Source organism: Streptomyces viridiviolaceus, from assembly GCF_014650995.1.
In the GTDB taxonomy this organism is placed as follows: domain Bacteria; phylum Actinomycetota; class Actinomycetes; order Streptomycetales; family Streptomycetaceae; genus Streptomyces; species Streptomyces viridiviolaceus.
Window position 1 is genome coordinate 57,672 of the sequence record NZ_BMWA01000031.1, and the last position, 45,835, is coordinate 103,506.

A 45,835-nucleotide genomic window follows, 5' to 3' on the forward strand; every position below is an offset into this window, starting at 1 on the left:
ACGCGGACTCGGCCCGGGCCATCTCACGGGGACTCAGCGACATGTGGCCGATGACGCGGCCGGTGCCCGGCTCGGCGAACGGTGTCATCAGCAGCGTACGGAAGTGGAAGCGCTCGCCGGTCACCGACCGGACGTACGGGTCCGGCCCGGCGGTGTCCCGTGCGGCGGCGCCGGGCTGTGTGTCACCGGGCTCGACCCGCATCCAGTGGCCCTCGGGCCGGCTGCCGTCCGCCTCCGTGACGGTACGGATGCGCAGGGCGCCGAAGGAGTCGGGTACCAGGTCGACCCGGCCGCTGTGCGACCACACCGGCACGCCGGTGCGCTCCGCCACCGTCCTGGCCAGGTCCAGGCCGTACCGGGCACCGTCCTCGGTGACCAGCCACAGCGGCCGGTCGTCGATGCGGTGCTGGGCGGCCAGGTCCGCGAACTGGTCCGGCGACAGCCGCACCCGTGCGCCGTCGCGGCGGGCCAGGACGGCCGGCTCCGCGGGCGGCGGGGCCGGATCGTAGGCGAACCGCAGCACGAAGCCGTCGGGTGTGTCCAGCAGTCGGGTGCCGTTGGCGGGGCCCTCGTGCGCGCCGTCGCCGAGGTCGAGTCCGACGACGTTCCCGGTGCCGTCGAGCAGCGGACGGACGTCGACGGCGGGCCGCGGCCGACGGGTGTCCGCCGCAACGTCGGCAACGGTCCGCGCGGCCGGTCCGCGGTGCTCCTGGACCGGGTCCGCCGCCCGGCCGTCCAGGGTGGCGGCGTCCAGGGTGAGCGGGGGCTCGCCGTAGGTCTCGGGGTCGAGGCCCAGCTCACGCAGTGTGCCCCGGGTCTCCTCCAGCTTCGCGCGCGCCCTGGGCAGGGTCCGCGTGTTGTGGCTGCTCTGCGCGGCCCGCTCCTCGGCCAGCGCCGCGTGGTACCTCGTCAGCGCGTCCACGAGGCGGACCACCTCGGGGTCGGCCGCGAGGGCGGACCTCGCGGCGGGCGCGGTGGCGGCGGTCCCGGCGTCCTTGCGCTTGCCCTTGCCGGCCGCGGCCCGCGTCTGGGCCTCGGCCCGGTCGGCCGCCTCCCGCACGAGGGCGACCGAGGCCACCAGGGCCGGGTGGTTGCGGACCGCGTCGATGTCGAGCGGTCCGTTGACGTAACGGCCGCTGTGCCCCTCCCACTTGTACATGTTGCCCTGGCGGGCCGTGCTGAGGGCGTACACCAGGACGTCCACCCGGCCGTCGGGCGCCAGCACGTAGGCGAACGACGCGCCGCCGCTGCCGCCGTCCAGGTGCACGTGCAGGGCGCGGTTGGCACGTACGTCGCTCTCGCGGGGACGCAGTTCTCCCCCGGCGACCCGGCGCAGTACCCGGAGCTGTTCGGGCGCGAGGCGGTCCGGGTGCAGATGGGTGGCGTACACGAGCCGGCCGCTCAGTTCCCAGGTGTCGCTCCGGTGGGGGGCGAAGGACGCCAGCCGCTCGGCGGTCCGGGTGGCTTCCTCCGCACGGCGGGCCTCCCGCTCCTCCCGCGCGCGGGTCCACACCGGGCGGGCCGCCTCGGCGACCCGGCCGTGGAAGTCGCCCGTCAGCACCACGCCGGCACGGTCCAGCCAGTTCTGGTGGTCGCTCTCGAAGCTCTCCAGGGCCCGGTCCTCGCCGCGCAGGTACGTGCCGAAGGCGTACTCCGGCCAGGAGGACGGGCGCTGGGCGAGGTCTTCGGCGACGGACGGAGCCGCGATGAGCAGCGGCAGGAGTTCGGGGGCGCCGCCGAGCGCGGCCACGACCTCGCCGCCGGCGGGCCCGAGCAGCAGGTCCGCGGCCTCGGGCACGGACGCCAGCGCCTGGGCCCAGACGGACCCGCGAGCGGGGCGCGCGCCCTGCTTGCGGGCGGCGCCCGACCGGTCCCGGCCCGTGTCCTGGGCGGGGCGCCGCTGGGCGGGGGCCGCGCTGGTCCGTGCGGGGCCGGCCGCGGTCGACAGGGCGCGCAGCAGCGGCTCGGGCGAGGGGTCCTCGGCGAGCGCCCGGAAGCCGTCGGCGTCGCTCGCCAGGGCGCGCAGGGTGGTGGTGAGGTCCGGCACGCGCAGCGCCTGTTCGTACCAGGAAGGGGTCCGCAGGAAGCGCGCGGCGAAGACCGGCTGCCCGTTCAGGAAGTGCGTCAGGTCCGCGTTGGCCAGCAGTCGCCGCAGGTCCTCGCCGGCCATCGCGCCGACCGCCCGCGCCTGGTCGGCCAGCACCGTCAGGAAGGTCGCTCGGGTGGCGAGCCGGCGCACGACCTGGGGTGTCAGGGCCTCGGCGATGTTCCGGCCCGCCAGGGCGGCCGCCCACACGGGGCTGCGTTCCACGGCGTGCCGCAGCAGGGCGTGGCTGCGCAGCAGGGCGTCCAGCAGCCACGGCGCGCGGCGCAGTTCGGCGATGGTCCCCGGGAAGTCCGCCAGGGTGTCGGCCAGGTCGCGGACCGAGGTGAGGGCCCGGCGCAGCACGTGGCCGCCGCGGGCGAGGTCCACGACCACCGAGGGCTGCTCGCGCAGCAGGCGGTGCACCGACGGGCGGTGCGCCAGCAGCCGGGCCAGGTGTTCGTCCGACTCCAGGGCGGCCACGACCGCCGGCGAGGCCATCGCCGTCCTCGTCAGTTCCTGGTCCGAGAGCACCTCCCTGACCTGGCCGGGGTGGGTGGTGAACGCGTGCATCAGCGCTTCGTTGCTCAGCAGGGCCGCGTAGCCGGCCGCGTCGGGCAGCAGGCCGGGGTTGTCCGCGAGCCCCTCCGCGAGCCACGGAACGTCGGCCAGCGTGTCCAGCAGGTCCGGGTGGCGCGCCACCGCCCGCACCATCTCCGCGCTGCTCACCACGGCGCGGATGACCGTCCGCCCGACGTCGTCGACCGCCTCGTCCGCCAGCAGCCGGCGCAGTGCGGGCTCGGCCAGCAGCGCGTCGGCGACCGGGCCTCCGTCGGCCATGACGCGGGCGGCGTCCGGGCTCTGGTGGACGAGATCGGCGTCCGATTCCTCCGGCAGCTTGAAGTAGTAGGTGTCGTAGGCGAACAGCAGGAGCCTGCTCAGTTCGGGATTGCCGACGTAGTGAGGGATGGCTTCGGGCGTGCCGATGATGCGGGCGCGTGTGTGCTGGTCGGTCAGGAACAGCCGGTAGAGGTAGTCGTTGTCCCGCAGGGCGCGGGTGAACGACTCGCTGGACACCAGGAGAAGCAGGACGTTCTCGGAGTGGTCCTCGAACAGGCGGGCGAGTGCCGGGCGGGCCCGGAGCGTTTCGAGGAGTTCGGTGTTGCGGTAGAGACCGACGGCGAGCGCCTCCCGTCCGTGGGCCAGGTCCATGAGCCACCGGTCGGCCCGGACCGCCTCGCTGACGTGCCTGACCCACTGGTGTTCCAGGGGGCCGAGGTCGGGGTTGCGCGTGTCGAGGTCCCGCATCGCCTCGTCGTGCGGCTTCGAGAGCGACGAGACCAGCCAGTCGTCCCCACGCTGGTGGGCGATGCCCTCCGGGTAGAGCACGGCCTCGCCGACACTGCGCACCACGTCGAGGAGTGCGGTGACCCAGGCCCGGCTGCTCTTCTTCTTCCGCGTCCTGCGCTGCTCGGAGACGCGGGCGAAGTGGGCGTCGAGTGTGCCGTCGTTCAGCCGTGCGGCGAAGTCCGGCCGGGCCACGGCCTCGGCGAACGCCTCGGGGGCGGACAGCAGCAGGTCCAGGGCCAGGGCGTGGTCCGGCCGGGCCAACGCGTCGAGCAGCTCGGGGGTGTCGAAGAGGCGCTGCCAGTGCTGGACCGAGAGGGGTGTGCCGAAGCGTGCGGCGATCTCGTCGACGAGCTTGCCGTACGGGGCCAGGTTCGCCAGCTGTCTCTTGCCGACGGCGACGGCGGCGTGCGCGTTGCGGCTGAGCAGCCGCAGCAGCGCGCCGTCGTGGCGCAGCAGGACCGTCTCCAGGGTCCTCGTGCCGCTCAGCCGGTTCATCATGTCCGGCACGCCCGAGTGGTTGATGACCGCGATGAGCCGGTCGTCGTGGCCCAGCCGGGACCGGGTGCGGGCCAGCGTCGCGGCCGCGGCCTCGAGGCCGGACATCATCACGGCGCGCTCCGCCACGGCCGGATTGGTGATGAGCGAGGTCGTCAGCCAGGGAGCGCGGTCCAGCGCCCTGCCGATGCGCTCCAGGACGTCGTCCCCGCCGCCACTGGCGATTTCGGACCGCAGGGTGCCGTGGCGCAGCACCGCCGTGAGGACGCCGGGTCGCAGCAGGACCTCGTTGCCGTCGGCCACCAGCTCCCTGACCTCGTGGCTCCCCGGGCTGAACAGCCTGCGGTACTCGTGCGGGTACGCCAGCAGCCGGGGGGTGCTCCGCAGCACCTCCAGCAGCTCCTCCTCCTGCCATACCGCCGCCGTCGCACCGGGTTCGGCGAGCACGACCTCGAGAGCGGGGTCGGCGGACTCTCCCTCCGGGCCCGCGACGGGCGGGGGCGGGCCGGCGTCGCGCAGTGCCGTGGCGAGCATCTCGTCGGGCACGCCGTCGAAGGCGCGCGGATCGTGCGAGAGCCGTTCGGCGACCGCCGGGTTGCCCACCGCCGTGGCGATCAGCTCCTTGGAGCGGGCCAGTCTGGCCGCGAAGCCGGGCACGTCCGACAGCACGTCGATGAGGAGCGGGTCGGCGGCGAGCGCGTCCAGGACGGAGGTGTCCCTCATCGCGAGGTCGAGCAGGGCGGGCACCCGGACGAGCACGTAGGCCTGGTCGGCATGGGCGTGCAGCGCCCTGCGCAGTTCCCGGTGGGCGAACAGCCTGCGGTAGTCGACGGGCACCGGGGCGAGGTCCCGCGTCACCGCCACGAGCGCGGAGATCAGTGCCCAGTCCTCGGAGAGGGAGAGCGCCTGGTGCACCGGGCGTTCGGCGCGGACCAGCGCGTACCCCGCCTCCGGCGCGACATCCAGGAGCATGGCGAGCGTCCGGTAGGGCGCATCCATCACGACGCGGATCAGGTCGATCTGGCCGTTGAGGAGGTGGGGTATGGACGGGTACAGCAGGAGGTCCTTCGCCCATACCACCTCGCTCTCGATCGCCTCGACGATCTCCCTGCCGCGGGTGGGGTGCTTCATCAGGAAGGCGTCGAGGTAATCGGGGTTGTCCACCAGGCGTTCGGCGTCGCCCCCGTACTCCTCCAGCATGACTTCGAGCCGGTCGAGGAAGGACGGTGAGGAGGCGAGCACCTCCGGCATGTCGGGGTGTGCGAAGAGGAGGTCCGTCAGGCCGTCGACCCGCAGCGCGCGCTCCACCAGGTGCACGGCGTCGGGCTGCAGGACCCGGGTGACGGCCTCGGCGTTCGCCTCGTCGAGCCATCTGACGTCCGCGACCATCATCTCGGTCAGGGTTCTGGCCGGCCAGGCGTCGTGCCATCCGGACCGCTGCGCGGCGGCGAAGAGGGTGCGCCGCACCGCCAGCCGGGCTTCGGCGGGTATGTCCGTCTCGGCCAGGGCCGCTTCCAGGCGCCCGACCGCGCTCGCGGGAAGGGTGGCGGGGCGGGCCGGACCGGCCGGCTGTCCGGTGGTGGTCCCCTCGGCCACGGCGGCCGTCTCCTGGGCGTTGCCGCCCCGGCCGGGCTTGCGTCGCTTGGACCTGCCCGTGCGAGGGGCGTCGGACGGCGCCGGGGCCGGCTCGTCACCGGCCAGCTCGATCAGTGCCTCGTCGCGCCCCGCCGCGGGCCGGCCCGTCGTCTCCGTGGCGTCCGGGCGGGTGACGTGGTCCGGGTCGAGCCCCAGGTCCCGCAGCGTCTGCTGTGCGGTCTTGAGCGCGCCGGCCGTCCTGGCCTGCTCACGTGCCTGGGCCCGCTTGTCCCGCGACGGGCGGGCGGTGTCCTGGGCGAGGACCGCCGCGTGGTACTGGGCCAGGGCGGCCGCGAGCCGGTCCAGTTCCGGATCGAGGGGCTGCGTCCCGGCGTCACCGGCCGGACGCCGCTCCCCCGCGGCGCTCCTCGTCGTGTCCTTGCCCTTGCGCTGCGTGGCCTCTCGCGCGGCTCGTTCGGCTGCCTCGCGCACCAGCGTCGTGGAGGTGACGAGGGCGGGCTCGTTGCGCACCGCGTCGATCTCCAGCGGGCCGTCCACGTAGCGGCTGCCGTGCCCGTCCCACTGGTACTTGTTGCCCTGGCGGACCGAACTGATGGCGTACACCAGCGTGTCGACCCGGCCGTCCCCGGCGAGGACGTAGGCGAAGGAGGCGCCGCCGCTGCCGCCGTCGAGGTGGACGTGGAGCGCCTGGTGGGCCCGGACCTCGCTCTCCCGTGGCCGGCGCCGCGCGTCGGCGACCTCGGCCAGTACCCGGGACTGTCCCGGTGACAGGTGCTCCGCGCGGACGTGCCGGGCGTAGACCAGGCGGCCGCTGTACTCCCAGGTCTCCGGCCGGTGCGGCTGGAAGGCGGCCACCCGCTCCGCGACCCGGGCGGCTTCCTCGGCCCTTGCCGCGTCGCGCAGCGTGCGCGCCCGGTCCCAGACCCGCTGTGCCATGTCCCGGACCCGGGTGTGGTAGTCCGTCTCCAGTACGGCGCCCAGGCCGGCGAGCCAGTGGTGGAAGTCGGTCTCGAAGGTTTCCGGCCGGTCCTCGCCGGACGCCAGGAACGTGCCGAAGGTGTAGTCGCGCCAGGCGGCGGGTTCCCCCGTCAGGTTCTCCAGTACCGCGGGGGCGCCCAGGAGCAGCGGCAGCAGCTCCGGGTTGCGGCCCAGTTCACCGGCCGCTTCCGCCGCGGACGGGCTCAGCAGCAGATCGGCCGCCTCCGGTACGGAGGCCAGCGCCTCGGCCCACACGGAGACCGGCGCCCTCGTGCCGGCGGTCCGTGGGCCGGCCGCCCGCGCCCGGGTGCCCTGCGGAGCGCGGGCCGAGCCGGCGGCATCGCCCCGGGTGCCGTCCGGTGCCGTCCGGCCGGTCCGGCCGGCGCCGGTGGCGGGCCGCACGGCCGCCGTCAGGAGGTCGCCCGTGGGGTCCTCCAGGTACGGACGCAGGCCCTCCGGCTGTCTGGCCAGCCTCCGCAGCGTGTCGGTGAAGTCCGGTTCGGCCAGTGCCTGCGCCCGCCAGGCGGGGGTGGCCAGGAAACGTTCGGCGAACGGGCGCTGTTCGGTGAGGAACCGGGTGAGACCCGTGTTCGTCAGCAGTCGGCGCAGCTCCGCCGCGGGGATGCCGGCCACGTCCTGGGGGCGCTCGGTGATCTGGCGCAGCAGCCCCTCACGTCCGTCCAGCCGGCGCACCAGCGGAGGGGTGAGCGCGTCGGCGAACTCCCGGGCGGCGTGCGCCGCCCTCCACAGCGCGCTGCCGGCCACGGCGTGGCCGACCAGTCCATGGGCGCGCAGCAGGGCCTGCTCCAGCCAGGGGGACTCGATGATGTCCCGTACGACGGAGAGATGCTCGTTCATGGCCTGGGCGAGGCCGCGCACGGCGCCCAACGCCGTCCGCAGGGAGTGGTCGCCCTGTTCCGCGCTCACCGCCAGGCGCGTCGCCAGGTGCGGGTGCGCCCGCAGCAGTTGGTGCAGGACCGGGCCGGACGAGGGGCGTTCGAGCAGCGCGGCGAGGCCGTCGTCCGCCGCCAGGGCGGCCACCACGGCGGGGTTCTGGACGGCGGTCTCGACCAGCTCGGCCGAGCGCAGGACCACGTCGGAGCGGTCCGGGTACCGGCCCAGTTCCCGCAGGAGTTCGGTCTGGCCCATGAAGCGCCGGAACTGGGCCACGTCGGTGAACGTCCCCGGGTGATCGGCCACGGCCCGCGCCAGGGCGGGCAGTTCCCGCAAGGTCTCGGTGAGTGCGAGGTCGTCCGCGACGGCCTGGGCGGTGGAAAGGCCGCTGACCACGGCCCGGATGACGGTGGTGCCCTCAGCCCCGTCGGTCAGCAATGCGGACAGCCGGGCGGTCAGGCCACGACTCCTCATCAGCACCGTCGCGGCCGGCATGCCGTCCGCGAGGACTCTGGCCACGTCCGGTGTCACGCGCGCCAGGCGTTCGAGGGCGGGGTCGCGGCGGGCTCTGTTGTACGTGTCGAGGCTGAAGGCGTAGAGCCGGGCCAACTCGGGATTGACGTACAGGTCCTGGGCGAACACCGGGTAGGCGATCAGCACGCTGACCGCGCTCGGTTCGTGCATGACGTACCCGTAGAGGTAGTCGTTGGTCCGCAGCGCCGCGGTGAGTCTGGGCCTGGCGTAGATTGCCACCAGCAGTGAGGTGGCTTCGTCCTCCAGGCGCTCCAGCAGCCTGGGCCTCACCTCCAGTGTTTCGAGCAGTTCCTGGTTGGTGAAAAGCGCGGCGCCCAGGGCGACGCTGCGCCGGGCCGCCGCCAGCAGGGGCGGGTTGCGCCGGACCCGGTCGAGGACGAGCAGGTAACGGGCCCGCAGTTCTTCGGTCCGCGCCGGCAGTTCCTCGATCGTCTGCCTGATCACCTCCTCCGGGGAGCGCCATATCATGCCCCACCGTGCGGCGTTTGCCGTCAGCGTGACGCCTTCCGGCGACAGCCCGGTGCCACCGCCATGGGTCGTCACCGCCTCCTCCAGCTTGCGGACCCAGGCCTTGTTCTTGTTCTTCTTCTTCGCGTTCTGGGCTCTGCGCTGCGCCGCGACGGCCGAGACCGCCTCCTGGAAGTCGGGGTTCTCCATCGCCGCGACGAAGCCGGGGCGCGCGATCGCCTCGCGCAGGACCTCCGGCGCGGACGCCAGCAGACTCAGCAGGGTCTCGTTGCGGCTCAGGCCCGCGATCAGCTCGGCGGATCCGAAGAACCGGCGCCAGTGGACGGCGGACAGGACGAAGGGCGGCCGGGAGGCCAGCTCCGCCGGCACCGTCGGGTGGGCGTGCAGCACGGCGACGGCCCTCGGGTCCAGTGCGTCCATCACCCGCCGGTCATGTCCGGCGAGCTTGATCAGCGCGCCGTCGTTGCGGAAGAGGACGTCCATCAACTGTGCGGGATCGGGCTGTCGCCGTAGCACGTCGAACAACCCGGCCACCCAGAGGTGCGTGAAGAACCGCTCGTCGTTGCGGCGCACCTGCCAGGGCCCCAGGAGGAGGGCGAAGTCCATCATCTCGCCGCTGTTGGTGATGGCCTCGCTCACCGCCGACTGGCTGGCCACCATCTCGCCCACCAGCGGATCGGCCTGCGCGGCGGCCCCCAGGGCCCGCTGGGGGCTGCCCACCGGATACGCGCCGGCCTCGCGGTACCACAGGAACCAGTCACGCAGATTCCTGTGCCGCAGGGCGGCCCGCAGGAGGTGCGGCGCCAGCAGCGGCGAGCCCGGCCGCACCAGCGAGCGCAGGCGCTCGACGTCCGGGCTCAGCAGACGCCGGTACTCGTGCGGTTCGGACAGCAGGTCCGGATGGTCCAGCAGGGTCTGCACGAGGGCGGCGTCGCGCCGCAGCACCGCGGTCAGCTCCGGTGCCGCGGTCAGGACGAGGTCCAGGTTCGGGAGGGCCGTGCGCAGGCGTGACAGATCGTCGTCCTCACCGGGCCGGGCCACCGCGACGGCCGGCTCCGGTTCCGTCGCCGCGCGGAGCGCCTTCAACAGGCCGGCGTCCGGAACGGCGTCGAAGTGGTGCGGGTCCCGGGAGAGCCAGTCGGCCACCGCCGCATTGTCCGCCGCGGCGTTGAGCAGGGCAGGGCTCCCGGCGAGGCGTTCGGTCACGGCGGGCAGGTCTTCGAGGACGTCGACCAGGCGCGGACTGCGGTCCAGGACGTTCAGCAGGTCCAGGTTCTGCGTGACGGCGGCCAGCAGTTTCGGCGAGCGCACCACGAGCCAGGTCTGGTCGGAGTGCAGTTGCAGACGCGCCCGCAGCTTGCGGTTGCCGAACAGCGCCGCGTAATCGACGGCGGCCGGGGCGGGTGTCCTGGCGTTCCAGAAGAGGGACCGGGCGAGGGTCCACTCGTGTGCGAACGCCCGCACGCTCTCCAGCGGGGCGGCCGCCACGACCGCGGCGAGGTCAGGGAGGGCGGCGACGATGTCTCCTGCGGGACCGGTGCCCGCCAGCGCGAGGATGTGCGGGAAGTCGCGGTTCAGACGGGTGGCCAGTCCGACGATCTCGTGCAGCCGGGTGTACGCGCGCGACCCGCTCTCGATGGCCTCCACCAGGGGCCGTCGGCCGTCGGCGTCGGTGGCCAGCAGATCGTCCAGATACTCGGGGCGGTTCTCGTACCGCTCCAGGTGGTACGTCGGCAGCGCGCTCAGGGCCCCCCACAGCGCCGGGGACCCGGAGAGGACCTCCAGGTGCTGGGGCCGCAGGCGGAGCACCGAACCCAGGGCGCGGTTCACGCTTATCGCCCGCAGCACGTGCCGGTGTGCCGGCTGCGTCAGCGCGTCGAACAGCCCGGCCGACGCGGGCTGCGCCCACCGCGCGTCGGCGATCACGACGGCGACCAGGTCGTCGACCGGCCAGTCGTCGTGCCAGGTGCGCGCGGCCGCCGCGACGAAGAAGTCGGTCAGCGGGCCGGTGCGGTCGACCGGGACGCCGGTGCGTACGGCGGCGCGCTGGACCGCACTGGCCACGCGGTCGTGGATCCGCTGCGGCACGTTCGTCCTGCGGGCGGGCGTGGCCGCCGTGCCCTGCGGGACACCGCCGGGCAGGCCCTGCCCGTCCGACCTGATGCCGGGTGCGGCCTGGGCGAGCTGGTCGGCCACGACCGCCGCCCAGGCGTGATTGCCCGTTCTGCCGTACTCCTCCGCGATCTGGAGCACCGCGCGTTGCTGCGCCTGCCTGAGCCGCTCGGTCTCCTCGTCCGAGCCCAGCAGCGAAGCCGGCCGGAGCAAACCGGACGCCTGGGTCACCAGTGTGTCGAAGTGATCGGTGAACTCACGGCGCAGGCGGGCCTCCATGACCGTGACCGTCTCGGTGTCCTGCTGGAGGCCCGCCATCGTCCCGTCGTGCCCCCGAGTGCCGGCCGTCCCTCCGGCCTGCTGCTCCTGGGTGAAGGGCTCCCAGGCGGACGTTTCGGCGAGGGCGGCCGTCTCCCACGACCACTGCGGAAGGGGCTCGCCCGTCAGAGGGTCCACGCCCATGTCACCGAACTCGGGCTCCGGCAGATACGGGTAGGAGAGGCCGACCGGACCGGGCTCCCCCAGGCCGCCGGTCATCCCCGCGTCGCCCTGCCACGACCACCCCGTGAGCCACTCCTGCGCGACCACGTCCACGTCCACGTCCGGCACACCGAACGGGAACTCCTCCGGGGCAGAGTCGACAAGGTGCTCCGGACCGGGCTCCCCCAGGCCGCCGGTCATCCCCGCGTCGCCCTGCCACGACCACCCCGTGAGCCACTCCTGCGCGACCACGTCCACGTCCACGTCCGGCACACCGAACGGGAACTCCTCCGGGGCAGAGTCGAGGCGGTCCTCCTGACGGAACTCCTCGCCGGCCCCGGTCATCTCCGCGTCGCCCTGCCACTGCCCCTCCTCCGGAGCCTGCCGTGGGAGAGGGTCCACCTGCATCTCGTCGCCCTGGGGCTGTTCGGGCGCAACGGGAGCGTGACGGTCCACCGGACCCGGGAGCGGGCCTCCGGCCTGAGGGGCTGCGGTCGGCTCTCCGGTGACCTGGAAGGGTTGCTGCCGTCTCCAGTGGCTGAGGACGTACTCGCCCCACCGCTGACCGAACGCCTCCAGGATCGCCGCTTGTTGCTCCAGACTCGGCGGACCACTGAACGGCACCACCCTGATCCAGGCCGCCAGGTCGAAGGTGGCCTGGTGTCTGATGTCGAGCCGCGCGATGTCGGCGTCCGCCGGCGGCACCGCGAAGCCCTCCGGAGCGCTGTCGCGGTACGCCTGCGCCGCGGCCAGCGCATCTTCGATATTCCAGCGCATGCCGAGCGCGTCCCAGGCGTTCACCTCCGCCTGCGACAACCGCCGCCTGCTGGACCTCAGCCGCCGAATCGCGGGTCCGAGGTCCATGAGCCTGTCGTTGGTGCCCGGCACCCACGTCCGGTGCCCCACCTCCAGATGTCCGGCCTTCTCGAAGTAGGTCCTGGCGGCCACGTATCTCCAGTCCCGGGCCAGGCGGGCCGGGACGGCGGTGGACGGCGCGGGCGCGGGCGCGCGACCGGGCGGCTCCTGCCCCGCGGGGCGCTCGGCCACCGGGGCGGGCTGTCTCGCGTTCCCGGAGCCGGGCCCCGGGTCCTGCGCGGCACGGGCCGGCCCGGACGGCGCTGCTCCGGCCAGCCGTGCGATGACATGGGCGCCCCACGCCTCGCCGAACGACGCGAGCAGGAGTTCGTGTTCGTCCTTGGTCAGCGGATGCCGGAGCGCCATCGTTCTGATCCAGGCCGCCAGGTCGAAGGGGGCCGGGTGGCCGATGTCGAGCCGCGCGATGTCGGCGTCCGCCGGCGGCACCGCGAAGCTCTCCAGGGCGCTCTCGCGGTACGCCCGCGCCGCCGCCAGCCCGTCCGCGAACGACCAGCGCATGCCGAGCGCGTCCCATGCCTCGACGTCCTCCCGCGACAGGCGCCACCTGTTGTCCCTCAGCCGCTGAAGTGCTCGGTTGAGGTCGGGCTCGTCCTGGTCCCGTGCCCCCGCCGGCACCTCGAGATGCCTTTCCGTCGCCGCGAACTGCTGGGCGGCCCGGTACCTCCAGTCCAGGGTGGAGCGGACGGGCAGGACAGTGCCCGCGAGGTAGAGCCGCTCCGGCCACCGCTGGGCGTACTCCCACTCCAGTCTCTCCAGCACCTCGGGCGCCAGCTCGCGCTGCAGCATCCGCGTGACGTGCCGCCTGACCTGTTCCAGGGTGAGGGGCGCGTTCGACCCGGCGCGCACTTCCCGCGCGCGCACGGAGGTGAGTACCTGTTCACGCGTCTCGTCGTCAAAGGGCATCTGCACCGCCGGGGCGGCACCCACGACCCGCTGGGCCCAGACCTGCTCGGTGGACGTCCGCGCGCCGCGGCCCTCGCGCAGGACGTGGTCGGCCCACGCGTCGCCCAGGACCTGCCGGATCAGGGCACGCTGCCTGTCGTCCAGGGCACGCCGGGTAGCGAAGGGAAGGGTCTTGACCCAGCGGGCGAGATTGAAGCGGGGTGCCTGCCAGCCGGGTACCTCTAGGGCCTGGATCTCGGAGTCGGGCGGCGGCTCTTGCGGCACCGGCCGCCCTGCCAGGTAGGTGCGGGCGGCTTCGAGGGCGTCGTCGGTCGACCACCGCATGCCGGCCGCGGTCCAGCGGTCCGCCGTCTCCTGGGGCAGGTTCCGGGGCCCGATGCCTCGGACCCTTGTGACGCGGTGGCCGAGCAGCATGGTGCCGACCGTGTGCCGCAACGCCACTTCCAGGTGCCCGTTCACCCGGTAGTAGTCCAGCGCCGCCTCCAGATACTGCTCCTCGGTGAAGTCGGAGCCGTCGTACTGGAACCGAAGGCGGCTGGTGGCCTGCGCGTACTCCCAGTGCAGCCGTTCGACCTGCGCCGGGCCCAGGTTCAGGCCGAAGCGCTGCTGCACCCAGCCGGCCACCGAGCCGAAGGTGTCGGTCTCCCGGAGGCCCTCGCGTTCACTGAGGTACTGGAACAACTGACGCTGCTGGTCCGCGGTGGGCCACTCCCTCCAGTAGGGCCGCTCGAAGCCCTGGGGCCGCGGGTCGGACAACCAGTCCGTGGTACGCCAGTCCCCGGGCTCGACGGGTGCGGCGGCCTCCTCGTCCATGGCGTCCACGTCGATGGGCGCCATGGACGTACCCGGCTCCGGCTCCGGTGTCGGGCCGAAGAGCTCCTCCCTCTCGTCCGGGGACATGTCCTGCGGGCCGGGGCCCGGTTCCCGCTCGGCACGGGCCGGCCCGGAGCGTGCCCTGCCTGCCAGCCGGTCGATGACATGAGCACCCCACTCGTCGCCGAACGCATCGAGCAGGTGGGCCTCTTCGGCCCTGGTCAGCGGAGCCCGGCGCGCCATCGCTCTGATCCAGGCCGCCAGGTCGAAGGGGGCCGGGTGGCCGATGTCGAGCCGCGCGATGTCGGCGTCCGCCGGCGGCACCGCGAAGCCCTCCGGGGCGCTGTCGCGGTAGGCCCGCGCCGCCGCCAGCCCGTCCTCGAACGACCAGCGCATGCCCAGGGCGTCCCAGGCTTCGACATCTTCCCGCGACAGACGGTGCCTGGCCTCTCGCAGGCGGTGGAGGATCGAACTGAGATCGCCCGGCTTGCCGCGGTCGGCCGCCCGGCCGCCCCTCTTCCGCACCAGCGTGCCCACCGGGACTTCCAGGTGACGGTTCTTGGACGCGAACGCCTGGGCGGCCGTGTACCTCCAGTCCAGGGTGGTCGGGCCGGGGGTGGTGGACGCCTCAGCCGGGACGTGCAACCGCTCCGGCCAGCGCTGGGCGTACTCCCACTCCAGGCGTCGCAGGGCCTTCGGCGGCAGAGCCAGCCGGAGCACCGAGCTGATGTGGTCCCTGACGAGTTCTTCGGTGAAGGGCCTCCCCGGCCCTCGCTCCTGCTCCAACGCGCGCAGCGACGTGAGGGTGTTGTCGAGTGCCTCCTCGGTGAGGGGCAGCGCCTCCGGTGGCACGGACTCGTCGACGCCCAAGGCCCATGTCCGCAGAGCGACGTACCTCGCACGCTTCCCCGTCGGCGGCAGGATGCTGTCCGCCCAGGCCGCACCCAGCACCTCACGGATGTCCGCGCGGTGGCGGCCGGGCAGCGCGAAGGACGAGGCGAAGCGCAGGACCCTGGCCCAGTGCGCCAGATCGAACCGGCCGGCCTTCCAGTCGGGTACCTGGACCGCACGTATCTCGGCATCGGCCGGAGGCCCCTGTGGCACGTCCCGTCCCGCCAAATACACGCGGGCGGCTTCGAGGGCGTCCTTGGTGAGCCACCTCATGCCGACCGCGGTCCAGCGGTCCACCTGCTGCTGAGCCAGGTGCCGTGGCCCCATCTTGCGGAGGATGTCGATCTGATGGCCGAGCGGGACCTCACCGGCCATGTGCGCCCTGGGCACCTCCAGATGACCGGCCGCCTCGAAGTAGTCGCTCGCCGCCCGCAGGTACTGCTCCTCCGTGAACCTCCGTTGTGGCCCCCCGAGGCGCGCGGAAGCATCCTGCACGTACTCCCATTGCAACCGTTCGAGCTGTTCGCGCCCCAGGCTCAGCCCGAAGCGGTCCCGCATCCAGTCGGCGACGGTTCCGAAGGTGATGTCCGTGTCCGCACGTCCGACGGCGTCGAGATGGGCGAACAGCTCGCGCCGCTGTTCGGCGCCGACCGCCTCGTCCCACAGCGAGGGCTCCGGCCGCCGCACGTCGGCCAGCCCCGTCCAGACCCGGTCCCGCCAGTCCCGCCCGGCGGTCTCCGCCCGCGCCGGGCTGGAAACCATGGACGGATCCAACGGCCCCTGGAGCCGTCGAGGCCAGCGCCGACCGTACTCCCGTTCCAGGGCTTGCAGCTCCTCGGGGGTGACATCGACTTCGAGCACCCATCTGAAGTGCTCCCTGACGAGGTCCAGGGTGAAGGGCCGCCGCGTGCCTGCCTGGATCTCCAGCCTGCTCAGGGAGGCGAGTACGCGCTCGCGCGTCCCGTCGTCGAACGGCAACGTCTCCGGTGGCGCCGGCGGGTACGCGAAAGAGGCCCAGATCCGCCGGCCACCGGCCTCCTCAGCGGGCCCGTGCCCGGACAGGAGCGGCGCGCTCGGCCCCGGTTGCGGTGAACCGCTGGACGGACGGGACCGGTCGGCCCGCAGGACTCGCTCGGCCCACGTGTGACCGAACGCCCGCCTCACCTCGGCCTCCTCGGTCCCGGTCAGCGGGGCCCGGTGCAACAGGGTCCTGATCCACGCCGTGAGGTTGAACGTGGCCGGATGACCGATGTCCACCCTCGTGATGTCGGGGGCCGGTGCCAAGCCGGCCACGTGGCGTGCGTCCCCGCGGCGGTACGCCTCTGCGGCCGCCAGCGCGTCCTGCAGCGACCACCGCATACCCACGGCGTCCCAGGCGTCCACCTCCGTCTGCGAGAGCCGCGCACGGCTCTGCCGCACTTCCTGGACGGTCGCCTGGAAGTCCCGTGACTGACCACGGCTGTTCGCCACCAGCGTCCCGCGCCGGGCCTCCAGGTGGCCCTTCTTCCAGGCGAACTCCCGGGCTACCGCGTACCTCCAGTCCAGGGTCGTGGGGGTGGCGGCCGGGGAGGTGTCGGACGGGTCGTGCAGCCGTCGAGGCCACGCCCGGGCGAACTCCCCCTCCAGGGCCGCCAGTGCCTCGGCTGTGACCGCGGTACCGAACTCCCTGGCAACGTGCTCCCTGACGAGGTCGAGGGTGAAGGGCCGGGCCGTCCCCGTCATCACTTCCAGTCGGTTCAGGGACGTCAGTACGCGCTCGCGCGTCTGCTCGTCGAGCGGCAAGGGCACCGCCGGCGCCGGCGCGTGCGGGGCGGAGGCCCAGAGCCGCCGCCCACCGGCGTCCGCACCGGACTGGTGCCCACCCGGCGCCGTCGCCCGGCCGGCAAGGCGCTGGGTCTCGTCCGCGCGTTCGGTCCCGCGCTGTCTGGACGGCCCCGCCAGAGGTGACACGTCCGGCGCCGACGCGCGCTCGCGACGGGACGGCGCACCGCCGGGCAGGGTCCGGCGCGCGTGCGGCCCTTCGCCCGCGGTCTCCTCCGAGTCCTCCACGAGATCGGCCGGGTCGAGCAGACGGGCGGGCAGCACATGGCTGGCCAGTCCGTCCCGGGGGGCGCCGGGGAGAGTGAGCAGCAGCCGGCGGGACCACCTCGGCAGCACGACCGTGTCGACGGCGCGTGACGGCTCCCCGTCCAGGGTGGTGAGGGTGACGGAGCGCACCAGGCCGCGCAGCTCCGAGGAGGCGGCGAGGAAGCCGACCACGGCGTCCCACGTCTCGTCGGGCCGGGACCGGCCGCGAACCACCGGCGCCACCAGGGCCAGGTTCAGGTTGCCGGGCTGCCGGTGCAGCCCCTGCACGAGAGTGACGAGCACACGGCGAGCGGCCTCGGCCTCCTTCGCCGGGTCGTACCGCGTGCCACGGGGCGCACCGGTGACCGCCGCCTCCCCGGGCGCCGGTACCGGCCAGGTCCGGGCGGAGCCGGGCGCGAACACCTCCGGCGAGACCGTGACCAGTTCCTCCAGCAGGTCCGGCAGGCCGGTGTGCCGGGCGAGTGTCCGCCAGGCCGTGGGGCCGGCACCGGTACGCGCGAGCGCCTCGTCCCGGGCTGTGCGGGGCGTGTGGTTCAGGACGTCCGGGAGTGTCCCGTCGGTCCGCGCCGGCAGCGATTGCAGGGCGTTCTCGGCCGAGGTCCGGGTGTAGTTCTCCCGGATCACCTGCCGGTGGATCTCCAGGAACGGGTGCCCGGCAGGCGCGATCAGCACCGCGTCGGACGGCTGTCCCTCGTGACGCGCCACCCCGAAGGAGTGTGCGGAGTCGGCGACCCGACGCAGCTCGGCGGTCAGGTCGGCTGTGACCGCTGTGCCCTGGTCCCGGTAGACGCCGCCGAACCGGTCGAGGACTTCCAGGCGCAGGATGGCGGCAGCAGCCGTGTACGCGGCCCCGGTACTCCGAGCGGTCTCCGCCCGGTAGACGCCGTCCAGCGCCATGGGCGAGGTCCGGGAGAAGACCTCGTCGACATTGACCAGCCGGACCCGTGCGGCACGGGCCCAGTGGAGCATGTCCAGCACCTGGGTCCGCCGGTCACCCGTCTCCCCGTCCTGCTCCGGCTGCTTCGCTCCGGCCTCCGCGTCGTCGAACTCGGCGCGGGTCACATCGGTCCACAGGACGACGGTGACGTCGGGCCGACCGGTTGCCAGGCGCTCCAGGTTCCAGCGGAACTCGCCGGTGGCGCCCTCCGCGGTGAGTGGTCCGCCCAGCCAGATCGTGTGCGCGAGCTTCGGGATGTCCCCTCGTTGCGAGGCGACCACCGTGCGTGCGTCGCTCGGCAGCGCGGACGGCCGCAGTTCGGCACGGGCCGGGGCCGGGCGGGTCAGGTCCACGGCCGTGAAGAACGCCGCGCGCTGCGCGGAGCCGAGCCGGGTGAAGTCGTAGTCGCGCAGGAACGGCGGTGCGGGGGGCGCCTGTCGCTGGCCGTAGACGTCAGGACCGAGGATCCGGGCCATCGCGGTCCCGGAGGGGTCGTCACCCAGTCCGTGGCCGCGGCGGGTGTCGAAGCCGGCCGCGAGCCGGTGCTGCAACGCGCGGACCCGTGGTGCCGGTTCCCGCCCCTCGGCCACGGGTGTCCGCCCGCTCTCCTCACCGAGGGCGGTGGCACTCGGCCACATGCCGCCCCGCACGGTGGTCTGGGCCGACCGGATGCCCGGGTACTGCGCGGCCAGTTGGTCGGCCAGTGCCTGTGCCCGTGCCTCGTCCCGTGTCGCGGCGAGCTTGTCCACGACGCGCAGCAGCGCCAGCTCCTGCACCTCGCGCAACTCCTGGACGGCCTGCTCGCGGCCGATGAGGACAGCGGGCTGCAGCATGCCCGCCGCGGCGGTCCGCAGGGTCCGGTAGCGCTCGGCGCCGAGCTGCGACGCGATCCGCCACGTCGTCTGCCGCAGGAACTCCTGTGCTGCGACGCGGGCGGGTTCCGCTTCGAAGGCGCCCTGCTGCGGCACGTCCGTGACGTCGCCGAGCGCTTCTTCCAGGTCGAACGGGAGGAACGCGTCCGCGTCGTTCAGGAACAGGTCCGGCACCAGCGGCGCCTGGCCCGCCGGGTCCTCCAGCACCTCACCGTCAGCGTGCAGCGCGTCCGGGAACGACGGGAACAAGGCGTCGACGTCGTTGAGCGACGGCCCGGCACCCCACCACGACGCCCCACCGCCCTCGAACGCCCCGTCCAGGAGCGGTGGGAACAACGCGTCGGCGTCGTTCGCCGACGGCCCGGCACCCCACCACGAATCCCCACCGTCCCCGGTCACCTCCTCCGGCAACGACGGGAACGGGGGGAACAACGCCTCTGCGTCGTTCACCGACGGCCCGGCACCCCACCACGCCTGACCCGTCAGGCCCTCCGGCGCCATCTCGTCCCCGGGCGGGGCAGGGTCCTGGGGCGCTGTCGACCCAGTCGCATCCGGGACGTCCGCGTCAACGGTGCCGCCCGGCTCAGGGGGGTGCTGGATGTGCCGGGCGGGCCGGTGGCCGGGGTCGCGCCGTGTCCCGACCGACCGGAGGATCTGTCGGCCCCAGACGGGGCCGAAGACTTCGGTGAACCTTCCCAGGTACGGGCGGATCACGTTGTCCGAGACAAGGCCGAGTGCGTCGATCCAGTGAGCCAGATCCACCACGAGGCGCGAGTCCGGGACCTGGACGGCGCGGAGCGCCTGTTCGGGCCAGGGCGCGCTGACGTCCTGCCCCGTCAGCAATGCCTGCGCCACGTCGAGCATGAACGCGGTGCCCCAACGCATGCCGATCGATTCCCACCAGTCCACCGTGCTCTGCTTGAGCGTCGCCATGGCCTGCGCACTGCGCAGCGCACGCAGGTAGAGGTACAGGGCCTTGTCGTCGGTGGGACGCACCTCAAGGTGCCCGTACGCCTCGTAGTACAGCTGCGCCTCGTCCCGCCGCGGCAGCGCTTCACCCCAAGCGGTGTTGTCGCTCATCTGCTTGCTCCCGATGACCGGGTTCGCAAGCCAGCTCCGCATCGTGACGTGGTAGTCGTACCGGAGTCGCTCGAGCTGTTCTTCGCTCAGCGTCACTCCGGCCTCCCTCCGCAGCCATTCGGCGACGGTGCCGAGCGTCACCCGCTCCTTCTCCTGCCACGCGGCGTCGAACAGAGCGGTCCGCAGGCTGGACGGGACGTGGCCGGGGCCGAGCCGTGGCGCGGCGTCCTCCAGATGGACGGCTCCGTGCCACGGCCGGTCGTCATACGGCCGCGGTCGCAGCGTGGTGCCGGCCTGCCTGGTCGCGTTCGGCGACGGGCCGGTGGTTTGCTGCGGCTGCGGGACGCCCGCCCGGGTGTGCCCGTGGACGACCGCATCCCCCCACACCGGTCCGAACGCCTCCACCACAGCCGCCTCGTCGGCGTCCGTCAGCGGCGTCCTGGCCGTGACGGTGCGGACCCACCGGGCGAGGTTGAACGGGACCTGATGACGGGGCAGCGGCAGTGCCTCGATCTCACTGTCGTCCGGAACGGCCGTGAGGTCGCCCCCGTGACCGGCGACGAACACCCGGGCCGCGGCGATCGCGTCCGAGGTCCGCCACCGCAGCCCCAGCCTCTCCCAGGCATCGACCACCACCGGAGACAGCAGCTGCCGCCGGCCGCGCACGTCATCGAGCGCGACACTCAGGTCGGCCGTTCCCTCCGGCGTCTGCACCAGAGTGTCGAACGGCACCTCCAGATGCCCGTTGATGCGCTGATAGACGGTCGCCGCACGGTACGCCCAGTCGTTCCGCAGCTCCTCCGGCACGTCTCCCGCCCCGGCCTCCGTCTCCTCGGCCCACGGCGCGGGAAGCCAGGCCTCACCGATCAGCTTCCGTACGTGCAAGATCGCTCTGGGCGCGGCATGTCTCAGCGTCTCGCGCCAGAGCGCGAGATCGACGGTGACCGGGGACGACGGGTGCGCCCTGACCGAGCGGATCTCCGCGTCCGGCGGCGGGGCGTTCAGCACGTGCGGGTCCGCGACGCCGGTGGCGTTGCGGACAGCGATCAGCATGGATTCCGTCGACCAGCGCATTCCGATCGACTCCCACCAGTGCACGAGGGACTGCGGGGTCTTCTCGAACGTGTCCGTGGTACGCAGTGCGCGATTGAGGTATTGCGTGAGCTTCTGCAGCCGTTCTTCGCTCCGCAGGCTCGCGGGTGTTTCCAGATGCCCGTGCGTCCGGTAGAAGTCCCATGCGGTCGCGATGTGCTCGGTGTGGTAACCGTTGCGGCCGAAGCGATGCGCGGGAACGGGGAAGTGCTGACGGTATTCGTGATGCAGCGAGGCGACCTGGGCGCGTCCCAGTCTCACGCCCCACCTGCGGACGACGTGATCGGCCACCGCCCCGTAGGTCAGGACGCGCTCGGGGCGGACAACGGACTCCTGCACCTCCAGCCAGTACGACAGCAGGCCCTTGCGGGCGTCGTCGAGCCCGGAATCGGGGTGTCCCTGCGCCGGGACGGCGTCCGGCTCGGTGAACCACGGACGCGACCGCCACAGCTGGTCCGCCCGCTGTCGCGCCACCTCGGCCTCGACGCCGGTTGCCGCCCCGTGCGTCGCCGTCTGCGGCAGGGAGTCTTCCGCGTTGTGGGAGGGACCGGGCTGGGCAGGGTCCTGTTGCGGCTCGGGCGTGATGTCCGCCAGCCAGGTGTCGACGCCCTCGAAGTCCGCTTCCCTGGCAGGGGGCCAGCTCCGGAGGAGGCCGGCCGGGCCGGAGCCGCCGTCCTGACCGCCGGCGAAGGACGCGTAGATGTCCCGCAGGAAGGGCTCGGTGTCCCAGGTCACCTGAGAGGACCCAGCGTCCGCAGCCCCGTCTTCCCGGGACGCCTCCTGGGTGAACCAGTCCACCAGGGCGTCGTACGGGTGCGTCGCGTCGGGCACCTCCCCGGCCGCCCGAGACGGCCCCGCCTGTTCCGGGACACCATCCGTCTGCATCCCGTCAGCGGGCGGGACAGGCTGCTGCGGGGCCGTCCGCTCCGGCATCTCCGGGACGTCCACGTCCATGGCATCGACCGGCTCGGCGGGGGCCTCGGCCTGCCGGCCGACGCCACGGTCGAAGGCGCGGCGCCGGGTTCCGATCGATGCGATGATCTGGCGCCCCCAGGCGCGGCCGAACAGCTCCTCCATCTGGTTGCGCTGCCTGTAGGTCACCGCGTTGCGCGGGATGCGGGAAAGCGTGCTGATCCAGTGAGCCACGTCCACCACGACGCCGGTGCCGGGCATGGGGACCGAGCGGATGTCCTCCACAGTGAGCGGTGCGTCGGAGTTCCTCTGGCTCACGTACGCGGCCATGGCCCGGAGCACGTCGGAGGCGTTCCAGCGGATCCCGACCGATTCCCACCAGTCGATCGTGCTCTGTTCCAGCGTCCCTTCGGCCAATCGGCGACGGAGGTTCTCCAGGTAGTCCTGCAGCCCACGTCGCCAGTTCCTGAGCGGCTCGAGGTGTCCGAACTCGGCGTAGAACCGTTGCGCCTCGTCCCTCCGGTTCACCGCCACGCCGCTGGTGCGAAGGCCGGGCGGGATCGGATCGCCGAGACGGGACCGTTCCACGGCCAGGTACTCCTGACGCAGGGGCTCGAGCTGCTGCTCGTCCAGCGTGAGTCCCGCGTGCTGCTCCAGCCAGTCGGCGACAACGCCGAACGTCACCCTGGTCCGCTGTTGCCGCAGGAAGGTGAACAGGTCTGTACGCGTGCTCCGTGGCATGGCGGAAAGGCCGAGCCATGGCACGGCGTCCTCAGGACGTACCGCGGCGTGCCACAACCGCTGACGCCACGGTCGCTGTTCGGCAGCGTGCGCGTCCCCCATGGCGGAGTTCGCGGACGGTCCGGCCAGGCCGGACACCCCCGACGGGCCGGTGGTTTGCTGCGGCTGCGGGACGCCCGCCCGGGTGTGCCCGTGGACGACCGCATCCCCCCACACCGGTCCGAACGCCTCCACCACAGCCGCCTCGTCGGCGTCCGTCAGCGGCGTCCTGGCCGTGACGGTGCGGACCCACCGGGCGAGGTTGAACGGGACCTGATGACGGGGCAGCGGCAGTGCCTCGATCTCACTGTCGTCCGGAACGGCCGTGAGGTCGCCCCCGTGACCGGCGACGAACACCCGGGCCGCGGCGATCGCGTCCGAGGTCCGCCACCGCAGCCCCAGCCTCTCCCAGGCATCGACCACCACCGGAGACAGCAGCTGCCGCCGGCCGCGCACGTCATCGAGCGCGACACTCAGGTCGGCCGTTCCCTCCGGCGTCTGCACCAGAGTGTCGAACGGCACCTCCAGATGCCCGTTGATGCGCTGATAGACGGTCGCCGCACGGTACGCCCAGTCGTTCCGCAGCTCCTCCGGCACGTCTCCCGCCCCGGCCTCCGTCTCCTCGGCCCACGGCGCGGGAAGCCAGGCCTCACCCAGCTTTCGCTGCACCACCCCCCTGGTCTTGGGGTCCGTGTGTCTGAGCGTCTCGCGCCAGTGCGCGAGGTCGACGGTGACAGAGGACGACGCGTCCACCCTCAGCGAGCGGATCTCCGCGTCCGGCGGCGGGGCCCCCGTCGACCGTGCCCTGATGACCTGGCGGGCGAGGGTCGTCATGGCTTCCGTCGACCAGCGCATGCCGATCGACTCCCACCAGTCGACCAGAGCCTGCGGGAGCTTGGTCAGCTTCGCCCGGTCCCGGAACCGGGCCAGGTACATGCTCAGGTCCGCCTGGCGGCTGTCCGTGGTCGCCCTGGACGGCTCCAGGTGTTGGTGCCTGCGGTAGAAGTCCCAGGCGTGCACGAGGTAGTCGGGATGAAGGCCGAGGCGTTCCGCCGTGCGCGCCGACGGCTCGGCGGCGTCCTGCCGGTAGGCGCGGTGCAGCGTGTGGACCTGGTCCCGCCGCAGCCTGACGCCCCACCTGTTGACGACGTGGTCGGCCACGGACCCGAACGTCAGCACGGTCCCGGCCAGGTTGCGCTCCTCGCGCTCCGACAGCCAGACGCTGAGTTCCGCCACCTGACTGGCATTCAGTCCGTGGCCTCCCTGTGCCGACTGCGGAACGTCGTCCGCCGCGGAGATCCACGGCCGCGACCGCCACGCCTGGTCCGCCCGCTGTCGCGCCGCCTCCGCCACGGACCACGGCACGGCGGCCGTGTCCTGAGCGGGGTGCATACCGCCGCGCAGGCCCTGATGGGTCGACCTGATACCCGGTGTCTCGGCCGCCAGCCGGTCCGCCAGGTCCCGGGCCTGCGCCAGGGCACTGCTCCCTGGAGTGTCGGGGAAGTCGCCGAGTGTCTCGGCGATCCGCAGCAGCGCCCGGTGCTGGGCCTGCCGCAGAGCGACGTCCTCGGGGTCCTGGCCGATCACCGGCGCCGGTCGCAGCAGCGCGACCGCGCGGTCCCACCGGGCGCGGCCCGTGCCGTCGGCAAGGGTCCGCTCCAGTTCCTCCTCGGCTCGGACCGTCACCGCTTCGCCGTCCCGGCCGGTGGGTCCGTCGGCGTCGCGGAGGCGTTCGGCGGCCAGGGCGCCGGTGAAGTAGTCGGCGTGGGCCGCTTCGTGGTCGGCCCACGAGGAGGAGAGCGGCTGCGGAGCCCAGAGGCGTTCGTAGGCGGCGAGGAAGTCGTCCCGGAAGCCGGCTGCCAGCTCGGCCACCCGGTCCTCGTACGCCGCGCGGTCTCCGCGGAGCCCCTCGAAGGAACGGGCCGCGCCGCGCAGGGCCGCGCCGACACCCGACTCGAAGGCGAAGTGCGCGGGCAGCGTCCCCGCCTCGGCGGCCAGGACCGCGTCCCAGCGGCGCAGTACACCGGCCAGTTCGTCGCGGGCGACGGGGCCGTCGGTGAACAGCGCGTCAAAGGCGGCCAGCAGGCGTTCGTCCAGGCCGGCCCGGGCCCTGGCGGTCTCGGCCTCCGACAGTGCCTCGGCACCGTGGGCCGCGCGCCACCGGTCGAGCTGGTCCGCGAAGAGCCGGTCCGCGACGGTGGTCACGTCACCGCGGGCGTGCCGCAGGGTGAGCCAGGTGTGCAGCCGCTCGGGGTCGGTCAGCTCGGCGTAGGCGGTGCGCCACCGTTCCAGCCGTTCCTGCGCGGTCCCGGGCGCTGTCGTGGTGGCGTCCCCGGTGCCGAAGACCCGTTCGAAGCGGGCGTTGACGCCGGCGGCCACCGTGACGTCCAGCAGGCCGCGCAGCATCGGACGGACCTGGGTGAAGTCCACCGCGAAGCGGTCGAGGAAGGTGGCGCCGATCTCCGGTCCGGACTCGGCCCACGCCGTCGCGGCGTCCGCGACGGCCTGCTGGGACCGCAGGATCTCCGCTTCCCGGGCCGCCTGGACCGCCAGCCGGGCGGGCAGCGACCGCAGCAGGTCGCGCAGCCCTTCGAGCCACTGGCTGGGCAGCGGTCCCCCGTCGGTGACGAGACCGGCCACTCCGGCCGCGGTGGGGAAGAGCTGCTCGAACCGCTGCCTCAGCGTGTCGCGGGCCTCGGACAGCACCCGGAGCCGGCCGGGCGCGGACACGGTGGCGTTCTCCGCGCCGAGGGCCGCCAGCAGCTCCCGCTCCTCGGGGCCGAGCCGGTCGTGGAAGGACTCCGCGAGTTCCTCGAACGCGCTGTCCAGCCGGGCGAGCTGCCCGTGCAGCAGGGCGTGCCGGTCGAACTCGGCCGCCAGGGAGGCGACCAGCTCGCGCAGCCGGCCGCCGGCCTCCCGTACCGCGCCGTCCAGGCCGGCACGGGCATCGACGCCGGCGAGCGTCTCGCGCAGCGCCTGCTCCCAGCGGTCGCGGAAGCCGGCCGCGGCCTCTTCACGGACCGTGGTGGCCAGCTCGGCGGTCAGCTCGAACGGCGTCCGCGTACCGTCGTCGAGGCGGTGCCGCCAGGCCTCCGTGAGGCGCTGCCCCCAGAGCTGGAAGGCCCGGTCGAAGGCGGCGTCCCCGCGGTCGAGCGCCACGTGACGGACCGCCGCCAGCGAGAACGCGTCGCGCAGTTCCTCCGGCAGCGGGCGCCGGTCCGCCACGGTGACCTCGGTGATGCGGCCGTGGTCCGCCAGGACGCTGTCCCGTACCTCGGTGAGCTGTTCCTCGGACAGCGGCGGGGCCCCGTCCCGCGACCACTGGGCGAACGTCTCGTCGAAGACCCCGCTGCCGGTGTCCCCGGCGGTCTCCGCCCGTGGCCCGTCGCCGGTCACGTCGGCCGCGTCCGCCCGGGAGCCGTCGGCGTCGGCCAGCAGCTCCGCGTAGTACTGGTGCAGTTCCCGCTGGGCCGCCTGCCACGCGGGGACACGCCAGTCCCGCGCGTCGGCGTACGAGGGGGCCGGTACGGTCTCCGCCACCCGCGCGGACTCCCCGGCCGGGCCGTCCGCGGTGTCCGTCTCGACCTGGTGGACGTACGCCTCGCGCAGTGCGCCGATGTGGCGGCGTGTCCACTCGGCGGTCGCCGCGTGCGTCATGCGGACCGAATCGCCGGGCAGGTCGCTCAGCCCGCGCGCGAAGTCCTCCTCGGCGCGGTGCCGCGCTTCGGCGACCTCGTGCAGGGCCGCGGCCTGCTCACCGAAGCGGGCCAGGGCCTCGGCCCGTGCCCGGGAAGCGAGGCCGTCCAAGCGCCCGGACAGGGGCTCGACGAGGGCCCGGCGCTGCTGTTCGTACCAGGTGGTGAGCTCGCTGCTCCAGTTCCGGTCGGCCGTGAAGCGGGCGGTGTACTCGGCCAGGCGCCGGTTCTCCGCGACCGCCTCGGGCGCCCGCCGCTGCTGGTGGAGCGCGGCCTCGCGGGTGTCCCGAGCCATCCGGTCCAGCCGCTGTGCGCGCTCCTCGGCGTCCTGGATCGCCGTCACCGCGGACCACTCGGCGGCATGGCTCTCCCGCAGGGCCGCCAACTGCCGCTCGTACCACCGCTGTACGGGGGCAGTCCACTGGGCCCGGCCCTCGGTCAGGTCGGTCTGACGGCCGTCCGGGCCGGTGGTGCGCAGCGCGGCGTCGAAGGCCGCCCGCGCCTGCCGGTCCTGGAGCCAGGCGTGGTAGGCGTCGGTGTACCGCTGCCGGAACTGCTCCGTCAGTGTCTCCGCGGGCCGCTCGACGGACGGGCCGGCCTCCTCGAACTCCTGGACCACCGCCGCGGCCTGCGCCGAGGCGGCGAAGGCCGCGCCGTCGCGGCCGGGCAGGGCGGTGGCGATGTCCCGCTCGAAGATCTCACGCGCCCGTGCGCGGGCCGCCAGGTCGTCGCGTACCGAGGCGAGCTGCCCGGTGAGGTCGTCGAGGGCTGCCGTGCGGGCGGGGGTCAGCTCGGCCGGCCCGGAGGCGGTGCGGTCCGCGGCCCAGGCGTCGGCGAACGCCTCGCGAACGGCCGCGACCCGGTCCACCGCCTGCGGTGAGCGCAGCGCCGGGAAGTCGGCGAGCCGGCTCTCGAACGCGCCGTACGCCTGGTCGCGGGTGCGCACGGCGGCCGGCAGGCCGGCCACCGTGTCCGCCGTCGGCACGGCCGCGCGCGGGCCGTCCGTGCGCGGGCCGTCCGTGCGCGTCGCCGCGGTGTCCGGGGCGCCGGCCGTGGCCGTACGGTCCTCCCGGGCCACGGTCTGCTGGAGCTGGACCTGTTGGTCGCCTTCCGCGCGCGGGAGCGGGCCCGCGCCGTCGGCGCGGCCCGCCGCCTCGAGCGGGGTGCGGCTGATCTGGAGGCTCGCCAGGTCCAGCGTCCAGGCCGGTTCACGCTGCCAGGCCGCGTACGCCTCGTCCTGCTGCCTGGTCCGGCCGGCGAGGGTGTCCCAGCGCTGCCGTGCCTCCTCGGTCAGGGCGGCGCGCACCGCTGCCGCGCCGTCCGGTGCGGTGGTGCGCGCGGCGGCGTCCCACTCACGGGAGAACCACGACCGCAGCTCCGACAGGTCGCGCTGGTACTCCGCCAGCACCCGCGCCGACCGGACCTCGGCGGGCCCGATCTCCGCGCGCGCGGCGAGGTCGTCCAGCGCGGCGCCCTTGCCCAGGACGCCCTGGAAGTTTGCGGCCACCTGCTGGCGCCAGGCGAGGTTCTCCTGCCGGCCCTGCTCCCGTGCGAGGGCGGCATCCGCGTCGGCGCGGGCCCGGGCGGCGGCGTCGAACGGGGCCTGGAGTGCGTCGCGCAGCGTCTCCCACTCCGAGCGGACCGTACTGCCGAAGGTGTCGCCGTTCTCGCGCTCGTGCCGCATCCAGTTGGTCAGGTCCCGCGCGGGCGGGCCGTAGATGTCGTGGTAGCCGCGCATCCAGTCGGTGCGGAAGTCGCCGGACAGCCGGTCGAAGGTCTCCTCGTCGACCGTGTAGTTGCGCCTGGCGCGCTCGGTCAGGAGGCTGCGGTCCGCGGTGAGGTCGTGGAACCGCTCGCCGCCTTCGAGCAGCGTGCGTTCCGTGGCGCGCTCGAACTCCAGCCGCGCCGGCACCGAGCGTTCCGCGTCCGGCAGGTACTCCCGGACGAACACGTCCTCGCCCGCGGCCACCCGGTCCGGGCCCCAGGTGCCGTCTTCGGCGCGGCCCGCCAGCCGGCCGAATTCCCGCCGGATGTCCTCGCGCAGGCCCTGCTGGGCCCGCTCCGCAAGCGGTCCCTCGGCCCGCGCCCGCTGGAACAGCAGGTCCGCCTGAGTGAGCGCGCGGTCGAGGCCGACCTGGTACTCCAGCCGGGTGGGCAGGTCGGCGACGAGGCGCTCGTGCGCCTGGCGCATCCGGTCGCCGTACGCCTCCCATTCCTGTGCGGACAGCTCCCGGGGCGAGCGGCCGGCCAGGAACGCGTCGCCCTCGGCGGCGAGATCGGCGCGGTGGCCGGCGACCACCGCGTCCATGTCGACGGTCGCGGCCTCCACCGGGTCGCGCCCGGTTGACCCGGACCACTGGGCGCGGGCGGTCTCGGCCTCGTCGACGGCGCGGAGCCGCAGTTCCTCCTCGGCGGCCCCGGCGCGCAGCCGGGCCTGCCACCGTTCGGCCAGGTCGTTCAGCCGGGGTTCGAAGGCGCTCCGCAGGTCCAGCCACTCGTCCCAGGCGATACGGCGGACGGCGCGGCCGTCGCCGGGCAGCGTGCGGGTCAGCTCGTCGAACTCGGCACGGAAGTCGGCGCGGGCCCGGTCGAGCCAGGACCCGGCGGTCTGCCCCCTCCCGTCGGCGGGCGGGTCCCCGGCGTCACCGGTCCGAGCCGCGACGGCGACGGCGCCGTCACCGTCGGTGGTCGCGTCGGTGCCGGTGCTGTCGGCGAGCGGATCGGCCGGGCGGGCGCCGATCGCGGTGTCGGCCGCGTCGGTGGCGGGGAGGTCCGCGTCGGCCGCGCGGGAGACGGTGAGGTCGACGTCGGCCGCCCGGGCGGCGCGGACGAAGATGTCGTCGGCCGCAGCCTCCAGCTCCAGCCGGGTGCGCAGCCCCTGGGTCAGCTCCCGCATGCCGGTGTCGAACCCGGTGTGCAACCGCGACCAGTCCACCGGAACGCGCTCACCCTCCGCGCCCCGCAGGCCGCTCGCGACCCGGTGGACCTCGGCGGCGGCGTCCGCGGTGAACGCCTCCCGGGCCCGGGTCACGACGTGCTCGGGCAGCGACGGCCAGTCCGCCCCGAAGGTGTCGCGCAGCGCCTCGTCGGCCCGCGCGGCCGGGGGGCGGGCCCGCACGGCGGCGTCCAGCGACTCCGGGTCACCGGCGCGCAGGGCCGGGAGGTCCGCGCCGGACAGGGCGTCGAAGGACTCCTCGGCCACGCGCCGGGCCAGCCGCGTGGCGGCGGTGATCTCGACGTCGTCCGGCAGTCCGTCGACCAGCTCCGCGAAGCGCAGGGCGAACTCGGAGCGGGCGATGTCGCCCCGGCGGTACTCCTCGAAATCGGCCTTCCAGCGGTCGTCGAACCAGCTCTTGACCTGCTGCTGCCACTCCTGACGCACCAGTTCCGCACGGGCGCGCGCCTGGGCCAGCGTGTTCTCGTCCGCGCCGGGCGGTACGTCCTGGAAGACGTCGGCGTCGGGCCTGCGGTGGACGGGATCAGGGTTCTCCAGGTGGGCGGCGAAGGCGGCTTCCACCCGCTGGTCGGCCTCGCGCTGCTGCCAGTACCGGTCCTGCTCCGTCTCGAAACGGGTGCGGTACTCCCCCACCACCCGGGTCTGCTCGATACGCCACCGCGCCGCCTGCTCGGGGTCCTCACCGCGGAAGACGTAGGGCTCCGGGCGTGAGGCGTCCGCAGCCGGTCCGCCGTCCGGGACGGTGGTGGCGGGGTCGTCGGGACCGGGGGCGGGCGGTTCTCCGCCGTCGTCCGCGCGGACGGGCGGGGCCGTGCCGGCGTCGGTGGCGGGTTCCGTCTCCGCGGGGCGCGCGGGCAGCTGGTCCTGCCCGGTCGGGCCGGTACCGTTCTCCGTCGCCGTCTGACCGGGCGCGCGATGCGCGGGAGCCGTGGCCTCGTCGGCCGCGCCCCGGCCCTGCCCTGCCTCACGGGGCGGGCGGGCCTCGGTACGGGCCCCGGCCGCAGTGGTCGGCCGGGCGGACGCGGACGCGTCCCGCGGGGCGCCCGGCTCGCCGGTACCGCGCGCCGTCGTACCGCTCCCGGAAGCTGTGGAACCCGACGGCGTCTCGCCACGGACGGGCGCGGCGGCGGCATCAGTGGGAGCGCTCGGCCTCACGGTGTGCGGCGCCTCGCGGCCGGTGCCGGTGGTTCCCGCGCCGTCCGGGCGTCCGGCCGTGGTCCCGGGCTGCGACACCTCCGTGCGCAGGCCGGAGGGATTCACGCCGCCCGTCTCACCGGTACGGGCGCCGACGGTGCCCGCGTCGGTACGCGCCGCCCCGCTGCCTGCACCACCGGTCGTGGTGCCAGGCGGAGTGCTCGGCGCGGTGGTCTCCGGGCGTGCGAGCGGTGTCTGGACACCGACGGCGGCTTCCGTACGAGCGGCTGCCGCCTGGGTTCCGGAGTCGTCGGGGCGTACGGCGGGTGTCTCCGCGCCCGCCGTGGCGGAGGGTCCCTCGGGCTGCCCGGCCTGCGGGGCCGGCCCGGTGCGGTCCGATGTGCTCTGCGACGGGCTCGCGGTGTCGGAGTGCGCGACGGGCGTCGCCGGCCCGCCGGACAAGGCCGGTCCCGCCGGGGTGGTTCCGGCGCCCACGGCGGGTTCCGCCGCGGTGCCGGCCTGGTCGGTGCGGCCCGCCTCGGCGTCCGGTGCGGTGGCCCGTCCAGGGGCTGTCGCCGGGGCGCTGTCGCCCGCACCCGCCGCCGTCTCGGGGCCGGCCGTCCGGGCAGGCGACACGGCGTCCGCGGTCCCGGCCGGCGCGGAAGCGGATTCGGTGGTCCCGGTGGCCGAGCCCTCGGCCGGGCTCTCGGTCAGGGTGCGGCCGGTCACCGCCGGACCGTTGTCCGCGAGGTCCCGGCCGGTCATCGCCGGACCGCTGTCGGCGGCATCCCGGCCGGCCGACGCGACGGGTCCCGCTTCCGCGGTCCCGCCCGCGGTACCCGTACCGCCCCCGGACGTCCCCGTGGTGGGCGCAGGTGTGCCCGCGCTCTCGCCGGTGGCGGGTTCGGCCCCGCGGACCGGTGAGGTCTCGGCGAAGCCGGGGAGCGCCGCGGCGGTCGGCCGTTCACCGGACGTCGAGGCTCCGTCGGCCGCGACGGCCGGATCCGTGACGCGCACGGGCTCACCCGCCCGCGAACCGGAGGACGTACCCGCCGTGCCGGACTCCCCGGCACCCGACCCGGTCGCAACACCCGCCGTGCCGGACTCCCCGACACGCGCAGTCACCGCACCAGCCGTGCCGGACTCCCCGGCACGCGCAGTCGCCGCACCCGCCGTGCCGGACTCCCCGACACGCGCAGTCACCGCACCCGCCGTGCCGGACTCCCCGGCACCCGACCCGGTCGCAACACCCGCCGCGCTGGACTCCCCGACACGCGCAGTCGCCGTACCAGCCGTGCCGGACTCCCCGGCACGCGCAGTCACCGTACCCGCCGTGCCGGACTCCCCGGCACGCGCAGTCGCCGTACCAGCCGTGCCGGACTCCCCGACACGCGCACCCGACCCCGAACCCGCCGTGCCGGGCTCGCCCGCGGCCGAACTCGCCGTAGCGGTACCGGTTCTGCCGCCGGTCGCGACAGCCGGCCCGCCGGTGCCCTCCGGCACTCGGGTCACGGTGTCGGGCACACCCACGCCGGTCCCGTCCGGTACGGAGGCAACGGGTTCGGACGCGTTGGCCGAGCCCCTTGTCCCCGTACCGGTCGAGCCTGTGGATGCGGTGCCGGGCGCCACCACGGGATCGATCCCGAGCGCGCTCTTGTCACCACCGGAGCCCCCGAACGACGGGTCGTCGGGCAGTGACTTGACGATGTCCGCCACGTCGGGGACCGGGTCCGTCTCCTGCTTGCGGTTGCCCCCGCCCCCGGGGCTGCTGAGCATCGCGCCCGCCGCGCCCGCGAGGAACGCCAGGCCCAGGTTCTGGTCGGCGTCGAGCGCGGCGTTGGCTCCGGCACCGCCGACCACACCGGCGGCGCCACCCAGCGCGGCGCGGCCGAGGGCCGAATCGGCGAAGCGCGGCGCGATCTGACGGCCGATACCGGAGAACGCGCCGAACGCGGCGCCTCCGATGGCGCCGCCGACGGCCATGTCCCTGATGGCGTTGGGGTCGAGCCGCTTGCGGTGGCCCTCCAGGATCTCGATGAACTGGAGCAGGGTCTCCAGGCCGGTCATCATGGCCGTGCCCGCGGCCGCCGAGATCAGCAGGCGCCGCAGGATCGCCATGATCACCTGCCGGACGCCGGTGATGAGTGCCGGCGCCGCGGCCAGCCCGAACAGCGAGTTGGCCAGGAAGGCCAGCTCGACCAGCATCCAGGCGAGCATGGCTTCGACCAGCCGGACCGCGTGTTCCACCTGGAGCGCGAAGTCGTCGCTCATGACCTGCAGGTTCTCGGCGGCCCGTGCCAGCGCGGGCAGGGTGCTGTTGAGTGACCGCATGTACGTACCGAAGGCCTCGGCCGGGTCGCCGTTGACGTTGCCCTGGACGCTGGCGTTGACGGCGTTGATCTCGCCCACCATGCCCTCGAACTGCCGGGCCAGGGCACCCCAGATCTCCCCCTGTCGGCGCAACAGGTCGGGGTCGGCTTCCGGCAGCTCCGTGCCGGTGATGTACGCCGCCCACCGAAGGGGTTCCGGTACTTGGCTCACCCTCGGCGTCCTCCGCCGCCGCCCTGGCCGCCGGTACCACCCATACGGGAGTTGAGGCGCGACGACGCATCGCGGGCGCCGGCCTCCGCGGTGTCGAAGACGCGGACCATGTCCTTCAGGCCGTCCCCGGCGTCCAGCAGCAGCTTGCTCACGCCTTCGCCGCCGTCCAGCACACCGTCGGCAGAGGGCTTGTACCCCGCGGCGAACTGGGCGCCGAACTTGTCATTGCCCCAAGGGGTGGGCATGGCACTGAGCTGCGCCGCCGCGCCCTTGACGGGCAGGAGAACACCCTCGGCGACCCGGCGCAGCATGTCGGTGGCGGCCTTCAGGCCGTCGGTGTCGACGATCAGGTTCTCCTGCACGGGTCACTCCTCGGTCAGTGGGTACGGGCGGTACGGGTGGTCGTTCGGGCTCCGGAGGCCCCACCGCAGGGCGCGTAAGGGCATACGGTGGGGCGTCACTTGTGCGTGATCTTCGGACCTTCTCCGACGTGCCGGGCGATGCGTCCCTGTTCGACGTACTCCCGGACGCCCTCCGGCATGGCCGGTTCCTGCGGGAACAGCTCGCCCACGTTCGCCGTGCCCCGGACCAGGTGTTCCGCGTCCAGTCCCTCGGGCAGGTGCGGCGCCATGATCTCGGTGAGGGCGGCGGTGGCCTTGGCGCGCGCCTCCTGGATGGTGGACATCACCATGTCGGCCAGTTCCTTCGGAGTCATCCGACGGTAGGCGCCGGTGGGGAACTCCAAAGCGGTGACCTCGCCCTGCGGGCCGACGGTGACCTTCATGGCCCCCGACTTGGCGGTGGCGGTGCCGGTCACCTCGCGCATGCGCCGCTGCAGGTCGCCGATCTGGGCGAGTTGCGACTGATAGGTCGCCCGCAGTTCCTCGATCTCCTCGTCGAACGGCGTGGACACGCGCTCACTCCTCTTACAGCCTTGCGTTCTCACCGGAGCACTCCGGCGGTGCGGACGGCTGGAGCCGCGGCACCCGGCTCAGGGAACACGAGGAGGAGAGCGCCGGGAAACCACGGCCCCCCACCCGTGCCCGCGCGGACGCAAGAAGTGTCCGAACAGACGCGCGCCCCGTCGGAGCCGAGAACGCCGTGAGTTGGTGCACGACTCCTGCCCCTTGGGGCTCTGTCGGACCGGAACAGGTGTCGGCCGCCCTAGGCTCTGCCACCGGTGCGGCGTGGCCGCGCTCCCCCCAGCCGTCGTCTGGAGCCCCCACATCATGGCTGCCCACCGTGTTCTTGTCCGTACCGGCTCTGCGAGGCCGCCCCTCGGATCACGGCGCGCCCGGGAGGGCACCGGACACCGCCGTCCACCGGCCCCCGCAGGGCTGTTGCCGACACCTCCGGACGACCACGAGAAGTACGCGTACGTCGTGCGCCACACCTGGCTGCTCACCAGCATGTCGTTCATCGGGTTCGCGTGTGTCGTCTACAGCCAGCTCGACTCGGCCCGGCACGGTCCGTGGATCTGGTTCTTCGTCCCCGTCCTGCTGGTCTCCGCGGTCGGATTCCTCATCTCGCTGAGGCTGGACCTCTTCACGCGCGACTTCGACCTGCGGGCGCACCGCGCGACGGTGGCCTCCTGGAAGCCGTCGCAGTATCCGTCGGTCGATGTCTTCCTGCCGGTGTGCGGGGAGCCGCTCGAAGTGCTGCACAACACCTGGGCTCACCTCCAGCGGCTGGCGTACTCTTACCGCGGAACTGTCACGGCATACGTCCTGGACGATTCCGACAGCCCCGAGGTCGCCGCCATGGCGGACGACTTCGGCTTCCGGTACCTGGTCCGGCCCAACCAGGGCTGGTTCAAGAAGGCCGGCAACCTGCGGCACGGTTTCGCGCACTCCGACGGCGAGTTCATCCTGATCCTGGACGCCGACTTCGTCCCGCGCACCGACCTGCTCGACGAGCTGTTGCCGTACATGGACGCCGACCCCGACATCGGCATCGTGCAGTCCCCGCAGTACTTCCGCGTCCTGGGCCAGCAGAACTGGATCGAACGGGGGGCCGGCGCGGTGCAGGAGCTGTTCTACCGCTCCGTGCAGGTGTCCCGGCAGCGCAGCGACGGTTCGATCTGCGTGGGCTCCTGCGCCGTGTACCGGCGCACGGCGCTGGCCGAGATCGGCGGCACCAGCCTGATCGAGCACTCCGAGGACATGCACACGGGCTTCGACCTGCGGGCCCGCGGCTGGGGCCTGCAGTACGTCCCGCTGGCGCTCGCCACCGGGCTGTGCCCGGACACCGTGGGCGCCTACTACAACCAGCAGTACCGCTGGTGCATGGCGTCCATGAGCATGCTGGGCAGCGTCGAGAACTTCTGGCGGGTGCGGATGCGGTTCGCCAGCCGCCTGTGCTACCTGTCCGGGTTCGTCTACTACATCGAGACGGCGCTGCTGGTCTTCACCGGCCCGCTGATCGTCTCCGTGCTGCTGCTGTTCTTCCCGGAGCAGGTGAAGGCCACCGACATGTGGCTGCTGCTGCCCGGCCTGCTGTACCTGGTGGTCGTGTACCCGCTGTGGCACCGCAGCCCGTACCGGCTGGAGGCGTGGGCGGCGCGGGTTCTCTACAGCTGGTCGCACGTCTTCGCCATCTGGGACGTACTGCGCCGCCGGGCCATGGGCTGGCAGCCCACCGGTTCCGGAGGGGCGCGCCGCAACAACACCCGCCGGCTGTGGATCGGCATCTGGGCCTGGACCGTGCCCGTCACGGCACTGTGGGTGGGTGCGGCGCTGTGGCGGATGACCACGATGGTGCCCGAGGACTTCGCCCTCCCGCTCGCCTCCGGGCTCTTCTACGCGGTGGCCGTCCTGCGGGTGGTCGTTCTGCCGCGTCCCGAGGAGTCCGGGGACGAGGACGCCTCCGCGTCCCTCTTCCTCCCGGCGGGGCGGGTGCCGGTATGAGCGTCGTCGCCCGCCGGAAGGTGCTCGCCTGGGCGTTGGCCGCCCCCGTGGTGGCGGGATGCGCCCCGAGCCTTACCGCGCCGATCGGTGCGGGAGGGGAGGGTGCCACGAAGCGTACGGCGCCGTACGTGCCGTTCGACGTGACGTGGATGATCCGGCCCCAGCACGACCGGAAGTACCTCGGGGTGTCCTTCCCCGGGGCGCCGGTGGCGTCACCCGGCCTGGACGCGTGGATCGGGAAGGCCGGCAAAGCCCCCAACCTGCTGTCCTACCGCCTGACGTGGGGCACCGACTTCCCGGTGGAGGACACCCGGGCCGTCTGGCAACGCGTCATGCTGCCGTTCGTCGTCTGGGAGCCCTCGACGTCCACGCTCCGTGAGATCGCCGAGGGACGGGACGACGACTACGTCCGGCGCACCGCGGCGGCCGTCCGCGACCTCAACGTGCCGATCGCCCTCAGCTTCGGCCACGAGATGAACGGCGACTGGTTCCCGTGGGGCACCCGCGCCGCGACGCCCGAGGAGTTCGTCGGCGCCTGGCGGCACGTGCACGACCTGTTCCAGGACACCGGGGTGTCCAACGTCATCTGGGTCTGGAGCCCGTCCGTGGTCGATCCCACGCCGCCGGTGCCACTCAAGCCGTACTACCCCGGGGACGCCTACGTCGACTGGCTCGGGCTCGTCGGTTACTACACCAGCACCGGACCGCACACGTACCGCACCCTGTTCGCGCCGACGGTGAAGGAGATCAGGGCGTTCTCCAGGGCTCCCGTGCTCCTCGCCGAGACGGCGTCGGCGGCCGGTGCCCGCAAGCCGGCCGACATCGCGGACCTGCTGCGGGCCGTGACCGGCCGGCGTGACGTCGTCGGCTTCGTCTGGTTCGACACCGCCGCCCAGGCCGACTGGCGGATCGACAGCAGTGCCGAGGCCCTGACGGCCTTCCGTCGCGTGGCCCGGGACACCCGGTTCGGCTTCGACGTGAGGCGCCCATGACCACCGCCCCCACGGACCGGTACTCCGTCGGCGCCGCCGGGTCCTACGACCCGGAGACCACGCTGCGCCTGCGGGTTCCGCCCACCCGTCTGCACGAGTTCGCGCCGGGATACGCCTTCGACGAGATCACCCGGGCGGACTGGGCGCTGGGCCGGGTACCCGACAACGGCTGGTCCGCGGCGCCCAGCCGGCGCCGCACCTGGGTGAGCCGGGCCCTGCTGGCCTGTCTGCTGCTGGCCCAGGCAGCCCTGTCCCTCCGGCTGCACAACAGCGCCTTCGAGGACGAGGCGCTGTACGTCTACGCCGGGCACGCCATGATCGATCACCTCTTCCACGGTGCTCCCGACTACGGCGGCTTCGACACCTACTTCTCCGGTTCCCCCGCCCTGTACCCCGTCCTGGCGGCGTGGGTGGACTCCGTGGCGGGGCTGACCGGCGTGCGGCTGATGAGCCTGGCCTTCATGCTCGGTTCCACCGCGCTGCTCTACTCCCTCACCCGCATGCTCTTCAACGAGCGCACCGCGCTCTGTGCCGCGGGTGTCTTCGCCGTCTGCCAGTCGACGCTGTTCCTGGGCAACTTCGCCACGTACGATGCCGCGGCGCTGTTCCTCCTGGCCTGGACTTCGTGGCTCCTCGTCCGGATCGCGTCCGGCCATTGGGCCCTGGCGCTCACCGCCTCGCTGGTGGCCGCTCTGGCGGTCGCGGTGAAGTACGCGTCGGCGCTCTACCTCCCGACCGCGGCCCTGCTGCTGTTCCTGGTCGCGTACCGGCGGTCGGACCGCCGCCAGGCCCTGCTGCGTGGTGCGGTGTTCACCGCGGGCGTGACCGTGCTGCTCGGGATCGGCGTGCTCAGCACCGACTACCTGCAGGCCATCCGGAGCACGACCACCGACCGGGCGCACGGCACCACGTCGTTCCTCGACATGGCCTGGGACTGCGCCAAATGGGGCGGCCTGCTGTTCGCTCTGGCCTGTCTCGGCACCGTGCTCTACACGCGCCGCGACCGCCTCGGGGAGATCCGCGGCCGAACGGCGGAGGGACCGGGAGCCCGCTGGCGGCTGGCCCTGGGCGCCGTCCTCACCGGGACGGCGCTGCTCGCGCCCGCCTACCAGATCCACCTGCAGACCGAGATCTCCCTGCACAAGCACATCGGCTACGGCCTGCTGTTCGCCGCGCCGATGGCGGGCGTCGGTGTCACCCGCCTGATGGGGGCGCACTTCAGGTTCCCCCAGGCGGCCATCGCGGTCGGGGTCCTGGCCCTCACCCTCGGCATGTCGCAGTCGGCGCAGAACTACGGTGTCTGGCCGAACACGCAGTACCTGATACCGGAGTTGGCGAAGAACGTGCGGCCGGGGCAGAAGTGGCTCGGCCAGCCGCACGAGGGCCCCGTCTACTACCTCAGCGACATGCGCCTCACCGACTACACCCTGTGGACGTCGATCTACTACATCGACTACACGGGACGCAAGGGGCAGCGGCTGAGCGGACCCGACGGCTACCGGGCGGCGATCCAGGACGGCTGGTTCGACGGGGTCGTGCTCGACTGGTCCGACCAGCCCGGTGACGTCCAGAGCCTGATCCGCGGCGAGATGCGCAGCAGCGGCCGGTACCGCATGGCCAGCGCCCTGACCTACCGCACGTCGGTGGGCACCGGCCACTTCGAGATCTGGCTGCGCCTGCCCGGACCGCACCGCTCCTGACTCGGGACCGAAGGGCGGGACCGGCCCGCACCGGCGGAACGGCCGAACCGTGCCCATGAGGGCGCTATCGCTGCCCGAAGGAACGCCGACAGAGCTCACGGGGGCCTGTATTCATATCATCGGCCTGTATGTCGTGACCGGAAGCAGGGCCCGGCGCGAACGGGCGGATTCCAGTACGACGACGGAGATGCCGCGCATGAATCGCAGTGGGACGGCTGGGGCATCGGGAGCCCGGCCATCCGTTCGAGTGGCCGAACGCGGCGGCTGCGGCGACCGGTTCCGCCGCTCCGGCTCGCCGTGGCGGACGGACACCAGACCGTGAAAGGCAGGAACAGCGGCGGGGTGGCCGGCAGAAGGCTGTCATGGCGCGCGCCGAAGCCCGTGCCGGCACCGTCCGTGAAACAGCCACGGGAACAGCCGATCTCCGCTCCCCTGGCGGTGCAACGGGTCGGCCACGCCTGGCTCGTGCACCCCGCCGACGGCCCCGACCGTCGCTCGCTCCTTTTCGCCGGTGGCCTGGCGGCTGACCCCGCGTACTGCCTCGTCGTGGTGGACCTGCCGCCGGAGAGCACGCTGGACGCCCTGGAGGAGACGGTGGCGCCCCTGCTGCTGCCCGGGCACCGCGGCCTGCGCCTGGTCTTCGGCAGGGCACCGGCGCAGGGCCCCACGGCCGCCGGCCGCCGGCTCGCACTCCGGCTGGGACGGCCGGTCGCCGTGCCGGACGGTGTGCTGCGCCCGTCCGCCGCGGGCGCGTTGTTCATCGGGGCGGACCGCGGGCGGGGATGGGTGCTCTGCACGCCGGACGGCCGGGAGGAGTTCCTCTCCCGCCGTTTCCCGCGTCCCCTCTGGGACGATCTGCTGCCGACCCGGCCCGAACCGGTGGGCGCTCAGGCCGTGGCCGAACCCGTCAACGCCGGCACGTGGATCAGACCGGTGCGGGAGGACGACGCCCAGCATCGTCACCGCGGGTACCTGGCCGCGCGGCTGCACGGCCGGAAGGACGCGCCCACCGTGGTCATCGGCACACCCGGCGCGCCCGCGGTGCGTGCCGAGGAAGTCGCCGCCTACTGGCGGCACCTGCCGGCCGAGGCCCGGTCCACATGCCGCTTCGTGCTGTACGCACCGGCGCCGGCACCCGGCGAACGCCCTTTCGGTGACGTCCTCGCCGCTGCCCTCGACGAGCCGGTGCACATCTACAACGGCTTCCCGGCCAGCGACCCCCTGGTCGGACGTGCGGCGTCGCACGAGGTGCTGCTGGTGGATGCGGACGGCGGACCGGGACGACCCGTGTTCGCCCGCGAGTACCTCCACCTGCCCCCCGACCCGGCGGGCCGGTCCACACCGTTGCTCACCATCGATCACGAGTGGCCCGTGCGTCACCTGCCCATGCTCCGCCAGGGGCTCTACCACGGAGGGTCCGGGACGGTCCTGGAAGTGCTGCCCTGGGGCCTTTGGATACGTTCCGCGGTCGAGCCTCCGTACGCGGACGACGTACGCGCCGCGCCTCCCGACCCGCACCACGAGTTGATCCTGTGCGACGACAGCGCTCCCGAGGCACTCCCCCGGCTGCAGCACCTGGCCGAGGACGTCGTGCGGCGCCTGCCGCCTGAGTCCGGCCTGATGGTGCGGGTGCTGACCGCGGGACGCCCCTGGGGCGTTTCCCCCGCCCGCATCGACGCCGGTTCGGCCGGCCCGCTCCCCGAACACCACAGGGAAGAGCCCGCGCGAGCACTGGAACCGGCCGTCGGCCCCCGTGACCGCGCCGGCTCCCCCAGGGACACGGCGATCGTCGCGTCGGCGCTCCAGCGCAACCCCGAGCTGGGCAGGCACCTGCCCCCCGGGACCGCCCTGGCCGGGCTCGTGGCGGTCCGCCTCCAGCTCACCGCCCGGGGCCGCTCGGAGGAACCGGGGACCGGGCCCACCGGCACGGTGACACCGCCGTTCCCCGACCCCACCGCGCTGGAGGGCCTGGCCACCCTTCCCGCCTACGACGGGACCGTGGCGGTCCGCGCGGATCTGACCGAGGCAGACGTCCGGTGGTACGCGGAGCAGCAGGTGATCGTCGAACCGGGCGTGTGCGCGGCGTCCCTCACCGGCAACGCCGGCAGGACGGGCAACACCGACATCCTCATACGCTCGCTCACCGGCCGCCGCACGGCCCTGCTGGAACCGGAGGAGCCGGACCGGGTCCTCTTCCGGCCGGGAACGCGGTTCGAGGTCCTCGCGGTGCGAGCCCGGCGGGACGAGCGCGCCGTGGTGATGCTGCGTGAACTGCTGCCGGCCCAGTCGCCCGGTGCCGTCCCGGCCGGGTCCGCCGTACGCGAACTGACGGAAGTCCTGAGGGTGTGGAGCGAGGACGAGCTCGGTGGTGTCGTGCGGCATGTGGCACCCGATCCGTTCGCCCGTCCGCCCGGGCTGGGCGGACGGAACGGCACACCGGATCGGTCGGACGCCGACGACCGCCCGAGGGCGGTACTCAGTGGGCGGTACCGCTGAGCCAGAGAACGACGTCGTCCTTCTGGATGACCACGTCACCGTCTTCCTGCAGTACCAGTTCGGCTCCGTCGTGCCCGGCGGTCCCGGACGACCAGGCCGTTCGGTCGTCCTGGGTGTAGACGACGAGGTGTCCGTCCGCCTGGAACACGGCCTTGTGACCCATGCCGGTCGTGTGGGATGACCAGCGGACCGTGCCGTTCTCGTCCGCGACGACGAGGTTTCCGTCGTCCTGCAGGGTCAGCCGGGCCCGGTCCGACTCGATCGACTCGCCGAGTCCCAGGACGCGGGTGGCCTGGACGACGGTGCTCCCTTCGGCCGTGGCCGCGCCCTCGCCCTGTTCCGCCGCCGGGGCGGCCCCCTCAGGTGCGGTGCCCTCCGTCGTCGTGGTCCGGGCCGCGGTGGCGACCTGTGTCTGCTGGTCGGGCACGCCCTGTACGGCAGACTGGGTCTGCGCCGCCGGCTGGCCCTGGGTTGCCGCAGGGTCCTGCGCCCTTGACGGATCCTGGGCGGTCGTGCTGGCCGCCAGGGTCTGGTCCGGCTGGGAATCCGGTGCCGACGGCGGATTTTCGGTCCTGGTGCTCAGGGCCATCACGACGGGTTTCGCCGGCTCTGGAGCACGCGTCTGCGGGACCTGGGGAGCGGGGGTGCCGGAGTCCTTCGGCAGATCGGCCCGCGCGGTGTCCCCGGGTGTGTGTCCGGAGCGGGAAGCCTTCTCGGGGGTGGCCGCGGCGACCTGCACGCGGGAGGGGTCGACCGGCGGCTCGGTCTGCTGCCCCCCGTCCCTGGACGACTTGGTTCCGTGCCCCGTGGGAGCCGGCTCCTGCGAAGCGCGCGGGGCGCGTATACCGGGGCCCTGATAGCTCTTCGGGGGTGACACGGAAACGCTGGGGGAGGTCTTCGGCTCGGGTTCGGCGTGCGCCGGGCTCGTAGGAGTGGAGGAGGCTTTACCGGTGCCGGTGTGCTGACCGGTGCTTTCGGTCTGCTGCGGGGTCGGCACCTCCAGGGTGAAATTGGGACTGGTCGCCTGCGGCGAGCCGGACTCACGCCCCGAGGACTCGTAGTCGAACTCGTCCTTGTTGTCGTTGTCTCCCAGCGCCAGGGGCAGGGCGACCAACACGGCACCGGCGACGGCCGCGGCGGCGAACAGGGGCTTGTTGCTCCCGCGGCGCTGAGGGACGTCTCCCTCGTCTCGCGACCGGCCGGGCCCCTGCCTGCCCTCCGGGCGCGTTTCCTCCCACGGGGCCGGGATCTCGGCGTCGCGGCCCCGGTCGTCGGACTCGGGCGGCGCGGACAGGACGACCGCTCGCCGCATCCGTAGCTGGTCGGTTGTCTCCGGTTGTGCTCCGCGCCGGGGCGGCCTGCGCTCAGCGGACATGTACTTCTCCTCTGGGTGGGGCCGACCGAGGTCGGCATGGTCAGGCACCGTCACCGGCGCGCGGGTGCCGCTCGGCCAGCCGACCCGTCAGCCGGGGCGGCCAGGGCATGGCCCCGGCGGTCCGCGGGACGCGGTCCGCGGCCTGCGCAAGGTGTTCCAGGGCGCCTCTGTCCTGGGCATCGAGTCCGCCGGGTTGGGCGGTGGGGTCACCGTCGGCCAGCTCCCGCAGCAGCACGGTCATGGCTCCCGGAGAGCCACGGGTCGCAAGGACCTTGAACCGCGTTCCAGGGGCGAACAGGATCTCCTCGCCCTCGGCTCCGGGTGACGGCGCGAGCAGGTTGGCCACCCGTCGTCCGGTCACCGACCAGATGACGTACCGGTCAGCCCCGATCGGAGGCGCCCCGTTCAGCGCGAACGCGCCGACCGGTAGGGGCTCGCACAGTTCCGTCCCGGTCGGAGGCGCCGCCGCGGTCGGCGGCACCACCCCCGCGTCGCGCACGACGATTCCGCGGTAGGACGGAAGACGACGCAGCCCGGACGCCAGGCAGGCCAGATACGACAGGGCGTCGGCCGACCCGGCCGCCAGCTGCTGGACCAACCACGTCCAGCTCAGCGGAACTTCGTCCAGTGTGAGCAGACACCGCACCGCGATCAGGTCGGCCTGGGCGTCCTGGTCCTGCGCCTGGGTACGAAGACCCGGCATCACCGTCAGCAGACGGGCGACGGTTGCCTGTTGCTGCCACCAGTGGTCGCCGGCCATCGCCTGCACCGCCTGGCGGTCGGCCTGACCACTGCGGCGTGAGGGTGTGATCCGCACCGGAGTGCCGACCCCGGCCGTCGGAGGCACCGGTGCGGCCGACGGAGCCGCGGTGGTGGTCACCGGCGAGCGGGCGGGAACGGGGGTGACGGCTGAGGTGGGCGACGGCGGCGTGGGAGGCACCGGTGCGGCTGCGGTCCGGACGGACGCGGAGGACGAAGGTGCCGACGAGGGCGCGGGCAGGCCATGGGCGGCGGGTGCCTCCGCGGGCGCGGCGGCCGTCCGGTTCTGCTCCTGCGGTGCCGTCCGCGCCGTCTGCCAGGAGACGGGCACGGACCGGCCCCGCGGGACACCTACGGAACGGCTGGCCGCGAACGCCTCGGCGAAGCCCGGGGGCAGCGGGGCCGTCCCCATGGCCGGCCGCGGGGTGCGCGCCTCGTCGGATTTCCGTGAACCGGACACGGCCGGGTTCACGGGTGCCGTAGCCGGGGACTGCTGCGCAACCGGCGGGGACGTGGTCGGGACGTGCCGGATGCGTACGCTCATCGGTTCCGCGTGCCAGGGGGCCTGCGCCGCGCCGTCCCCGCCGGCCGCCGGGGATCGCTCGGGACGTGGCTCCGCCGCTTCGCCGGCGCCCGCCTGGGGGTCCTCGGCGATGACGGAGGCCTGCTCGTCGTAGGACAGTGACAGGCCGCGCCGCTCGGTGACCTGCCGCAGTCGGCGTCTGCCCTCAACCGTGCAATTCCCCAGCAGGTGAACGGCGGTACGTCCGTGCACGGACGGCTCGAGCTCCTCCAGCAAGGTGTCGAGGACGGACCAGAACCGGTCGTCCAGTGACTGGCCCGGCAGCCCGACATCGATCCACATCCTGTCGGGATCCAGCGGGCGTCCGGTCCGCTCGGGCCGACGGTCGCCGCGGGAGCCCACCCACAGACCGGCACGGGTGACGGCGACCTGCCACGTACCGTCCAGGGAGAAGACACCGCTTTCCTCCTCCGTCGTGAGGCCGGGAGCGGGCGGCCGCCAGCTCACGATGCGCGGCGCCGGTACGGATCCGCTGTGCGCAGGCACACAGGCGACCGCCTCGACGTAGGGGCGCCAGGAGGGCTCACCGTCCGCGCCGAGCAGGACGACAGCCGATTCCCCGGACCCCCTGTCGTCCACGCTCTCCAGGAGGACGGGTACCCCACTGAGCACTTCCATCTCGGCACCCAGCAGATCCGCGGCCTGCTGAGCGATGTCCAGCACGTCACCGCCGTCACCGGGGAGCAGGCGCACGGCGGCTCGGGCCCGTGGAGGCAGCAGACTCAGCAGCTCAGCGAGGGCCTGGGCGGTGACCGGAGGCGTGCCGGACGCGCCCACCACGACGGCGAGCCGCTGTCCGTCGACAGGTAGGGAGGCGCCGACCGCCCGAGCGGACTCGGCCAGTCGCCCCGGCCCGCGGATCCAGACTCCGGCGGGGACGGGTTCGACGACGAATCCCGCTACGGCGTCGGCATCCAGGCGAGCGGCCGCATCCTCCCAACTGGGCACCGGGTACCGCAAACCCAGGGGCCGGGGGGTGAGACCGGGGGTGAACAGCCACCAGCCGCCCGGACTGTGACGGCGCTCCGGAACCTGGGGGGCGAACAACGTGCCGCCGGGGGCGACGACCACAGGGCCGGCCGGCGCGATGACCTCCAGGTCCCAGTCGTCGCGGATACGCCGGGCGACGGCCGGCCGGCCCGGCAGATCCGCCCCCGCGTCCGCCCACACCAGCCGCACAGCGGCGACACCGGACCGTCGGCAGTCGTCCAACACCGCCGAGAGCCGCTTCCAGAGGTCCCTGGAGTGTTCGAGCCCGGCGGCGACCGCCACGGTTGCGTCGTCGTGCCCATCCTCACCGAGGGCGTCCGCCATCGCTTCGAGCTCTTCCGTGGACCCGCTTTCGGGGGCGAGAACATGGACCGACCCACGGCCGGCGGCTGCGGTACCGGTCCCAAGCATGGCGAAGAGGGCCCGTAGTTGACCCCGACCGGCGGTCCTCCGGCTCACGGCCGTCGGCCTGTGGGGAGCCCGCCGAAAGTAATGATCATGTCCTCTCACTGATCACTGTGTCCGCCGCTGGTATGCATCACCCGCAACCTCACTGGCCGTCAGTGCAGCAGACGGCCACCCGCTGCCACAAGGAGTGCGTCCGCTCCGTGCCCGTCCGCCGACAGCTCGTGCACGAGAGGGCACGATTCCCGCCCTCCGCGGCGAAGGCGGTCGACGGCGGCCGGAATGATCGGTCACGACGGACCGCCGTGGCCGAAGAGGCGGAATCGATGGCTCGCCGGGCAGAAGCGCCGGCGAAGGCGTCCGGAAGTGCCCGGGCTCTCCGAGGATCGGCCCGGCGCGGCTCCCTCTCCCTCAGCACACCGGGTCCGTCGCCCTGTCCCAGCGGTCCGCCACCGGCGCCTGCGCCGGTTCGCGTCCCCATCACGATCAGCTGCGATCGACCAGGAGAAAACGTGTCCATCCGCAACCGGATCATCGCGGGCGGCGCTGTCGCCCTCGTGGCCGTCACCTTGGGAGGTGTGTCTCTGGCCCTGGCCGACAACTCGGTCACGACGGAGACCCTCTCCGGCCAGATGACGTACTACAACGACAAGGGGACCGGCGCCTGCGGAACCGCAGTCGACGCATCCACCGAAGACCTCGTGGCCGTCTCCCGCGCCTGGTGGACGTCCGAGGACCCCAATCAGGACAAGCTGTGCGACGGTGTGTCGGTCGAGGTGACCTACAACGGCAAGTCGATCACCGTGCCGGTCAAGGACATGTGTCCGTCGTGCGATGCCGGTCATCTCGACCTGAGTCAGGCCGCGTTCGAGAAGCTCGCTCCCCTGGAGGAGGGCCTCGTAAAGGGGATCACCTGGAAGTTCGTCACCGACGGCGGCGAGGGCATCGCCATGGAGACCCTGCCTCCCGCGCCCATGGCACCTGTCGGCTCCGGTTTCCCGTCGCGGTACGCGGCGCCGTACGTGGAGACGTGGAAGGGGGTGTCGGTGCTGGAGGAGGCGCGGGCGGC

General features: G+C 73.5%; 10 protein-coding genes (1 of these 10 running past the window's edge). 5 read left to right on the plus strand and 5 right to left on the minus strand.

The window, feature by feature from the left end; all coding sequences use genetic code 11:
• From IE260_RS34210 to IE260_RS34220, 3 genes are all read right to left on the minus strand, one after another.
• A protein-coding gene (locus IE260_RS34210; RefSeq protein ID WP_189879056.1) for a hypothetical protein crosses the window boundary here: on the minus strand, positions 1–32,560 show its 5' portion. 26,234 nt of this gene lie to the left of the window's left edge; the window shows 32,560 of its 58,794 coding nt (coding positions 1–32,560); its start codon is at positions 32,558–32,560; its stop codon lies beyond the left edge, outside the window.
• On the minus strand, positions 32,557–32,922 hold the full coding sequence (locus IE260_RS34215) for a hypothetical protein (protein ID WP_189879058.1): 366 nt from the start codon (positions 32,920–32,922) through the stop codon (positions 32,557–32,559). Before IE260_RS34215 ends, IE260_RS34210 begins: the two co-directional genes overlap by 4 nt.
• 95 nt (positions 32,923–33,017) lie before the next feature.
• Entirely contained in the window at positions 33,018–33,473 is a 456-nt protein-coding gene (locus IE260_RS34220) for a YbaB/EbfC family nucleoid-associated protein (protein WP_189879060.1), read from the minus strand.
• Between the two features lie 496 nt (positions 33,474–33,969).
• Here IE260_RS34220 and IE260_RS34225 point away from each other — a divergent pair, with 496 nt between their 5' ends.
• The 4 genes from IE260_RS34225 (at position 33,970) to IE260_RS34240 (ending at position 40,654) form a co-directional block, all read left to right on the plus strand.
• A complete protein-coding gene (locus IE260_RS34225; protein WP_229881586.1) occupies positions 33,970–35,466 on the plus strand; it encodes a glycosyltransferase family 2 protein in 1,497 nt (498 codons plus the stop codon).
• A complete protein-coding gene (locus IE260_RS34230; protein WP_189879064.1) occupies positions 35,463–36,458 on the plus strand; it encodes a glycoside hydrolase family 26 protein in 996 nt (331 codons plus the stop codon). Before IE260_RS34225 ends, IE260_RS34230 begins: the two co-directional genes overlap by 4 nt.
• The gene (locus IE260_RS34235) at positions 36,455–38,158 is read left to right on the plus strand and encodes an ArnT family glycosyltransferase (protein WP_189879066.1); all 1,704 of its coding nucleotides are present in this window, start codon (positions 36,455–36,457) and stop codon (positions 38,156–38,158) included. The genes IE260_RS34230 and IE260_RS34235 overlap by 4 nt, the downstream gene beginning before the upstream one ends.
• A 396-nt stretch (positions 38,159–38,554) precedes the next feature.
• The gene (locus IE260_RS34240; protein ID WP_189879068.1) at positions 38,555–40,654 is read left to right on the plus strand and encodes a hypothetical protein; all 2,100 of its coding nucleotides are present in this window, start codon (positions 38,555–38,557) and stop codon (positions 40,652–40,654) included.
• Here the strand turns inward: IE260_RS34240 and IE260_RS34245 are convergent.
• On the minus strand, positions 40,635–42,029 hold the full coding sequence (locus tag IE260_RS34245) for a hypothetical protein (RefSeq protein WP_189879070.1): 1,395 nt from the start codon (positions 42,027–42,029) through the stop codon (positions 40,635–40,637). The genes IE260_RS34240 and IE260_RS34245 overlap by 20 nt on opposite strands.
• A gap of 40 nt (positions 42,030–42,069) precedes the next feature.
• Positions 42,070–44,685, minus strand: coding sequence for a hypothetical protein (locus tag IE260_RS34250; RefSeq protein WP_189879072.1), 2,616 nt, complete (start codon positions 44,683–44,685; stop codon positions 42,070–42,072).
• 593 nt (positions 44,686–45,278) lie between these two features.
• On the opposite strand from IE260_RS34250, the gene IE260_RS34255 reads away from it, so the two are divergent.
• On the plus strand, positions 45,279–45,835 hold a 557-nt coding region (locus IE260_RS34255), incomplete at its 3' end, for a cysteine/serine endopeptidase inhibitor (RefSeq protein WP_229881584.1).

Bases quoted from the DNA above. Each gene is read 5' to 3' on its own strand.
- IE260_RS34225 (WP_229881586.1), top strand. From the start codon at position 33,970: ATGTCGTTCATCGGGTTCGCGTGTGTCGTCTACAGCCAGCTCGACTCG.
- IE260_RS34230 (WP_189879064.1), top strand. From the start codon at position 35,463: ATGAGCGTCGTCGCCCGCCGGAAGGTGCTCGCCTGGGCGTTGGCCGCC.
- IE260_RS34235 (WP_189879066.1), top strand. From the start codon at position 36,455: ATGACCACCGCCCCCACGGACCGGTACTCCGTCGGCGCCGCCGGGTCC.
- IE260_RS34245 (WP_189879070.1), bottom strand. From the start codon at position 42,029: ATGTCCGCTGAGCGCAGGCCGCCCCGGCGCGGAGCACAACCGGAGACA.
- IE260_RS34250 (WP_189879072.1), bottom strand. From the start codon at position 44,685: ATGGCGGACGCCCTCGGTGAGGATGGGCACGACGACGCAACCGTGGCG.